Source organism: Gluconobacter sp. ESL1110 (genome assembly GCF_058107395.1).
In genome coordinates this window covers 1-56,583 of sequence record NZ_JBYLUK010000007.1, presented here as the reverse complement: position 1 = coordinate 56,583, position 56,583 = coordinate 1, and the positions used below count along the sequence as shown (strand labels likewise).

The following is a 56,583-nucleotide window of genomic DNA, read 5'->3' as shown; positions in this document are numbered from 1 at the left end:
TGACACGAAGGCGAATGGTATTACGCCATCAGAGGTGGAGGAGACGCATCCTCACATCACTCCGCTGATGGACGCTTTCCTCCAGGACCCGAACGCAGCTCCGCTGACCGATGAGCAGAAGAAGCTGGTTCTCGGTGCAGAAGGCGCCTTGTGGACGGAAATTGTTTCCGAAAACATGCTGGACGCCCGTTTATGGCCTCGGACTGCCGCTCTGGCAGAGCGGTTCTGGTCTCCTGAGAGCGTGCGGGATGTGGATGATCTGGAGCGTCGCCTGCCTGTCATCATGGGGGAGCTTCAGGCAACCGGGCTCCAGGCCACGCAGCATGAAAATGGTCTGAAAGAAGCGCTGGCTCCGGGGCATACTGGTCCGCTTTCCACTTTTCTGGAAACCGTTGTTCCGGTGCGGAACTATGCTCTGAACCGTCTGGCGTCCAAGAGTGGAGATGCCATGCTGTCGGCTCCGGTGGCGATTGCCGATCCGGATGCGTTTGAAGGCACGCGTTTCAACAACATGGTCAAGCGGTATCTGGCTGGTGAGAAAAGCCTGAAGGCACCCTTGAAAGCCATGCTGACGGCATGGTCCTCCAATGACGAAGCTTTTTCCGCCATCGCCAAGGATGTGCCCGCCCTTGAGGAAGTGACGCCTGTGTCCCATGCGGTTGCAGCGCTTTCCAATGCGGGACTGAATGTTCTGAACGGTGCTTCAGGAACGGCATGGCGTCTGGATGCGCAGCATCTTATCGCGGCGCAGGATGAGTTCTTCCATAATTCGTCGAACCACATCCTGTCCATGAAGCGTGAGCAGCCCCCGGGTGGTCTGTTGATTGCAATTCTGCCCGGGATCAAAGCGCTCGTCGAAAGCAAGAACTGACACCGTCTGGTCATGCCCTGTTGTTCTGGGGCATGACTTTTTCGTCTTGTTTGGCTTGCCTGCAACTGGATATTTTTGCGGAATTGGTGGGGAAAATTACCTCATTTACGAGCGCATGTAGCGGGCTGCCGCAATCATGTTGATGAGGGCCGCTGTCTTCTTAGCCAAACCGAATGCGTGAACATCCGGCATGGAACCATGACAGGCCTTATGACTGCCGCATATTCTGGAAAAGGGTTAGTAGCTCTTGTTCATATAAAGAACTCCTTATATGTAAATCGTTATGGAGCAGGCACTTACCATTTTTCAGGCTTTGGCAGACATGACACGTCTGCGGATTCTGGCCCTGCTGCATGAAATGGAACTGTCCATTGGGGAGGTGGCTCAGGTTCTCAGGCAAAGCCAGCCCCGCGTGTCACGGCATGTCAAAATCCTTGCTGATGCGGGGTTGATCGAGCGTCGCAAGGAAGGAAGCTGGGTGTTTCTGACGCTAGGGACGCCGGAAATCCTTGAGCCTGTTTTCATGGCGCTGGATCGTTGGACGGTGAGGGAGCCGGCAGAAATTCGGGCAGATCGCATTCGCTTGCAGGCCATTCGGGATGTTCGTGCCATTGCTGCGGAAGACTGGTTTGAAACCCATGCCGCCGAGTGGGACGCGCTGCGCTCTCTGCATGTGTCCGAGCAGGAAGTTGAAGCCGCTATTGTGAAGATGCTCTCAGCCTCTCCGATTGATCAGCTCGTGGATATCGGTACTGGGACCGGTCGTATGATGGAGTTGCTGGGAAGCGGCGCCCGAACCGTTATCGGGTTTGACCGCAGTCCGGCTATGCTGCGGCTGGCACGAACCAAGCTTGCGGAAGCCGGTCTGGAACACGCCGATCTGCGGCAGGGAGATTTCCAGGCTCTTCCCTTACCAGAGCACTCTGCGGATACCGCGATCCTGCATCAGGTTCTGCATTACGCGCAGCACCCCGCTGCTGTGATTGCAGAAGCCGCACGCATTCTGGACGTCAATGGTCGGCTGCTGATTGTCGATTTTGCCTCTCATAACCGAGAAGAACTTCGCACGCGGGACGCGCATGTTCGTCTCGGGTTCACGGATTCCCAGATGGCGGCATGGTTTCATGCCGCCGGTTTGCTCCCCGCGGAGACGGTTGCTCTTGAAGGCGAACTGACGGTCAAACTCTGGCTTGGCCAACGTAACTGATCTTAAATATTGAACTAAGGAGCTGGCGTGATGCCCGCACAGACAGGGCCTCTGCCCGCAATTTCGTTCGAGTTTTTCCCCGCAAAGTCGGAGAAGGCAGCCGCTACGCTGTTGGAGAACGCAAAAACGCTTGCTGCTTTTGGCCCGAAGTTTATGTCCGTGACGTATGGGGCAGGCGGTTCAACACGGGACCGTACATTAGCCACCCTAAAAGATATGGTTCGGGAAACTGGCGCGCCCATGGCAGGACATCTGACCTGCGTGGGAGCCTCCAGGAAAGAGGTCGATGCCGTGGCCCAGGCATACTGGGATGCTGGTGTGAAGCATATCGTGGCCCTGCGTGGTGATCCGCCGCCGTCAGCCGGGGGCGTCTATGAGCCTCATCCAGAAGGTTACGCGGGGGCTGTGGATCTGGTGCGCGGACTGAAGGAGATTGCGTCGTTCGAAATCTCCGTGGCGGCGTATCCGGAAACACATCCTGCGGCACTTAGTCCGCAGTCGGATTTGGAGCATCTGCGGGCGAAAATTGATGCTGGCGCGGACCGGGCTCTAACACAGTTTTTCTTTGAAGCGGACACATTCTTACGCTTCCGGGACCGGGCGGCTGCCGTTGGAATCGAGCAGCCGATTGTGCCGGGTATTCTCCCCGTGGGAAGTGCTGCACAGGCCTGGAAATTTGCCGAGATGTGCGGTGCAAACGTACCGAGGTGGATGCGAGATCTGTTTGATGGGCTGGATGAGACACCGCAGACGCGGGCTCTTGTGGCTGCGACCATTGCTGATCGTTTGTGTCAGACTTTGAGGGCGGAGGGTGTAGAGCAGTTCCACTTCTACACGTTGAATCATGCAGATACGGCATCCGCTCTCTGCCGCCTGCTTGGGCGTCGTCCCCTTTGAAAAAGTGGGGGCTGGATTTCCAGCCTAAACGGGGTGACAAAAGGGAATGACACGATTCCCGATCATCCTTCTCGACTACGATGGTACGCTGGCGGAAACGCAGCCGGCCATTCTTCGCAGCCTGAAAGAAGCCTTCGAGGCCAGTGGTTACGACAGTCCTGCCCCTGATACTCTCAAGGCGGAACTGTCGAAGGGCGGGACGCTTCAGACGCTTTTTCAGGCTATCGTTCCGGACAGTGAAGACGAAGATGCCGGGGCATTTGTCCGGCATTACCGTGCCAGTTATCCAAGGGCCGATCAGGAAGAAACGGTTCTGTTCGATGGGGTGAAGCCGGTTCTGGAAGCCCTGAAGGGAAAGGGCGCAACGCTTGTTGTGCTGAGTAACAAGCATGCGCCGACAGTCCATAAAAGCATTGAGCGTTTTGGCCTGTCGCGCTGGTTCAGTGGCGTTATAGGCTCAGAGCCGCAATATCCCCATAAACCTGATCCCCGCGTCATGACGGATCGGGTGCGGCCCCTGTTCCCGGAAGCGGATTCTGCTGAATTCCTGATGGTGGGGGATACGCTGGCGGATCTGACCTTCGCCCGCAATACGGGTATCGCCTCCTGCTGGGCGAGTTATGGTCATGGTGCCGCGCAGCCCTGCATTGATCTCAGACCGGATTACCGGATTGATCGCGTTGCCGATCTTCTAAACGTCGTCAGCCTGTAACGGGGAGGCTCAGCCCCTGGAAGGTTCAGCCTTGGGGGGCTGGGCCAATACTGCCGCGCTTCACGAGTTCTGTTTTGAGAATGACATTTTGACGGCCGTCCTGCTGCATCAGAAGGCGAACGGCTTCCGTGCCCTTTTGCTCATGGGGCTGGCGGATCGTGCTGAGATCTGCGGTCGCTGCGGCGGGAATGTCGTCAAAACCAAAAATGGACACATCCTGCGGAATACTCAGCCCTGCCGCGCGAATGGTCTTCATGGCGCCGATCGCGACACGATCGCTCATCGCGAGGATCGCTGTGGGGCGTTCGGGGCGGTTGATGAGAAAGCGGGCGCCTTCTGCGCCAGCCTCTTCGGAATTGATGGGAATTTCCCAAGCCGGAACAGTCTCGGGAGCAATCCCGGCTTCCTGAAGAGCAGTCAGGTATCCCTCCAGGCGCATGGCGATCGTACTGTGTGCGATGTTGGCCCGGCGTTTTGCTGTCAGGATACCAAAATAATCGTCATGAGCCGTCTTGAGAGACAGGATGCCAAAGCTGCGATGGCCAAGCTCCAGAAGCGTTTTGGCGGCTTTGTAGGCAGCATCCCGGTCATCAATGCCAACATACGGGACGCCATCAAGCCTTGGCTGATCGACGACAACCAGTGGGACATTGCGTTGCTGAGCCATCATGACGCAGCGGCTGTCGGGGGCGACGGAGTACAGGATGTATCCATCAACAGCAGCGTTGCCCAATGAAACCGGCGTATTCATGTTACGAAGGCTGCTGCCAGCGGAGATCAGTGCCAGATCGGTTTCAAGCTCGTTACAGCTTTTGGCTACGCCATTCAGAACGGTCAGGACGGCCGGGTCGGAGAAGGCGTAGGGGAGATCTTCGCTGAAAAGAAACCCGAGCGCACCCGAATGTCCTGTCGCAAGCTGCTTGGCTGCCGGATCGGGGCCTGTGTAACCCATCTCCTGTGCCGCTGCGAAAATCTTCTCACGCAGCGCGGCAGACAACTGACCGGGGCGAATATAGGCATTGGAGACTGTCGTGTGAGACACCCCGACCTGTGCTGCTACATCCTTGAGGGTAACTTTGCGGCGGCCGTGCTGACGGGTGGTTTTCATACGCTGTCCAATAATGAAAACGGATCTTTCACGCAATCCTGCGGAGTGTTGCGCTGACCCGTCAGGGCTAAGACCCTGAAAACAAATATTAGCCCGCGGAGGTCCATTCCGTCTTCACAATTACGACAGCACAATCTGGAAAGCTCATTCTTTAGGTTTGGAGGTGGTGCTGGCCTTCTTGGTGGGGGGATCGAACATGGCACGGCATTTGGGGGTAAGCTGATCCAGCTTTTTCTTCATGCAGGCCGTGATTTTGGCTTCATTCGGGATGGCAAAGGTGCAAAGCCGAATGGCATCTCCCTGACAGGCCTGTTTCTGCTCGTCGCGTGTCGCAGCGTGGGCGGACCCAAGGATCAGTCCGGCCATGCAGGTCAGTGTCATCAGGGAACGGATTGGATAGCAGGTCATGAGCCATCTCCTTTTTGATGTAAAAGCGTCCGGCGAGAGAAGGGGTTTCCGGCCTGATGATTTGTTCGTCAAGAAAATGACAGGGATACATTCAGTGACCGCAAACAGCCTTGATTCAGACGGACCGGGGCAAGGGGCGAATGATACGGGCAAATCGTGCGCCATCCTGTGATGCCGCCTGAATATTCGTTTTGCGCAGGGGTGTTGCTGCAGACGGCGCTACGGCCTGGCCGTCCTGCCGAAGGGTCATCAGGAGTATCCGGGCCCGGGCAGCGTCGGGTGTGTCGGCCATGCAGTAACTGATGGCCCGCGATTCACGCTGAGACTCAATCAGGCCGCTGCGACGTAGCGTGCCCAGGTGCTGGCTCAGTGTCGGCTGCCCGATTCCTGTCATGCTTTCGATTTCGCTGACGGCATGAGGTCCATCCAGCAAAGCAGAAAGGATCGTCAGGCGTTGAGGTTGTGCGAGGAGGCGCAGCCACTCTGCAAGATTGCGGCTTTCTTCAAGGGCAAGCAGGGTCATGGGCGAGGCTTTTTCGGTTGAAGGAACCAGCTTGGTCCGGCTTTTAGAACGGCTTCCTGTGTCTGAAGCGGGGGGGCAATGGCTGGTTCGCCTGGTTGCCACCCCTCAGGGGTCAGGATGTTTGACCGGTCGACTTCCTGCAGGGCGCAGAGAGTGCGCTGAAGCTCTGCTACCGAACGTCCGACGCTGGCGGGATAGGTCAGGATCGTGCGGATGATCCCTGTTGGATCAATGAAGAAAACTGATCGGACCGTGGCGCTGCTCTGCGCCTGCACATCCATCATGCCGTAGGCGCGGGCCACTTCCAGGGAAGGGTCTTCCACAATCGGGAAGGGAACACGCACGTTGTACTGTTCTTCAATAGCGGACACCCAAGCCAGATGTGAGGGCAGACTGTCTGCGGACAATCCGAGTAGAACACAGTCCCGTTCCCGGAAGGCAGGTTCCTGTTTGGAAAAGGTAATGAACTCGCTTGTGCAGACCGGGGTGAAGTCCGCCGGATGGGCAAATAGCAGAACCCAGCGTCCGCGCAAGGCGCTCAGAACGAATTCGCCATGCGTCGTACGAGCAGTGAAATCAGGAGCTTCATCCCCGATGCGCAGTGTAGGGAAGGGAAGGTCTTCTGTATTGAGGCCTGTCATGGTGCTGTTCCAGCTTATCCGGGTCTTGACGCAAGATAGTTAATGACTTTATTAAATCAATAATAAATTTCTTGGAAACGATAAACTCCAGAGGTGAAAACGTCATGTGCGATGCTGCCATTAAAGCTGCGACCGCCCAGATCAGACGTGTGCAGAACGGTGAGGTTCCATCTCCGGTAGTTTGCACGTTCTTTGACGAAGCCACAAACACCGCTAGTCATGTCGTTCACTGCCCAGTAACGCACCGGGCTGCAATCATCGACAGCGTGCTCGACTATGATGCCGCTGCCGGTCGCACATCCAACGGCTCTGCACAGGTGATTGTGGACTATGTTCGTCGCGAAGGGCTGACGGTGGACTGGCAGCTTGAAACCCATGCACACGCCGATCATCTGTCGGCAGCCCCATGGTTACAGGAGCAGCTTGGCGGAAAACTGGGAATTGGTGCGGACATTATTCGCGTCCAGAATGTTTTCGGCAAGATTTTCAATGCTGGAACACGCTTCGCTCGCGATGGGTCCCAGTTTGATCGACTGTTCAAGGACGGCGAGACTTTCTTGCTTGGTGAAATTCCCGTTACGGTTTTGCACGTCCCTGGCCACACCCCCGCTGATATGGCGTTTGTTATCGGAAATTCCGCTTTTGTGGGGGATACGATTTTCATGCCAGATTTCGGGACTGCTCGTGCGGATTTTCCGGGGGGCGATGCCCGTCAGCTTTTCCAGTCCATTCGTCGTTTGTTGTCTTTGCCGCCAGAGACGCGCCTTTTTCTCTGTCATGACTACAAAGCGCCCGGCCGCGAAGATTATGCATGGCTGACGACGGTTGCCCTCGAACGTGAGTGCAATATCCACGTTCATGATGGCATCAGTGAAGACGAGTTCGTGTCCATGCGTACGACGCGAGATGCCACACTGGCGATGCCAAAACTGCTGATGCCGTCCGTACAGGTCAACATGCGTGGCGGGCATATGCCCGAGCCGGAAGCAGACGGCATCAGCTACATCAAAATTCCCGTCAACCGCCTCTGAGCGGACCCTGTTTTTCCAGTTTCACTGTCACCGGAGAGGTCGCCATGCCGACAAACCATATCACGGAACGCTATGCTGTTTCCCCTCAGGTCGCGCCGCAGGACGTTGCTGTTCTGAAAAGTGAGGGCTTTCGCAGTATCATCTGTTTCCGTCCGGATGGTGAAGCCCCGGACCAGCCGGAAGCCAATCTGGTCGCTGAATCTGCAAAAGCGGCGGATATGGCGTTTGTCACCATTCCGATTAAGGCAGGGACTGTGCCTGATGACTCGCAGATTCAGGCAACCCGTGCAGCTTTGACATCCCTGCCAACGCCAATCGTGGGGTATTGTCGCTCTGGCACCCGTGCTGCCCAGATATGGGCTCTGGCAGAGGCTGGTTCTCGTCCGGCCAGTGACATTCTTGCAGATGCCGCGCGTGCCGGGATCGATCTGGGTGGTTTAAAGTCCCGCCTTGAAGCTGTGCCAGCGCCTTCCATGCCGTCGCGCGAGGGGGCACGTCATTTTCAGGTACTGATAATTGGCGGTGGAGCAGGTGGTTTATCTGTTGCGGCAAGCCTGCTTAAGCGCGATTCCGCTCTTGCTCTAGGGATTGTGGAGCCTTCCGAAGAGCATTTTTATCAGCCAGGCTGGACGCTGGTGGGTGGCGGTGTCTTCAAGGCTGCGCAGACGCGTCGCCATGAACAGGATCTGATTCCGAAGGGCGCGGTCTGGCTAAAGAATGCGGTAGAACTTTTCCGTCCGGAAGCGCGTGAGGTGGTTCTGAAGGACGGGACGGTTCTGTCTTATGATGCCTTGATCGTTGCAACCGGCATTTCCCTGAACTGGGATGCAATTCCCGGCCTTACAGAAACGCTGGGCAAGAACGGTGTCACGTCGAACTACCGCTATGATCTGGCGCCATACACCTGGCAACTCGTGGAGCAACTGAAGGGCGGCAAGGCTATCTTTACGCAGCCTCCGATGCCGATCAAATGTGCTGGTGCACCGCAGAAAGCCATGTATCTGGCCTGTGACGCGTGGCGTCGGCGGGGTGTTCTGAAAAGCATTTCGGTCGATTTCAATACAGCAACGCCAGCCCTGTTCGGTGTAAAGGAATTCGTTCCCGCACTGATGAACTATGTGCGTGACTACGATATTGCTTTGCACCTTGGATCCAAGCTGGTCGAAGTAAATGGGCCGGAGCGCATTGCAGTGTTCGAGCGCAAGACGGAAACAGGTGTTGATCGCGTGGAATGTGCGTTCGACATGCTGCATGTCGTCCCGCCACAGGTTTCCCCGAAAGTCGTGCGTGAAAGCGCCATCGCGGGCTCAGACGGGTTCGTGGAGGTCAATCCCGAAACATTGCAGCATGTCCGTTATCCACAGGTCTTTGCCCTTGGAGACGTGATCGGTACGTCCTGTGCCAAGACGGCGGCGGCTGTGCGTGTTCAGGCTCCTGTTGTGGCAACAAACGTACTGGCTTTCCTGAAGCGCAAGGATCCGGTTTCAGGATATGATGGGTATGGCGCGTGCCCGTTGACGGTGGAGAACGGCAAAATCGTGTTGGCTGAGTTCTCCTATGGGGGCAAGCTCGCTCCGACGATGCCCAAATGGCTGCTCAACGGTCAGAAGGCGACCCGTCTGGCCTGGTGGCTAAAGAAATACGTTATGCCCGCGCTGTACTGGAAGGGAATGCTCAAGGGGCATGAGCTTTTTGTCGCTCCCAAGCCCTTGAAATCTGGTAAGAAATGATCGTTAGCCAGAGCAATGCATATCGCGATTGAACTGTTCTGTGGCGTTATTATCGGCTTCACGCTGGGGTTGATTGGCGGGGGTGGGTCCATCCTCGCTGTGCCTCTGATGGTTTATGTGGTGGGGGTAAAAAATCCCCATGTCGCTATCGGAACCAGCGCTTTGGCGGTGGCTGTCAACGCGTTGGCCGGGCTGGTCAGTCATGCGCGGCAAAGAACAGTCAAATGGCGGTGTGCGGCTGTTTTTGCGCCGTTTGGCGTAGTCGGTGCTCTGGTTGGCGCTGCTCTGGGAAAAGAGGTGGATGGCCAGAAGCTGCTTCTGTGCTTTGCCATCCTGATGATTGTCGTGGGTGTCCTGATGCTCCGGGGGCGCCGCAATCCGGGAATTGCAGGGGCTGCCTGCAACCGCGACAATATGCCCAAAGTCATGGCCAGTGGTCTTGGGACAGGTCTTCTTTCCGGCTTTTTCGGTATTGGAGGTGGGTTCCTGATCGTTCCGTCTCTGGTTGCCTGTACAAGAATGCCTATTCTGAACGCGATTGGAACATCTCTGGTCGCCGTTGCTGCCTTCGGAGCCAGTACGGCTCTGAGCTATATGCTGTCAGGCTATGTTGACTGGGTTATGGGTGCGCTCTTTGTGATCGGAGGCGTTGTAGGCAGTACACTTGGAACGTCTGCGGCACGTCGTCTGGCCGAGGCGGGCAGTACCTTAACCACGTTCTTTGCAGGCGTTATCTTTGTCGTTGCGGCCTATATGATCTGGCGGAGTCTTGCAGCTCTTTGACGTGCTTCAAAGAGCGGTTTTGATGTTTGGCTGACCCGGAGCCTGTGCGACTGCATCGGACAGGCTTTTTTGCGCAAACATCTCAGGAATATGAATTTCGCAATTAAATAAAGTTACTATAAATCATTGCTCGTTTAATCCGTTTCGAGAGATATGCTTGTTTTGAAGAATTTGCGGGGTTCGTAGCTACACCTCTGATCGGCATCTCATTGGCGCAGCGGTCTTTTTTCGTGTTCCATTCCTGAACCGTTATGACATACTGCAAAGACTGTCAGAGCAGGGAGAGCGAATGGTGGCGGATGTTGGTCAGAGACTGCGGCATGTTCGTGTCTCAAAAAATCTATCTCAGCGGGAACTGGCCAAGCGTACGGGTGTCACCAATTCTACAATTTCCCTGATCGAATCAGGCGATATGAACCCCTCAATCGGCACCTTGAAACGCGTGCTTGATGGTATCCCTGTTACGCTGGGAGATTTTTTCAGCTTCCAGACTGAGGGGCATGAGCAATACTTCTATGAGGCCCGGGATCTTACGGAAATTGGGCAGGGGGGCGTCTCATTGCGACAGGTTGGCAGCAACCTGTTCGGACGTTCGCTTCAGGTTCTGCATGAGCGCTATGAGCCTGCTTCGGATACGGGTGTTGCCTATGCTCACGAAGGGGAAGAGGCAGGCGTCGTTATTCGCGGCCAGGTCGAAATCACTGTAGAAAATCAGACTCATATTCTGGGACCGGGTGATGCGTATTACTTTGACAGCCGTAAGCCTCACCGTTTCCGTTGTATCGGGGAAGCGCCGTGTGAATTGATCAGCGCCTGTACCCCGCCGACGTTCTGATCAAAAAGCTGCTTCAGATAATCGACACTTAGTCTGTCGGGTACAGAGCCCGGTTTTCCCGGAAACCATCTCGAAGATAATGTTGTAGCGCGCCAATCGTGTAATGCTTTTTTACATCCGGATTGGCTTCAAGATAGGCGTCGTGATTCCATAGAGTGGTTGGCAGGCCAGGCCCTTCAACGAAATTGATCGGCGTTGAGCCCGCACCGATAAAGACACGCACACTGTTGTCATAAAGATGGGCGTACTCCTCGGCCGTAGTCAGGAGAGCCTCGACGGCGTGAGCTCCTTCGGCGTGTGGCTGAGCGAGATATGTTCGCAACGCAGTTTCATCATCAGCATCTACCAGACCGCTCACCTTGTTTTTCAGTCGTGCCCGCCAAGCCTGATAAGGGACATGATGATCATGCAGGTAGGTCAATGCGGTACTCTTGAACTCATCACGAATGGCTGACCGTGGTTCGTGCTGACCATTATCACATACGGAGATCGTTTTCGCTGCGACAAACCCTTTGTGGAAATCACGGACAGGCGCATACCAGCCAGGCCGACCCGGAACATTGAAAAGGGACGTATCAATTCTCAGGGCGCAATCCGTCCCTTTAAGCGCATCAAGCCCAGCGTGAATTGCGGTTTTGTCTAGCGAAAGGCCGTCTTCTGTAAAAATGGCAAGGAGTTCATCGCAGTCGACGGGGAGGGCGAAATCATAATCATGATTCCCGTCCCAGCTATGGATGATGTTGGTAAAATGACCGCCTTTGTTATGAAAATCATGGGGTTGGTTCAGATCTCGCCGAACCACTACCCCGCGCTTTTCGGCGCTATCCAATATGGCGATTGTTTGTGGATCAAGAGATCCGTTATCGAGAATAGTCAGATTTTCGAAGTCGAAAAGCCAAGCATAATGTGCGATCCAGCGGGCGAGTGCAGTACCTTCATCCCGCTGCATCATTGCAACGCGCACAATAGCCATGATTATACTCTTCCCAATGCTTCCAACATGCGACGCAGGCGAATCGTTTAGAGGCTGATTGCAAAATCAGACGCGCCTCAACAGCATTACATAAAGAAGTTCAATACTTTCCGCTATCCTGCGCCCATATGAGCGAGACGGGAGCCCTGCCTCGTACCGTTAGAATGCTCACAATTTCATGAGGGGTGTTTTTTCCGAGAAACGCACCAATCTTAAGCCTTGTGAAAAGCCTCTCGATTTCGTTAAGGCTAGAGACAAGACCTTTTTCAACAGGGAGGCCGGGTATGTCCCAGTCATCATCTTTAGCGGTAAAGGAAGTTTTTCCGCCGCATCTCGGAGATATGAGGGCAGGGCGTTCGCCTGGTCGACCCATCAATCTTCTGCTGAAAGACACGATTCTGACAGCAATTGCCACGGTCTTGACCGAAGAAGGGTATCAGGGCCTGACGATTGGCAAGGTGGCCAAGGCCGCAGGCGTTTCAACCGCAACCGTTTACCGGCGCTGGCCTACGAAGCAGGCCATGTTCTTCGATGCAATCCGTCAGTGGAAGACCAGCCTGACCCCGGATGTCGATACGGGAAGTTTTCTTGGAGACGTCGATCAGCTTGTAGAGGCACGTATCCGGTTTCTGGCGACACCACTTGGACGCACCTATGGCACCCTGCTGGGTGAGGCAGTTCACAACCCGGAATTCGGAACTGTCCTGCGCGAGGTCAGCATTGAGCCGGCTCGCCTGGAAATGCGCCGCTTTCTGGAGCGCGCAAGACAGCGCGGTGAAGATGGGTTCTGCTACCCGGCCGAGACGGTTCTGGACATGCTTCTCAGCACAATACACTTCCGCGCAATGGACACATTGTGGAACTGTCCGCTGGAAACAGAGGCCAATATCCGGGATATCAAGGGGCTGGTCCGCTGCATGATTGGAACCCGCCAGTAAGCGGGCTTCAATTATCTGCTTCCAGGTCAGAAGTTGCTTGAAATACGGCCACCGATAAACCGCGGGGTGCCGGGGATATAGAAGTATGTTGTTGTCGCCATCCCGCCGCTTTCGAAATACTGGCGGTTCAGGATGTTCGACGCATAAATCGTAGCTTCCCAGCGCCCTGAAGCGGGGTGCAGGGTGGCGTGGGCGCCCAGTAGGAAATACGGCGGCAGGCGATAAAAGCCAGTTCCTCCAACGGCAATGGCCTGACTCCCCCGATAAGACCAGTCAGGCCCGACATCGAGGCCCAGCTTGTCTGTGAGGGGTTGCCGCCATTCGGCCTGGCCGTTCAGGGTCAGTTTGGGTTGACCGTTATCCACGCCTGCAAAATTATTGGTTATGGCTTTCCACACGCCTGTCTTGGCGTAATAGGCATTTGTCGCAGCGCGATTGACGTTCGGGAAATCCTGATAGTTGCCCCGCTGCCAGCCAATATTCTGCGTCACAAAGACGTGCTGCACAGGGTGCATTTCCAGCGTGCCCTCAAAACCCCAGCTTTCGGATTTTGGAACATTTGTAATCTCGCTAAGCGGACCATAATTCGGAATCAGAACTGTGCCGACGACCTGTTGCCCATGGAAATCATTGTAGAAGGCCGCGCCGTTCAGGCGCAGTTTTCCAGGGATCGGATCGCTTTTGAAGCCGACTTCGTGGGTCAGCACTGTTTCCGGCCCGAATGGGTCAAGCTGGGCTTGAATCTGGGTATTGTTTGCACTGAATCCGCCCGGTTTGAAGCCTTTGCTTAGCTTGTAATACACTATGGTGCTTTGCAGCATCTGCCATGAGACGCCAACCTGTCCGGCAAATTGGGCCGAGGCCGTACTCTCAGGCTGAAAGATATGGGTCGATCGGCCGAAGATTTCCGATTTCAGACCTGTCAGTGAGCGATCATCAATTTCGTGGAGCAGACCTCCGAACAGCGTCACGTTATGCGGCAGACGATAACTGATATGGCCAAACTCGGACGTGCTTTCCTGGTTCATCCCAAAGTTGGTGGACATCATGTAGCCGCGGGCGGAGTAATCCGTGTAATCGAACAGAAAGCGCTGTTTCATCCGGCTGCGCTGATAGAATGCGCCGACAACCCATTGCAGGCGGCTGGACGGATCACGGGATGAGAGCCGCAGTTCCTGCGTAAAAGCGTTGGCGCTAATGGTCCGATAAGTGTCGGCCTGTGAGGCAGATGTTCCGTCCTGGTCCGTGTATTCGCCCTGACGTTCTGTCTCGAAGGCACTGATGGACGTGATTTTGGCAAAGCCCAGATCGCGGTCGATATGAAGATCCCAGCCCCAGAACTGATTATGTTCGCTGGGTTTGAGACTCCGTGGACGGCCAATAAGGTCCGCGAACTGTGGCCGAAGAGACCATTGCGCCTGCTGCCGTCCCAGAGCGGGTAACCCCTGTGATCCAATCAGGCGGTGTACGGGAATTCCGGTCACGACTTCGCTGTCATCCTGAACGAAATGGCCGGATAGCAGAATTGTTGTTTTGCTATCCGGGCGCCAGCGAAGCTTTCCGCGTAAGGCCCAGGAGTCTGCATCTCCCAAGTGAGCACCTGTAACGGGATTGGTCTGCCATCCGCCACCTTGCCGGGTTTGTCCGGCCAGACGGAAATCCAGCCCTTTGGCCAGCGGGCCAGAGACATAGGCTTCGCTTCGGCTGCGGGCATAGGAGGCAATGTCTTCGCTGGCGCCATAATGCCAGGTGCTCGTCGGGTCCGCCGTGCGGAAGCGGACTTCACCGCCGGTGTCAGACTGTCCATGCATGGTGCCGACCGGGCCCGGTGTGACCGTTGCATCTGCCAGATCGAACATCAGGCCGCTGGCCATGGTCGAAAAGGCAAATGGCACGTCATCGAAATAGGTTAGAACGGTTGGGATGTTGTTCTGGGTAAAGTCGTTGAAGCCCACGCCGCGAAGATAGAAGTTTGTGGAGGCTGTGCCGTTGATGGACTGAATCGTCAGATTGGGGGCAACACGCTCGACGTCGCGTAACGTCACAACACCGCGCTCGATCAGGCGCTCTGCGGTCAAGCGCGTATCGGCATCCGGCTGTTTCTGGGCGGCTTGAAAAGCAAAATCCGTTCTTCTGACGCTGACCTTGATGGTCTCGTCCGTGTGCGCCTCAAGGGCTTTTGGAGTGATGTGCCGGTGTGATTTCTGGCTGTGTGGAAGCGTCTCTGCGAAGGCGGACGTGGCGCTCAGAAGGCTGGCGCCGAGAAAAAGAACCCTGCGAAACGACATGGGAAAAGTAACTCTTCTAAAAGGGGAGATACCGGCACACGGCAGAAATTGTGGCTTTTATATCTCACCCGAAAGCCAGAGCAAGCAAACAGGAGGAAAAGAGTCCGCTTCGGCTTGATACGTTATGATATAACATAATACAAAGCTGCCGCTGATTATCTTTTTCGTCTGTTGAGGACTGCATGCTGCCTTTTGTGTCTGCCCGATCTTTCCTTGTGCTCCTTGGATGCACGACCGCCCTGTGTGGCGCTGCTCATGCACAGGACGCAACGGCAGGGACGACGACTGCTGAAACTGAAACTTCCCGGTCCAGCTTTGGTCATTCCGACAATCAGCACGGAACGACAGTGACGGAAACAAGCCGGACGGGCGAAGATGATATTGTCGTCAACGCCCATCTGGAGCGCGCGCGTGACGCACTTCAGTCCTCTACGGGGGCGACTACCTATCGTTTCAGCCGTCAGGATATCGAAACCAATCCGGGTGGTGACAATGCACCGCTGACCTCTGTTCTGCTTCAGGCTCCGGGTGTCGCGCAGGACAGTTATGGCCAGATCCATATCCGTGGTGATCATAACGAAGTTCAGTTCCGTCTGGACGGTGTAGCACTGCCGGAAGGCATGAGTGTCTTCGGTCAGGCGCTGATGACCCGCTTTGCACATTCCATGTCCCTGACGACCGGCGCACTCCCCAGCGAGTACGGATTTCTTCAGGCTGGTGTGATCGATATCAACACCAAGAACGGTTATTCCGACCCTGGTGGCAGCATCTCCATCTACGGCGGCGCGCGCGACTATTTCTTCCCGTCACTTCAATACGGCGGTCACAAGGGGAAGTGGGACTGGTTCGCGACAGCTGATTATGTCCACAATCGTGTTGGCATTGAAAATACGACCCCCAGTTTCAATGCGATCCATGATCTGACCAATCAGTATCACTTCCTCGGCCACGCCCGTTACACGGTCGACGAGAATACCCGGATCAGCCTGACGGCAGGTGTTTCCAATGCTGAGTACCAGCTTCCGAACAATCCGGGTCAGCAGCGTCAGTTTGCCAACCCATCCTATCTTGGAAGCTCTTTGTCCCAGAACCAGTACGGTACAGGAGACAGCGGAAGCCTGAGCGAACATCAGAAAGAAATTACCGATTTTGGCATGCTGTCCCTTCAGAAGGATATGGGCCGTCTGAGCTTCCAGACGTCTGCCGTTCTGCGATACAGTTCCCTGCGATATTCGCCCGATCCTCTGGGTGATCTGGTTTATAACGGTATCGCCCAACGTGCGGCCCGTTCCGTTTTCTCAACAGGCACCCAGACGGATGCGACCTGGCAGGCGGCGAAGAACCACACTGTCCGCTTCGGCTATCAAATCTATGTCGAACGTAACACGTCCAAGTCTGACTCAACCGTTTACACACAGACGGGTGAAGACGACGACGGTAACGCCGTTTACTCCGGCGATACGGCGAACATTCATGAGGGTTCAGGCCGGACTGGCTGGATGTATGGACTGTATGCCCAGGATGAGTGGCGCCCGATCAAAAACCTGACCATCAATTATGGTCTGCGATTTGATGGTGTGGATGAATATACCCATTCAAAGCAGGTCAGCCCGCGCATCAATATCGTTTACAAGCCGTGGCATGGTGGAACCTTCCATGCGGGCTATTCCCGGTACTTCACGCCGCCGCCGTTCGAACTCGTGACCGGAACGGCCCTGTACAAATACACCGGCACCTCTGCACAGCCTGCGAACTATAAGAACAGCACGGTCAAAGCTGAGCGCGACCATTACTTTGATGCTGGTTTTTCCCAGACGATCCTTCCGGGCTGGCATGCGTCGTTTGATGCCTACGTTAAACTGGCGAAGAACATGATCGACGAAGGACAGTTCGGCTCGCCGGTCATCTTGTCGGTATTCAATTACCGGCGTGGTCAGGTGCACGGATACGAGTTCTCAACGGATTACACACGCGGCCCATTCAGCGTGTACGGCAACTTCTCCTGGTCGCGTGCGATCGGCAAGGATGTGGTGTCCGGGGAGTGGAACTTCGATCCGGACGATCTGTCCTACATCAAGAAGCATTGGGTCCATCTGGATCATGACCAGCGATGGACGGCGTCTGCGGGAACAAGCTACACGGCGTTCTACAAGACCGGCCATCCGCTGCGTCTGTCAGCAACCATGGTGTACGGAAGTGGCCTGAGAGCCGATGGGGCAACACCGAATGGTGCGTCGGTTCCGCAGTATGCGACGTTCAACCTGTCTCTGGTTCAGTCCTTCAAGGATCTGTTCCATGTTCCATTCCTGAAGCAGACGCAGCTTCGTCTGGACGTCACAAATCTGTTCGACAAGACCTACCTTCTGCGTGATGGCAGCGGCATTGGTGTTGGTGCACCGCAATATGGTCTGCGCCGGACAATCCTGACGGGTATTGACCAGCGGTTCTGAGGGACCAGAAGAGGCAGGCGCGAAAGTGTCTGCCTCTTTTTTTTTGGCTTCCCGGCTATGAGCGGAATTTATTCCGCCACTTCGATACCCAGCACAAACGGATCATGCCGTATCCACGGTGGTCCGTTCAGATTGAGGATATGGGGAATTTGCGAAAGAGGAATGGCTTTGGAAAAATGCCATCCCTGAAAGAAATCACATCCCATAACGGCGAGGGCATCTGCCTGTTCGGCTGTTTCTACCCCTTCGGCGACCACAACCCGTCCCATACTATGGACGATATCGATTACTCCCCGAATAATGGCCGTATCAATTCCACGTTCGGTCACACCTGCCGTGAAGACCCGGTCAATCTTGACGTGGTCGAAGGTTACGGTGCGGAGATGGGTGAGAGACGCAAACCCTGTTCCGAAATCATCAAGCGAAATCTGGATGCCTGCCTGATGGAGGCTCTTCAGTTCATCCAGAATGTGCTGGTTGTGCATTCCGAAAAGAATCTTTTCAGTGATTTCGATAGTAATTTTTTCGGCAGGCACGGTATGGCGCTGCATTTCGCGAAAGAGTCTTTCAGTGAAATTATGGTCCCGGAAATCTTCAGACGTCACGTTGATGGCAATGCGCTCGAACGGGATGTTCTGTTGTGTCAGATGGTGAATATCCGTCAGGGCCTGACGCAGCACGAAATCGCCAATAGCGATGCTGAGTTCAGCATCTTCAAAAGCTTCATGGAAATAATGTGGGCCGAGAAGCCCACGTTCGGGATGGTCCCAGCGTAGAAGGGCTTCAAAGGAAGGGTGGCGTTTGTTGTCTCTGGGAAGCACGAGTTGATAAAAAAGCTTGAACTGCTTTTTCTTGAGACCAAGCTGAATAGCCTTTCTCATGCGGGAGCGCCTTTCGGTCTTTTCCTTCATGAACTGGGCGTATTTCTTGATGCGGTTGCGTCCTTCAGCCTTGGCTTCGTAAAGTGCCAGATCCGCACATCGCAGGATCTCACGCCTCCGACTGTCATTGAGGCGTGAAACGGCATAGCCCAGACTGGCGCTGCAATGATGCGTCAGGCCACCGCCCCTGAAACGAAAGCGCATCGTCTCAAGAATCTTCCTGAGCCGGATTTCAAATGTCTGCGGCTCATCTGATACCATGATGATGGCGAATTCATCGCCTCCAATACGCGCGATAAAGCAATCTGTTGCCTGAAAGGCTTTGAGTCTGTTGGCAATACGCTTGAGCAGCCGGTCGCCGGATTCATGGCCTGAGGTGTCGTTAATGGCCTTGAAAGTATCAATATCGAGAAGACACAGGCAGACATACCGATTGTCTGGATGATCGTAGGTGAAAAGATCTTTGAGGTATTGGGAGAATGATGTGCGATTGGGAATATGCGTCAGGAAGTCCGTATTAACTGCTACCTGAAGCTTCAGCTTGTTAGCCGTAAGTCGTTGTTCGGCATTTTTCCGGGCGGTAATGTCGAAGCGGATCGCAACGTAGTTTGTGACTTTTCCATTTGAGGCGCGTCGCGGAACAATCGTTGTATCAACCCAGTAAAGCTGACCATTTTTCCGCCGGTTGCAGATTTCGCCATGCCAGACGTTACCCTGTGCAATCGTCTTGTACATTTTCTGGAAAAAGCTTGAATCATGAATGCCGGAATGGAGCATTCGGTGATCCTGATTGATCAGTTCTTCGCGTGAATACCCGCTGATTTCAATAAATTTATCATTGGCAGAGAGGATCTGTCCGCGCGTATTGGTAACGGCTACAATAGCTGAGCAGTCCAGGGCGTGCAGAACAAAAGAATCATGTGCGCTTTCGGACCACGTTTGAAGTGATTCGAGGTAAGTTCCAAAATCAGGGGGGGGTATCACAAAGTCTGTCCCGCTTGTCCATACGATGCCAGTGTTGCGAGAAAACACTAACAAAACGCTAAAGAATAATTTCTATGCCTCTGTCTCTGACAAGAGGCCAGTGCAGTCAAAGGAGTTTGCCAGAAAGGTGAATCCTTTAGAGCAGAACAGTTTCAAATGCCAGAAACGCTTTACCCCATAGCCGTATCTTTTAGCCGTGCGGAGGAGGGCAGGGAGGTGTTGCTATTCGAGGGGGCAAGGTAATCCTGTAACTGCATTGCCCGGATATGGCTGGTTGCAACAGCCTGTTTTGACGTCAGATTATATTGATAAAATGCGGTGTGGGCGTGGAGAGCGCTGCTCTTGCTCTGAGGCTCTGTCTGGTGGCTGTCGTGTTTACAGTTCAGCCCATTGTCGCAGAAGGTTATGGTAGGTGGAGGTCAGGCCCAGAACTGCTGGGTGATCATCGGGCAATGCTTTGCGGGTTTCGATGATGGAGCAGTCAAAATCATACAACAAAGCGCGTTTTGTATCATCCCGAACCATGGATTGAGACCAGAAGAAGGACGCCCAGCGGCTTCCACGCGTAATACGATTGACGCTGTGCAGACTGGTGGAGGGATAGACGACCATATCGCCCGCTGGCAGTTTGATGCTCTGCTGGCCATATGTGTCCTGAATGACGAGTTCTCCGCCATCATAATCTTCTGGGGAGGATAGAAATAGCGTGGAGGAAACATCTGTTCGAATACGAAAACCTGCGCCAGGAACAGGGCGGATGGCATTATCGACATGAGCATTGAATTGCATTCCGGTATCGTACCGGTTGAAAAGGGGAGGATAAACTCTCAAGGGTAGGGCAGCACTGTTAAACGTCGGATTACGCCCCAAGGCGCGGAGAACGATTTCCCCTAACTCCCGGCATATGGCTGAATCCTGTGGAATTTGAAGGTTTAGTTTTGCTTTCGCAGACTGCTCTCCAGCCGTAACGCGGCCGTCCGTCCATTCTGCTGTCTTCAGGCGTTCACGGCAGTAGCGGACTTCCTCGCCGGACAGAACACTTGGAACGTGGATGAGCATATTTCTGAAGCTTCCCTGTGGTGAAATCTGGCCCTTTACGGCCCAGTCCAAAATATTTTCTGTAAATAAGAATGACTCTCATTGTTGTTTTTAGAGCCCTTTGAAGATCCCCGCAATCCACAGCGTGTTTCATGTGTTTGTGTATCCGACGAAAAGCTCAGAGACGTAGGAAACGGATGGAGACCGTACGGAGTAGGATATATTCTGCTTCAGAGTGTTCGATTAAAAACACCTCCGGAAATATTGCGAATACGTTATTAGTAAGCCTACACTCCGGCACTTTTTTGAGTGACTGGATCATCAAAATGCCTATCGTCCTGTCTCTGTGGCGTCGTTCCATAATCGCCCTGTCCTGCTTCTGCATCGGGAGTTTTATGGAGGCGGGCGCGATGGCCTCGGGAGTAGCTTCCGATGTGCCTACGGCAAGCCATGTGCTGCATCCGATTGCCTTCAGCGATGAAGTCAAAACGCGGCAGACCCTTGTAGCTGTTGCGCTGGGACGGGAACCGGCCGATCTTGTGATTCACAATGCTCGGGTACTGAATGTCTATACTCTGAGTTGGGAAGACGGGCAGGATATTGTTATCGCCCGCAAACGCATTGCATGGGTTGGGCCAGCCGGGCAGTGGAAGGGCCATGCGTCTTCGGTGTTTGATGTCAAGGGCCTTCCGGCAGTACCGGGCTTTGGAGAGTCCCATAAGCACATCGAAAGCTCAATGTTGTCCCCGGAATGGGAGGCGGCTCTTGTCATTCCGCTTGGAAATACCTGGACGACAGAAGGCTCACATGAATTTGCCAATGTGAGCGGCGTGCATAACGTGGAGTTCTGGCTAACGCCTGAACGGCTCGGAAGCCCACTGAAAATCTTTCCTGCTTTGGGATCGGCTACGCCGCCTTCCGCTTTTGAACAGGGTGGGGGCAGTTACGCCTATCAGGAAATTGCGGACAATATTCGCAACAACCCACGAGTTCAGGGGTTGGATGAGGTCATGGACTGGCCTGCGGTATCCAACCCTGCACACCCCGGGCATCAGCGTATTTGGGAGAACATTCAGGCGACGTTTGATAATCGTGGGGTGATCGACGGTCACGGTGCCGGTTTGTGGGATATGGATACGATCAACGCTTTTGCGGGCGCGGGTCTGTCCAGCGATCATGAAACCCGTTTGCCGCAGGAAGCATGGAACAAGCTTCAGCACGGTTTGTTCCTGCAATTGCGGGATGATAATATTGAGCGGGCTATCCCCTATTTCGTTAGTAAGGGACTAAAAAGCTGGAGCAATGTTTCCCTTGTCACGGATGATCGGAATGTTGCGGATACCCTGAAGCAGGGGACGATGGACTATCATATCCGGCTGGCCATCAAGATGGGTGCTCCGGTAGAAGCCGCTTATGCCATGGCGAGCTTATATCCGGCGCAGCACGGCCATATGGACCAGATTGTCGGATCAATCACGCCGGGTCGTTATGCGGATGTGGTTCTTCTGTCGTCTGTGCCAGATGTTAAAATCAAATATGTTTTTGCAAATGGAAAGCTGGCGGCTCAGGATGGGAAGTATCTTCTTCCTGTTCCGAAAATCACATGGCCGTCCTGGGCCTCTGATACCATTCATATTGGCAGGAAGCTGACGGCAAAGGATTTTGAAATCCTCGCTCCTCAAGGCAGGACAACACAGGTCACAGCCGCCATCCAGGCACCGTTTTATACTGACCCCGTGCAGAAGACCGCGACTTTATCCGTTGTGAACGGCGTTGTTCAGCGCGATATTGCCCATGACATCATCAAAGTCGCGACTGTGGATCGCTACATGGGGCAGGGACGTCTGGGAAAGATGTTCTGGACGGGCAATGGCCCAAAGACGCCAGACAGTGCGATTGCCACATCTGTTTCTCATGATCTGCATAATATCACCGTCATGGGGACGAGTGACGAAGCCATGGCGCTAGCCGTCAATCGCATTGCCGAACTCAAGGGAGGCATCGTGATGGTGTCTCACGGCAAGGTTCTGGCGGAAATGCAGTTGGAAATTGCAGGTCTGATGACGAGCCGGTCCATTCCGGACGCTGCGGCCAGCATGGAAAATGTCTATGCCAAAGCGGATACTCTGGAATGGATTGGAACGCCGGGATATCCGCGGAGACTTCTGATATCCATGATTACATGCAGTCCCTTCACGTGGCGGCTGGTTGTTCCCTATCCGGGTAATCCCAGCGGGCTTGTGCTTCTTCAAACGGGGCAGACGATGCCGACGGTCTGGTAAGGTATGAGGAAGGTTCGCAGCTTGGGACGGTTTTTCAGGACTGTTCTTTGCGGCTTGCTCATTGTGACTCTTTTCGGGTTGGTCTCTGTTGCTGAGGCCGACCCGGAATCCATGACGAGAGTTCTGGTGTCATTGGATCGACCTGATGCGGCCACCGTCATGATCGATATGGATCTGACAGTTCTGCTTGGTGATCCCGCTCGTTATTATGCCTTGGCAATCGGAAAAGGGCCGCAACACGAGGCAGAAGTGCAGCATGTCGCTGCTCTTATTACCCGTGTTCTGCCCCTTTTTGCAGGATCGAAACCGTTACATCTCTCGTTTGTAAAGTACGGCTTCTCTCAGAAAAGTCAGGCAGAATACATGGATCTGGCAGCAGACAAGCCTGCGCATTTCCAGTTTGATGTTGCGCTACCTCCGGAGGGAGGGGCTTTACAGCTTCGGATACCGCTGGGCGCCCAGATTGATTACCCTGTTGCATACACGCTCCAACTTCCTGAGCGACATTTTACACAGACCCGGTGGATGGATGCGGGACAACATGAAAGTCTGTCCTTCGAGTATCGTGGCAAACTTCCTACTCATCACGCTGATCAATCTGCCAGTTTTGATCCAGATACGTTGGCGTGGTGGCAACAGCTTCCGATCTATCTCAAGCTGGGCTTCAAGCACATTGTTCCTGAAGGAACGGATCATATTCTTTTCGTTCTCGGGCTTTTCTTCCTTGGGATCAGTTGGCGGAAACTGCTTTCACAAACCACGGTCTTTACCGTTGCGCACGCGACAACATTGTTTCTTTCGACCTATGGGATTTTCGAGCTTCCCAGTCGTTTTGTAGAACCTGCGATTGCGCTGTCTATTTCATTTATTGGGTTGGAAAATGTCTTCAGCCCCCGGTTGGGCATAATGCGGCTTTTGGTGGTTTTTGCGTTCGGGCTGATTCATGGCTTTGGCTTTGCCAGCAGTCTAAGCGAGGTGCCTTTCCCCAAGCGTGATTTTATTGGTGCTCTTCTGGGGTTCAATCTGGGTGTCGATGCAGGACAGCTTTTTATCATCCTGCTTGCGACATTGGCGGTGGGCTGGTTCAGAAAGCGCCCATGGTTCAGAAGCCGTATTGCGATACCTGGCTCGCTTGTGATTGCCGCTATCGGTCTGTTCTGGGCAGGGCAACGCATCCTTGCGTATAATCTATTGTTTTGAAGTATTTCTCGAGGACATACGGGCCACTGGCGTGGTGCCTCAGGCGTAGGAACGATCTATCATGGACACAGTGTAGACTGATCCGACAGTCAATCCCGGTATATTGAGGTGAGATTGTTGAAAGCTTGAACTCAGCCCATTTACACACTTAACAGCAGATAGCACTCGCACTGAAGTGGTCAGAATGAGCTGCTCATTCTGTATGAGGAACTCAGTTTTTAGCTGAATACCTTGGTGTCCCGTACGGGATTCGAACCCGTGTTGCCGCCGTGAAAGGGCGGTGTCCTAGGCCTCTAGACGAACGGGACTGGAGGCGTGAGCGGGTGTATAAGGGGGTTCCGGACCCCCGTCAAGCGGCTGAAACGTCAGAAATGAAAAAAGTTAGATTTTTTCTTTCCTGCCAGGTTTCGACCCTCAAATGTCCCGCCAGATGCAGAAGCGGCATTGCTCGATCTTCCAGAAGTGGCACGAAGGGTTTGTCTCCTGCACGGAAGACGAGCGCCTTCAGTCGGGTCCCTCCGTCCTCACCCTGGAGCATCAGACGCAGCGTATTGCCGTCTTTGCCGATCCGATCGCTTTTGACGCATCGTACATTGCTGATCGCCAGAACGGGCTCCTCGTTACCTGGTCCAAAAGGAGCCAGTCGCTCAAGCTGGGAGGCAACTTCAAGCGAAGCACCGCGCAGGGTTAGAACACCGTCGATGCGCAGCGCTTCCTGTACAGGGAGCGCGTGTGCTTCGGAGAGAGTGGTATCCAGAAAGTCATGGAATGCTGGAGCATTGTCGCTTGTCAGGGAAAAGCCTGCTGCCATGGCATGACCGCCACCTGTGACCAGCAGACCGGATTGCCGTGCCGTAATGATGGCATTTCCAATATCGAGGCCCGGTACGGAGCGGGCAGAGCCTTTAATGATGCCATCTGTATAAGCCCCCACAAGGGCAGGGCGATTAAAGCGTTCCTTCAAACGTCCAGCGACAATCCCCACAACGCCGGGATGCCATGTTTCCCCATGCAGGAAGATAACGGCGTGTCCGTTTTCTATTTGCTGCTCGGCCTGCTCCATGGCCTGCGCCAGAATACCGGCTTCAACTGATTGGCGCTGTCGATTGACGCTGTCGAGCTCATCCGCCAGCGCTCGGGCTTCAATAACGTCGTCAGACAGAAGAAGGCGCAGACCCAGATTGGCTTTCGCAATCCGGCCACCCGCGTTGATCCGTGGGCCAAGTGCGAAACCGCAGGCCATGGCACTGGCTTCTTCCTTGACGCCAGCGACGGAAGACAGGGTTGCCAGACCGAGCCGTTCCCCACGGCCCATGACGCGCAGTCCCTGCATGACCAGAGCGCGGTTCAGGCCGGTCAGAGGCATCACGTCACAGATGGTGGCGAGGGCTGCGAGGTCCAGGCGTTTGAGAAGGTCAGGCGGCTGACGCCCGTCTGTGAACCAGCCTTCCTGACGGAGGAGGCGCACTGTGGCGACCATTGTCAGAAACGCGACGGCGGTGGCGCAGATTGATCCCAGACCGGAGGTGCAGTCCAGTCGGTTGGGGTTTACGACAAGACCTTTGGGAAGAATGGAACCATCCGGCTTGTGATGGTCCAGAACGATGACGTCGGTCTGACCGTGGAAGTCGTTCAGAATGTCGATGGCGGCTGTTCCACAGTCGATGCAGACTAGAAGGGTCGCACCGTCAGCGACAAGTTTTTCCAGAGCGGCTGTATTGGGGCCGTAACCCTCGGTCATCCGATCGGGAATATGCGTGCTGACGATGCAGCCCATTTCACGGAGTGTATCGCAGACCAGTGCAGTTCCACAGGCCCCATCGACGTCGTAATCGCCGAAAAGGCCCACATGCTCATGCTTGCGAACAGCTTCAGCCAATCTGGATGCAGCAGCATCCATATCCTGCAGGCAGGATGGATCGGGCATGAGATCGCGGAGACGTGGGTCCAGAAAGGAAGCAGCTTCTGTGGCGGAAACGCCACGGGCTGTCAGGATACGGGCCAGAAGTTCCGGAATGGCCGCACGCTGGGCCAGACCGAGGGCGAGGCGATTATCCGCCTCAGCCAGACGTGGATCACGCCAGATCCACCGACGGTTGCCTGCGCTGCGGGATACTCCGAGGACCAGGCCCGTATCGTCTTCTAACATGCTACTCCATTCAGGATGGTCGATTTGTCTTCAGGCTGAAATCGTGATGGCTCTCAATATAGCGAACTGTGCCTGATTTTGAACGCATGACAATCGAATGCGTCTTTGCGCGCGTCGGACCGATACGCTCGACACCCTTCAACAGAGAGCCGGTGGTAACGCCTGTAGCGCTAAACAAAACGTGACCGGCGGCCATGTCGTGCAGTCCAAGAAGGCGCGTCGGATCTTTGCCATCGGCCATTTCACGGGCGCGTTCACGTTGTGCATCGTCTTCAAACAGCAGGCGGCCCTGCATCTGACCATTCATGCAGCGGATTGCTGCGGCTGCCAGAACGCCTTCGGGCGCACCGCCTGAACCAGCATAAAGATCCACACCGCCACCATCGATACAGGTTGCGATTGCTGCAGCGACGTCACCATCGCTCAGAAGCTGAACGCGGGCACCAGCCTGACGGGCGCGGGCAATCAGTTCTTCGTGGCGCTCACGGTCCAGCGTACAGAGGACGAGGTCTGACACGTCGCGCTTCTTGGCCTTCGCAAGACTGCGCAGGTTATCTTCGATGGAAGAGTCCAGATTGACGACATCATCCGGCAGATCCGGTCCGACGACAATCTTTTCCATGTAGATGTCTGGGGCATGCAGGAACTTGCCGCGCTCGGCGAGAGCAACCACCGTAATGGCATTCGGCAGGCTCTTGGCGCAGAGGTTTGTGCCCTCAAGCGGATCAACCGCGATGTCCATGGCTGGGCCGCCGGAGCCGACCTTTTCACCGATATAGAGCATCGGTGCTTCGTCCATTTCGCCTTCGCCAATGGTGACGACGCCATCAATGGCGACCGTATCAAAGGCGGCGCGCATGGCCTGAACGGCCGCACCATCGGCGTCGTTCTTCAGGCCACGGCCTGTCCAGCGGTCAGAGGCAATGGCGGCCGCTTCCGTGACGCGGACAAGCTCCAGCGCCAGGTTGCGGTCGGTAACGCGGTAGGGAAGAACACTTGTGGGATCGATCACTGGAGAGAATCCTCGATCTTGAGCACTAAAGGAGCCCCATTAACAACTGGGAGCGCGGAAAGTGCTGTTATAGCTGCAGAAATAGCCTTTTCTGGGGCCTGATGCGTCACCAGGGCCAGATGTGCACGTCCCGCCGCAGCATCATGTTGCGAGACAAAATGCACGGAAACATCATGGTCACGGAGAACGGATGTCAGATCGGCCATGACACCAGAACGATCTTCCACATCCAGACGGATATAGAATGCGCTCTTCAACTCCCCGAGACTTGTGCAGGACACAGGTGCCGGAGCACTTTTGACGCCCCAGACCGGGAGATTTGCCCCGCGGGCCAAGTCGATCAGGTCCGCAACCACGGCGCTTGCCGTCGGGCCTTCGCCAGCGCCACGGCCGGAAATTGTGATGGGACCGCTGAACGGCCCCTGTGTGGTGACGGCATTGAAGACCCCTTCCACGGCGGCAATGGCTGCCTTGGCAGGGACGAGGCAGGGACGGACCCACGCTTCGATCCCATTATCCCCGGTGGCGCGAGCCATACCGAGCAGTTTGATACGGTATCCCAGTTCATTGGCGAACGTCAGGTCCGAGGCTGTCACATCTCGGATACCGTGGACGGGGAGGGTGTCGAAAACGATGGGCTGGAAGGCAATCCCGGCAAGAATGGCCAGTTTGTGAGCCGTGTCCCAACCATCAACATCCGTGGAAGGCTCTGCTTCTGCGTATCCCTTGGCCTGTGCTTCTGTCAGGACGTCCCCGAAATCGCGCCCGGTCGTGCGCATTTCCGTGAGGATGTAGTTGCAGGTGCCATTCAGGATGCCACCCACGCTATCCAGACGATCAGCTGCTAGTCCTTCGCGGACGAGCTTGATGGCCGGGATTCCGCCAGCGACCGCAGCCTCAAAGAACAGCGGCGCAGCATTTTCGGCAGAGAGACGCGTCAGTTCCGAGCCATGCAGTGCAACGAGTGCCTTGTTGGCTGTCACAACCGGGATACCGCGTGTCAGGGCCGTTTCTACCATGTCGCGTGCCGGGCCTTCGGAACCGCCGATCAGTTCAACAACAACGTCGATCTCGGGGTCCTGTGCGACGGACACGGCTTTGTCATGCCAGCGCATGCCAGACAGATCGACGCCACGGTCTTTGTCCCGGCTGCGCGCCGTGATCGCGACCACTTCGATCGGCCGACCGGCCCGGGCCGTAATCGTTTCGGCATTCTTCTGAAGAAGACGAATGACGCCGACACCGACAGTCCCTAGTCCGGCCAGTCCGATCCGCAGTGGTTTCACGATGATGCAGCTCCAAGAAGATCAGCGGTCGATGCACCGGCACCGTGCCGGCTCATGAAGCTCTTGATGGCCCGCGTCGCCTGACGCAGCCGCTGAGTATTTTCGACAAGTCCGATCCGGACGAACCCTTCGCCATATTCGCCAAAGCCGAGGCCGGGTGCGACGGCCACGCCAGCTTCTTTCAGCAGGAGCTTGGAAAATTCCACGCTCCCCATGTCAGCGAAAGCGGGGGGAATAGGGGCCCATGCGAACATGGATCCGGCAGGAGCAGGAACATCCCAGCCAGCAGAGCTCAGGCCGCGCAGCAGAACGTCCCGGCGATCCTTATACATGGCGCGGATGTCGGACACGTAATCCTGTGGGCCATTCAGAGCCGCGACCGAGGCCACCTGAATCGGCGTGAAAGCACCGTAGTCCAGATAGGACTTGATACGCGTCAGGGCCTGAATCAGCTTCGGGTTGCCAACGGCAAAGCCCATGCGCCAGCCCGCCATGGAATATGTCTTGGACATGGAGGTGAACTCCACGGCCACATCCTTCGCGCCTGGTACGGCCAGCAGGGATGGCGGTGGTTCATCCGCATTGAAGTAAATCTCGCTATAGGCGAGGTCCGACAGGATCCAGATGTTTTCCCGGCGCGCGAAAGCCACGATTTCCTTGTAGAAATCGAGATTGGCAACAAAGGCCGTCGGGTTGGACGGAAAGTTGACGATCAGCGCGGTTGGCTTCGGAACGGAGTGGCGTACGGCACGGTCCAGCGCACGCAGCATGTCCTCATCCGGTGTGGCCGGAATGGAGCGGACGGACGCGCCTGCGATGATGAACCCGAACTGATGGATAGGGTAGGACGGGTTCGGCACCAGGATCGTGTCACCGGGGCTGGTGATGGCAGCGGCCAGATTGGCCAGACCTTCCTTGGACCCCAGCGTTGCGATGACTTCCGTTTCTGGATCGACGGAGACATTGAAGCGGCGCTCATAGTAGTTCGCCATGGCGCGACGCAGACCGGGGATACCACGACTGACGGAATAGCCATGCGCGCGCGGGTCACCGACGGTTTCGACAAGCTTCTGCACGACATGAGCCGGCGGAGCGCTGTCCGGATTTCCCATGCCGAGATCAATGATGTCCTCACCGGCCGCTCGCGCGGCAGCCTTGGCCTTGTTCACTTCAGCGAACACATAGGGCGGCAGGCGGCGGATGCGGTGGAACTCTTCGGTCATGACCAGCTCAGGGTAAGAAGATTACGGGAGGAGGCACGATAGACAGGTTTTTCTGTAAGAGGAACAGTCCTTTAAGACATGTTCCTTTCAGGCCTGATCAGCCGCCATTCCTGACGCGAACACCGTTGCCGATGGCCTCGGCGCGCAGGACGATGGCCGAAGCCGGGACGCCTCTCTGGATAAGCGCATGGGCTACTGTACGGGCGCGCAAAAGTCCGAGCGCAATTTCACGACCCTGATCGGCCGTAGACAGACCTGCATCCGCACTCATGGCCGCACCAAAGCCAAGAATCGTAATTTTCTGATCCCCGCGTTGGGAAATGATTCGCTGATAGTCGCTCGAAGGGTCCCCTACGACGTGATCTGTCGAAGGTTGAAAGCGGATCAGCGTGCCTTCCGGGGTGGAGGTATCGATGTCCGGGCGGAGAGGGCCAGTCAGATTGGCATCTCGGGGAAGATTAAAACCTGGGAATTGTGGCGGTGGCGGCGGAAGCGCACCGATCTGCGGGAACTCTCCTGGCGGCGTTGGCGGAATTGAGGCAGCAACCACTGGCGGAAGTTCGGCTTCTGGCGCGGCTGGCTGTGGCGTTTTTGATGGGGCGGCAGGCTTGGTGACAGGCGCAGGAGTTTCCGGAGCTGCTCCTGGAGCCGCATTGACAGGAGGTGTTGTGTCCGCTGGCTGTCCTACTGACGTCATGGTCAGATTGTTCTGCTCTTCCGGTTCAGTCCCGGTCGGGTTAACGGCCGACGGTACGGTTTTCGGCGGCGGTGGCGGTATGGTGGGAAGTGTGCCCTGAGCCGCGCTCTCGCGCTGGGCCAGATTGCGCTGGGCTTCCAGCTGCATTGTCAGGTTAACGCGCGCCTCAGGGGATGGCATTTCCGGATTTTGAGCCGGGGTACGACCAACATGCGGGTATGGCAGGTTCTGTCCCGGCGGAGGCGGACGCAGTTTGGCGATCTCGCCCCCCTCAAAGCTATGCCACCATCCAGCCGGAACATCGACGGCGTCCTGATGCTGGCAGGCGGTAAAGAGGGGTGTGGCCAGCAGCAGCATGAACGGGATCTTTCCCGTATTTCTGCGCGTTACCGCTTTCCCGGGATGCGTCATGTTCCCTGAACCCACTGTGCCGTTCCTGCCTTCGCCAAATCTCTGAACAGGGCGGAGACTAGCCGTTCGTGATCGGGATGGCGAGACTTCGTCTTTCCCGGACTTGGCATGAAGGCAAACGAAGCGCAGGATAGGGGGATGAAGACGCACGATGGATCTGGAAACGACATGGACATCACCAGAATGACCCTTACCCGTCTGGATGACGAGCCCGATGCCCCAGAGGCCCCGGAAGACGACAACAAGACGCTGAACAGCCCGATCAGCGAACTCGAAAGCCGCCTGTTCGACCAGCGCAAGGTTCTGATCTTTGGTGGGATCAACGACAAGATCGCGCGTGACGTCACGGGGCGCCTGCTGGCGCTTGCTGGGTCGTCCGACAAGCCGATCGACGTCTATGTGAACTCTCCTGGTGGCCATGTGGAAAGTGGTGACACGATCCATGACATGATCCGCTTTGTGGATTCGATTGCGCCTATCAACATGATCGGCACGGGCTGGGTCGCCTCCGCCGGTGCGCTGATCTATGCAGCGGGCCGTCCGGAACGTCGCGTTTGCCTGCCGAATACACGCTTCCTTCTTCATCAGCCGATGGGTGGTGTGCGTGGTCCGGCAACGGATATCGACATTGAGGCCCGCGAGATCATCAAGATGCGCGAGCGTCTGAACCGGATTTTCGCCAAGGAAACCGGACAGACCTATGAAAAGGTCGCCAAGGATACGGACCGCAACTACTGGATGTCCGCAAAGGAAGCGATTGAATACGGTCTAGTGAACCGTATCATCCACTCCGCGACCGACCTGAAGTAAAACGACAAGCTCCAAGGGGCACGGCGTGTCGCAGGGCACGCCGCGAAAATATCATGAAAAGCCTGGCTGACATCTATTCCCATCTTCCCGACGCACCGTCGGAGAAGACCCTTGAACGCGTCGATTATGAAGCGCGTCACTGGAGTAGCCCGATCAAGGGACCTCTCAAGCCGGGAACGGAAGAGCACAAGAAGGCTGTCGCGCAGATGTTTCGCGACACGTTCAATCCATACAAACCATCCGTCATCGACTGGCCGGAACTGGACCCGGAGACGCTGCATCGCATTACGTCCCTGCCGATCTGGGACATTGCGGTACAGACCGAGGGTAAGGCCCGTCTGCGGATGGCAGCCTATGCTGCGATGATTGATGACCCGGACATGAAGGACGCCTTGTCCCGCAATGCTTGGGAAGAAAACCGGCATAAGGAAGTTCTGAGCAAGCTGGTCGAAGCCTACAAGATTCCGATGGCACCCGAGCCTCCTTATGTGGAGCCCAAGGACACGGAATGGGCCTATCTCGTGACCGGTTTCTCAGAATGCGTGGATAGTTTTTTCGCATTCGGCCTATTTGCCTTGGCTGAGCGCGCTGGTCTGTTCCCGATGGAACTGATTGAGACGTTCGAGCCTGTCATGCAGGAAGAGTGCCGTCACATTCTACTCTTTGCCAACTGGCTGGCCTGGCACCGTGCGACTATGCCGTTCTGGAAGCGTCCATGGTTCGAACTGCGCGTCATTGGCGTCTGGATCTTCCTAGCCTACGAGCGCATGGGACTAGCCCGTTCCATTGACGACAATGGCGAGGAGCATACGCAGGACAACAATTTCACGGTAACTGGCGCCAAGGATATGACGAATATCGACATCAAGGTTCCTGAGCTGATGCAGCTCTGCCTTGATGAGAATGATCGTCGTTTTGCTGGTTACGATCCGCGCCTGCTGCGTCCGACGACAACGCCAGCAATTGCAAAAGTCATTATCAAGGGTGCTCATCTCTGGGAGCGCCTGCGTGGCGGACGAAAAGCTGTCGCTGAATGATGGGGTAATCAGGCTTGGGGGAGGCATAATTATGCCTCCCCCAAGAGTTCTATAAGCAATGTAGTTCGTTAATATATCATAAAATAATACTTAAAAATTATAAGTTATCGTTGATTCTTATTGAGGGGCATTGTCCTCTTATTGACCTTTTTTCAAAATAAAGCTTCGTCATGTCCTAGAGGAGGCATGGGAAGATTTTATGAAGAAAAACTCTTCGCACGAACACGACCTGCAACTCCGGCAGGATCTGGACAGGCTTACTCTGATGCTCGACGCCAGTGTGGACTGCATCAAGCTTCTGTCCTGCGATGGAACCCTTCTGCGTATGAACAGATCGGGTTGTGAGGCTTTAGGCTTGGAGCATGGCAAGACCACGTTTGGCATGAAATGGCTTGAGTTGCTTCCGCAGGATATTCGAGCCCGTGGGCGACGTGCGCTTTCTCGAGCAAGACAAGGATTCAAAGCATCATTTTCTGGCCGGAGCGAACTCCCGGGCCAGAAAACTGTCTATTGGGATAATATTTTAACGCCTGTGATGGGAGCAGATGGCGCGATCATGGCTATTCTCTGCCTCTCCAGAGACGTAACGCGCCAGAGAGAGGCTGAACGGAAACTGCGTATTGCTTCCGAAAATGATGCTCTGACGGGGCTTCCCAACAGACGGATGTTCAAGAAACATTCCGCTCTTATGCTGAGGAAAAGGAGCAGAGGAGAAGAAGTCGGTTTGCTGCTTCTGGATGTTGATTACTTCAAGCAGATCAATGACGCCTTTGGGCATGATGCAGGGGATTTTGTTCTTAAGGCAATCGCAGCGCGCCTGGAATCTGTGCGCCTTCCAACAGAATGTATTGCCAGATTGGGAGGCGATGAATTCGCCCTTCTGGCACGCAAAACCTCTAACGAAATGGCTTTGGAGCAGATCGGTGCACGAATTCATGCCAGTCTTGAAGAACCCGTTCATTATCGAGGCAGGGTCTTTCAGATCGGTCTGAGTATTGGTGGAGCGATATCTTCGTCCCGGCTGAAAGAGATCAGCACTCTTTTCAAAGCCAGTGATACGGCTCTGTATCAGGTAAAATCCTCAGGACGAGGTGGTTTGATAATTTTTAGTGAAAACCCGAGGGAATACGGTTTGGAGAGTTCTGCAGGAGTTTTGCGCGCTTAACGAAAAAAGAGGCTCTTGAGAGAGCCCCTTTCTTTAAGAAGTTCAGTCTTCAGAGGTGTCATCTGCCGCGTCTGGGCCCACCATCAGGGCGTCAGCCACGACACCTGCATCCGCACGGATACGGCGTTCAATTTCACCAGACATCTCCGGGTGTTCCCGGAGGAACTGCTTGGCGTTTTCACGGCCCTGTCCAATGCGCTGGCTGTCGAAGGAGAACCAGGCGCCGGATTTCTCGACGATGTTGGCTTTCACACCGAGATCAAGCAGTTCGCCCATCTTGCTGATGCCTTCGCCATACATGATGTCGAATTCAACCTGACGGAACGGAGGCGCCATCTTGTTCTTGACGACCTTTACGCGCGTCTGGTTGCCGACGACTTCATCCTTGTCCTTGATGGACCCGATACGGCGAATATCAAGTCGGATGGAAGAGTAGAATTTCAGCGCATTGCCGCCCGTCGTTGTTTCCGGGTTGCCGAACATCACGCCAATTTTCATGCGGATCTGATTGAGGAAAATGACAAGCGTATTCGAGCGCGCCACTGTTCCGGTCAGCTTACGCAGGGCCTGGCTCATGAGACGGGCATGCAGACCAACGTGACTGTCGCCCATATCTCCTTCCAGTTCCGCACGCGGAACCAGAGCGGCCACAGAGTCAACAACGAGAACGTCTACAGCGCCGGAACGGACCAGCGTATCGCAGATTTCAAGGGCCTGCTCACCTGCATCCGGCTGGCTCAGAAGAAGCTCATCAATGTTGACGCCAAGCTTGCGGGCATAACCGGGATCAAGCGCGTGCTCAGCATCGATGAAAGCGACAGTGCCTCCCTTTTTCTGGGCTTCTGCCAGAACATGCAGGGCTAGGGTCGTCTTGCCGGAGCTTTCCGGGCCATAGATTTCGACGATACGCCCACGTGGCATGCCACCAATGCCAAGGGCGATATCAAGTCCCAGAGAACCGGTTGAAATAACGTCGGCCTGCTCTTTCGGACGCTGGCCCATGCGCATGATGGACCCTTTGCCGAATGCGCGCTCGATCTGGCTGAGTGCGCCCTCAAGCGCCTTGGTCTTGTCCATTCAATCCTCGTAATCGCTCATGGCTGGCAAAGAGGAACACGATAGACCGCACATTCTTTGCCGCATAGGGCAGATTTCAGTCGGTAAGCGTGTCGTGTTCACAAATGTTCTGGTACTCATATTATGGTTCATGCCGGTTTCGCCAAGAGGGGAGGTGCGGGAAAGGCAAGATTTTTATTCTGCCGGGGTACTCCGGCTGCCTGGCCTTTTAAGTTTCCAGACATAGGCAATGATCGCGGCGACTACTTTGAAATGTTCCGCCGGAATTTCGCTTTCAAGAGGAAGAGGAAAGAGCGCACGCGCCAAAGGCGGGTTAGAGACGACCGGGACACGATGATCCTGCGCCGTCTCCCTGATCCGAGCAGCAAGATCATCCATTCCTTTGGCGACAATTCGGGGTGCGCTGGATTTCCCCTTTTCGTAAACGAGCGCTACCGAATAATGGGTGGGGTTCGTCACGACGACTGTTGCGTTTTTGACGGCTTCCATCATGCGCTGTTTGGCCCGTCTGGCTCGAAGGGCTTTGAGTTGTCCCTTGATGTGAGGGTCGCCCTCCGTGTTCCGATATTCTTCTTTCAGTTCTTCCCGGCTCATCTTGAGCTTGGCGGTGTGGCGGAAGCGCATCCAGAAAATATCCCCGCCCGCAATGACAAGTTGTGCCAGGGCCATGCTGATGGCGCCGCTGAAACCCAGATGAGCAATTTTTGTCAGGATGGCCCCTGTAGTCAGACCTGTCATGCTACGCGCATCGGGAATGACGCCTTTGGCAAGGTGCCAGAGGACTGCTGTAAAAATAAGCAGCTTGATGACGGCCTTGAATGTATCCGGCAGAGTACCGCCACCGAGGATGCGTGTCAGACCGGCCATAGGTGAAACACGGGACATCTTAGGGAGGAGTGAGGCGGGATGAATCAGGAAGCCTGTTTGTAAAAAACCTGCCGCCAACGTGAGTGCTGTGACCAGACCAGCGACGGGAATAGCCAGTTTCAGCCCCGCGACAATGGAATGTTCCGTAGCGGCCAGAAGACCGTCCTGAACCATGGAGACAGTCCCGGCGTTGGCCATCAGGCTCTGCATACTACGGACAAAATCCGTCACCAGAAAAGGCAGAAGTGTGAAAACACCCAGTATTCCGGCCAGCAGGACGATGAAACTCATGGCTTCACGGGAGAGAACAATCTGGCCATCGTCCCGGGCTTTCTGAAGCCGTTGTTGGGACGGGGCTTCTGTTCTGTCTTCTGTGTCTGCCATGGATTACAGACCCGGCAGAGCGCGCAGCACGTCAAAGGCCTGTCCTTGCCAGACGGTCAGCATGGCCTGCAGCGTCAGTCCAAGAAGGGCAATTCCTCCCAGCATCTGGAGAGGATTAGCGGCATTGTAGATTTGTAGAGCAGGAAGAAGGCGCGTCATAATGCCCAGCATCATTTCCCAGATCAGGGAAAGGATGAGAAAGGGCGCGCTGAGTTCCAGTCCCAGTGCAAAGGCTTTACCAGTCATTTGGATGACGCTGTGTGCTGCATCTCCGAGGATTGGCCAATGGGCAATGGCAGTCTGGCTCATAAGGGCAGCCCCGGGGGGAATGAGGCCATAACTGCCAATCATTGCCCTAACCGGGAAGATATAGGCTCCGGTGATCAGAAGCATCAGGGGTGCAAGAAGGTTCATGAATCTGGCCGGAGCTGAACTGCTTGAGCCAAGATCCGGGTCTGGCTGGAGAACGCTGGAGATACCGATAAACATGGCGATCATCTGGCCTGCGATAGGAAGGGCCATCGTGATGAGCCGGGCCAGCCAGCCGATCAGAACGCCCGCAAAGAGTTCAACCGCAATCATCCCGCCTAACCCCCAGGGCCCCAGAGCATCAAGCCTGCCCATATCAAGCAGAGGAGCAACGAGAGGCAGGACCAGAAAGGTCAGCGTCAGGGCAATGCCAGCCCGGACCACCATGGGCAAAGACTGTTCCCCAAGTCCCGGCATGACCATGACCGTCGCTCCCGTACGGGACAGAACGAGCAGGAAAGCGAGGGCCCATTCCGTTAGCGCGGGCCCTGCGAGGTCCGTAGGCAGAAACATGGGAGTCATGTTGTGCCGACGAGAATGAGCTGGTCAAAAAGATGGCGTGTGAATGTAAGGAGCGTTGCTGTCATGAATGACCCTGCCATCATCATGACAGCGCCAATGGCAATGACCTTTGGGACGAAGGACAGTGTGCTTTCATTGAGCTGCGTAACCGCCTGCACAAGAGAGACCAGCAATCCAACCACAAGAGCCGTGAGCAGGGCGGGGGCACTCAACTTGAGGGTAACGATGAACGTCTGCTCAAGAATTGCGCCGAGATCGATCGCCTGCATGGCTCAGATCGTCATTTTCATGACGTCCTGATACGCTTGCACGATCCGGTCCCGGATGACGGTAGACGTCTGGAGCGCGAGTTGAGCGTTGGAAACGGCTGTGACGATTTGGATCATGTCTCCGCCACCGTTCAGGCCGGCGGCTGACTGGGTTTCCGCATCATGGCCCGTGGCAATGACGCTCTTGACCGCCTGTGACATCACAGAGCCAAAATCATTGCCGGATGTGCTGTCGGGAACATCGTCCGTCACGCCTGTCTGAAGGCTGTTCTGCAAACTTTGGGCGTAGGCGCTGTGGGCCTGGGAAAGGGATGTGATCATGGATTACTTCAGAAGATCGAGCGTGCGCGACAGCATGGTGCGCGAGCTCTGCATCGTATTGAGGTTGGCTTCGTAGGACCGTTCCGCCTCGCGCATGTCCATCATCTCCACCATGGAATCCACGTTGGAAATTTTGACGTAGCCCTTTGCATCCGCTGCTGGATGAGACGGATCATATTTCGTCTGGAAGTCTGACATGTCCTGGCCGATGTCATGAACATTAACGGAGGATACGCCCGTATCGTCGTCGATATGCTCTGAAAAAGTAATCGTCTTGCGACGATAGGGATCGGCGCCTGGCGTTGAGCCGGTCGTATCCTGATTGGCCAGATTTTCAGCGACGACACGAAGGCGCTGGGCCTGTGCATCCATGCCGCTGGCGGAGATGCGAATGGTATTCGAGAGGTTCATGTGTCAGGGCGCCTTATTTACCAAGAACGGTCTGGAACATGCTCATGTATTTTCCATAGATATTGACCGCGAGGTGCTGCTGATCGTTGACGTCCGCCACCTGTTCCATCTGCTGGTCGAGGGAAACCTGGTTTCCATCCAGCGAACTTTCGGAGTCCACTTCCCGCACGGACGTATCAGAAGCGCTGACCCCGAAATGACCGGGTTGTGTCGCAACGGGCGTGATGTCGAACTGGTCCAAAGCCGCCTCGAAGGGAGAGACATCTTTGGGTTTGTAGTCGGGTGTGTCTGCATTGGCGATGTTGCCCGCTAGAACCTGCTGACGGGCCTGTAGCCAGTTCAGGCGATCCTGACCCAAGGCAAACAGGTTGGTTCCACTGGTTGAGGTGGTGTCTGTGTTGCGCATTGGTGCAGTTTTCCTCCCTGCGGTGCCGGATAGCAGCTCGACAGGAGGGATCATGGACGAAACAGCTTAATAAATGGTTGATGGTGGTTCCGATTCTGGAGGATCGGGTGGCTGCGTGATGAGAATTTGAGAAAGAATGGCGCGGTATTAGGCGTCTATTAATCTTTGTCCTGCATCATTCCCTTCAAAGTGAAGGAAACCTGATGCCATGACCCTGCATGACGGTCTGACTGCCTGTTCAGCGCTAATGTTCGTAATGGTGCTGCTTGTCTGCCTCAAGCCTCTGTTGAAGCTCGTTTCGCCGCAGCGTAGCGGTCAGAAAGGCGGGACTGCGGCATTGTCGCTGGTTGGACAGATGGCTTTGGATCGGACGCGGCGTCTTTCGGTCGTGCGCTATGGCAGTCGTGAAGTTCTGGTTTTAACAGGCGGGACACAGGACGTTCTGTTGGAATGGCAGAATGAGGGCGCAGCATTTACGTCCGCTCTGGAGGATGCCTCGTGAAGCGTTGGGTCCTTTTTCTTGTTTTGGCCCTGTCTTGGCTCATTCCTCATCTGGCTCATGCACAGGCAGTGAGTATTGATCTGGGGCAGTCTGGCGGAGCTGGGACGACCAGCCGTCTGGTGCAGCTCAGTGCGCTCATCACCGTTCTATCCCTTGCTCCCAGTCTTCTGGTCATGGTCACGGCTTTTACCCGGATTGTAATTGTGCTGTCCCTGTTGCGAAGTGCGCTGGGGGCGCAGGGCACGCCGCCGAATACGGTTCTTATCGGGTTAGCTCTTTTTCTAACGCTCTTCGTGATGCAGCCGACACTCCAGAAATCCTGGGATATTGGTGTGGCGCCAATGATGGCGGGGCAGGTTGGAGAAATGGAAGGGCTGAGCAGGGTGGCGCAGCCGTTCCATGACTTTATGGCTGCGACGGCACGACCGGCCGATATTTCAACTTTTCTGAATATTGCTCATGAAAAGCCGCCGGAAAAGCTGGTGGATACACCTTGGCGGGTGCTGGTTCCGGCCTTCATGATCGGCGAATTGCGTCGTGGTTTTGAAATGGGTTTTCTGTTGTATCTGCCATTTCTGGTCATCGACCTCGTCGTTTCGAGTGTTCTGATGAGCCTTGGCATGATGATGCTCCCCCCCAGCACCGTGTCCCTGCCGTTCAAACTGATCTTTTTCGTGATCGTGGACGGCTGGTCACTTGTGGCGGGGAGTTTAGTGCGAAGTTTTACCGGGTAATGTCAGTTTGTGGTGCCAGCGGACAGACCAGCACCACGCGGGTCGGTGTTACCGTGACAGGCGCTACCACTTGCGCAGGTGATCGCATTGACGCGACCAGAACCGGAATGGGAAATCTCGGCCCCTTGAGCAATAGCCCGTGCCGCTTCACCGACGGCGTCGGCTGCATCATTCTGGCCGGATGCTGCGATCGCTGCGCGGAGACCGCGACGATCCCGTAGGATGGCAGCGGCCAGAAGTGGGCGAGGCGTTGAAGCTGGAGAGGCCCCCAGAACAATCCCGGTATTGCCAGCGATACGGCCCGTACCGAACAGGTTATTCTCGCTCAAACTACAAGCGACAGCCATGCCGTTACGGTCTGTCACGACGAAAGAAGTGGAAGCCGGGAGGGGCGGCAGTGAGCCGCCACCGCTCTTGCCGCTATCCAGCGCAGCCTGTGCGGCTGCAATATCCGTTGCACCCGAGGCGCGCCAGGAAGCAACAGCACCCTGAGCAGAAGCGCCGGTTGTGTAGCGAATTGCAGCGCCCAGTCCACCATCGGCAGGGGGTGCCAGAAAGGCTGCCGTAAGGCTATTGGTCTGGGTCGTCAGAGCAACGGTCTGGATGGGGAGGGTCTTGCGAAGGTCTTCGTCGTTGACGCGTCCACCAGCTTTCTGGGCAGCCGTTGCATAAACGTCAGCCAGTGCGCCGTTGTAGAGATCGCCGACGCCTGCAGAGCGGACGCGTTCGAGAAAGCCTGCGAGGCGTTGCTGGATCAGGCTGTCACCTGCGGTGACTGTTCCGGCCTCACCGCGTCCGAAGATTGCGCGCGCGCTCTCATCTGCCAGGAGGGCTGTCCGGACAACTGACAGGTCGGAGGCCAGCGCGCGGCTGACGGTGACGCCGTTACTGGCAAGGTTCATCGCCGGTGCGATCAGATCATTGAACTCAACAGAGCCATACTGATGCTGGATCAGATAGAGGCCGCGCAGCATGGCGGGCGTAGAGGCTGGTCGGTCTCCGCCAGAACTTGTGCCGGGGAGCGGAAGAAAACTGACACTTTCCGCTGGGGCATTCGGGCGGGAAACAATGCAGGCCCCACCGCCGCCAAAAGAAGCGCGGGACGGGAGTGTGACACCCAGAGCAAGAGCTGTTGCAACTGCTGCGTCAGCCGCATTGCCGCTGCGAGCCAGAACGTCATGCCCGACCAGAGCTGCCTGGGGTTCGTCAGCGACGACTGTTCCGATACTTCCTGTCAGGGCAGGGGCAGCAGCAGGGCCAACGAGAGAACTGATACCTGGAATGCTGGAACATGCTGACAGGAGGAGCCCCGAGGCTACCGAGGCCAGAAGGATGGAGGCACGGCGTGCTTTGACGATGCCGTGGATGGAAATCTGGTTTCGACGGTGCGCCACCTGGCGTTTCTCCACTCTCTGGTCTTGGGTCCGGCAAGCGAGTTGCTTCGAACAGGAAGCAACTCTGACGCAGTCATAACGGGTATTGCGCTCTTGTGGGAGGGGCCTTGGCTGCTTCTCTTTGTGACAGTCTTTCTTTAATCATGAGCTGCCGTTACGGTGCCACGACGTCTGCCAATCTGGAGCTGCCCGTGAAACATCCTTTGCTCGCAACGGCTTTTGCCGCTTTTTCCATGTTTTCCCTGAGTGGAAACGTGGCAGGAGCTGCGCCTGCAAGCCAGCCGGAGACCTTCACGCCTGCGCAGCGTGCCGAAGTTGTTCAGATCCTGCGGCAGGCTCTCAAAGAAGATCCGTCTATTCTGACGGATGCGATCAGCTCCCTCCGGGAAAAGGCGGAACGACAAAAACAGGATTCGGCACTCGAGGCTGTGCGGGCTCATCTGCATGATCTTCAGACCGCGCCGGATTATGCAGTGCGAGGTAATCCGAAAGGAAAGATCACGGTTGTAGAATTCTATGATCCGCGCTGTTCCTACTGCCGCGCCATGATCCCGGAAGTTGACCGTTTCCTGGCCCGTCACCCGGACGTTCGGCTGGTCGAGAAGGTCATTCCTGTTCTGGGAAGTGGAAGTGTTCTGGATACACGCGCTATTTTCGCCGCCAGTGCGCAGGGAAAATACGGCGTCATGCGTCAGGCACTCATGGAAGATACGACCAAGCCGACCATGGAGCGCGTCATGGAACTGGCAAAGGCGAATGGGCTGGATGCTGATCGACTCAAGACAGACATGAGTTCGACCGCGACTGTCGCACTGATTACGACCAATCTGGATCAGGGGCGCGCCATTGGGCTTGATGGAACCCCGACCTTTATTTTCGGTGCCGCAGCAGTTGCCCCCGGTGCATTGAGTGCTGATCAAATGGATGCATTTCTGGAGCAGGCTCAAAAATCCTGATCACGTCCTCAGAGTGCACCTCGTCAAATTTTTAAAATTATACCTGCTGTAGGTATTGGCGGCAGGTGATTTCTTTATTGACGGGTTTTTCTTGAAGATAATCTGTGTAATCTTTCTTCATATACCTCAAGCTGCGACATGGCGTCGTCGCTCGATGTTTTAACTGAAACAGAACGCTCCCCTGGTACGGCCCTGATGGCAGACAGAAAAACACGCGAAGCAAGGAGCGCCTTCGCATTGAATTTACTGTTCAATCCCAAGGATAATAAAGAGAAACAGCCGTTTTTTGAGGCTGACGATAATATCTCGCGTTCCAGATCTGTCTTTTTTTGGCGGTATATGCGCAAATTCCCCGTGCTTCGTGCGGTCCGGATATTGGCTCAGTCTTTTCTTCCTGGCCCATCCCCTGTGCCAACGCATTTGCAACCTGCATTTGATTATTCCCGTCTGCGTATTCTGGCACTTTTCCTTCCGTTCTTTCTGTTCGCCCAATTTCTCAGCGCGGCTGTCGCGGGGGGATGCCTGTGGTCATTGGATCACAAAGCAGCCTTTATGCTCGTGGCATGTGTCGAGAGTCTTGTGGGGTTATGGACGATTTTAAAATGGTCCTTTCTCAATAGTTTCTACAGACTGGCCGCCAAAAGCCGACTGGGTGAGAAGGGGGATGTCTGTGGCGAAAAAATGGAGTTCGCCTGGACCTACGCACAGATTGCCAGATCACTCAGGGTATTGAATGGCGCCTTGGGGGCTGTCTGGGGATGGTTTCTGGTCTACGTTTTCCATCTTCCAAGTGAACGCATTCATATTCTTGCAGTGATCGTCTGTACGGGGCTTTTTGCGCCGTTATTGCTGTGCTTGGTTGTCAGTGGATCCGTCGAAGCGCTGACTCTTCCTGTCGTTGCGGCAGCATGTCTTGTGATGGCGCAGCATTTCTGCGGTGCACTGGCATTCATCATTCTTTCGATTTTTCTGGAGATAACAGTCTGCGGTCTGTTCGTGGTGGGGGGCAGTCATCTTGGTCGTTATCTCTTGCAGCGCCTTCTTCTGGATCGCCTTGAACAGCGGGAGCGCAATGAGATCATCAGCATGATGACCCGTGGATCTGATAGTCATACTGGTGATTGGATATGGGTCACTGATGCGGATGGCTGTGTACGGACGCCTTCCGATAAATTTTGTACGATTCTGAACCGATCTTCTGCAGAAATTGCCGGTCTACAGCTTTTTGATCTGTTGGCATTGCCTGTTATTCAACCAGGCAGGCCTTTACCCTGGATTGATGGGCAGCCTATGTCCGATACCGTACATTTCGGTCATTGCCTTGCCAACAGGTTGGCATTCAGAGATCTGTGTATTCCGGTCAGTTCAGGTGGAGAAACGATCTGGTGGCTTATGACCGGACATCCGGTTTTCAGCCAAGGCGTCTTTCAGGGCTACCGCGGGATCGGTGCTGATATTACGAGGCAACGGAATGCAAGGATTCGGTATGCGGCACGAATCCGGCATGATGCTGTAACGGGTTTGCCAAACCGTCTGGCGTTTTGTGAGCAGTTGCAAGCCAGGATGCTTGAAAAATCGGCTCAACCTCCATTGTGCAGTCTGATGTTTTTCTCAGTGGACAGTCTGTCTCGTAACGGTGTTAAGACGCAGGATAGCGTTCTACAGGATGTGCTGTTTACCGAAATCGGGAAACGTCTTTTGCAGTTTTCCAAAGAAAAATCCGGCGTAGCAGGACGTTACGGAATAACGGAATTTGCGTTTTCTCCGATCATGCAGGGAGCTGCTTTTACTGGGCCGGAAGAGGCAAAACGGATGGCTCTTGAGCTAATAGCGTTATTTGAGCAGCCTATAATCCTCACTGACGGTATGATCCTTGCTGCCAGTGTCGCGGCCGGGATTGCTCTTATTTCCTGTCAGGGGCAAGGTCTTGAGGCTCTGCTTGAAGCTGCCGAGGTGGCCCTTCATGCCGCAAAAGGAAAAACCGGAAACCGATATTCATTTTACGAACGCCTTACACAGGACGATGAGGAACACCAGCAGGCTCTGCTGCAGGACGTCAGCCAGGCTATTCAGGAGAAGAGTTTTTCGCTTGTGTACCAGCCTGTTGTGGATGCCCAGACAGGGGAAATCAATGGATTTGAGGCGCTGTCTCGATGGCGTGGCTCTCGACATGGGCCGCTTTCCATTGAACGGCTTATCGGTCTGATCGAGTTTTCAGGGCAGGGGAGCGAATTCGATTTCTGGGTGCTTGAAACGGCCTGTAGGGCTGCCGTTGAATGGCCATCCCACCTCTGGGTTGCTGTTAATATGATGGCGACCCGCTTTTCTCAGCCAGATGTGGCGGAGCAGATTCTGACGATCCTCTCTCATGTAGGTCTGGACCCGCGACGTTTGCAGATCGAAGTGACGGAAATGCTTGGTTTGCGGCCTGAACCCGCCGTTTATCAGGCATTCCGGTTGTTGGATCAGAAGGGTGTCAGGCTCGTTCTGGATGATTTTGGTACAGGATTTTCGGCGCTGAGCTATCTGCGTCTGTTTCCGTTTTCCAAGATTAAGCTCGATACTATCTTTGTGCAGGATATTTTCCAGGATTCCCGAAGCGCGGCCATTGTACGCAACACGATTGAACTTGCAGTAGATCTGGGTATCGCCGTAACGGCAGAAGGGGTATCCTCTCCAGAGCATTACCGCTTTTTGCAAGCGCAGGGGTGCAACGAGGTGCAGGGGTATTTCCTTGGCCGTCCATGCCCTGCGGAAGATCTGGTTTGGGATCCCCTTCCTCTATGTTCTTTTACGCAGGTTTGAGACAGTCCTCTTTGATCGGCCGGGTCGGCAAGGTCACGCGCGTCTGATGAAACAGCATTTTCTGTCTGCCTCTGAGGGGCATGCGCTCTGGCTGTCCAAACCTCATGCCATGGGACGGCCGGCGCTGATGGGCATCCTGAATGTCACGCCGGACTCATTTTCGGATGGGGGTCTTTTTCAGTCTCCCGAAACAGCACTGGCGCATGCCCGGGAGATGTTGGCGGACGGCGCAGACATTGTGGATATCGGTGCGGAATCCACACGCCCTGGCTTTCGGTCAGTTCCGGCAGATGAGGAATGGACCAGGCTCGAACCCGTGCTCAGCAGACTGGTTCCTGAAGGGGTGCCTCTGTCGGTTGACACGACGAAAGCCGTCGTGGCCCGTAAAGCTTTGCAAGGTGGCGTACGACTCATCAATGATGTCTGGGGCTTCCATTCAGATCCGGATATGCCGTCGGTTGTTGCGGATAGCGGAGCCTGTGCGGTTATCATGCACAATCGGTATGAAGTGGATGACCAGCTTGATCTACTGGCAGATTGGCGGCGTTTTTTCGATCATTCTCTGGAACTTGCCGAAAAAGCAGGTCTGAAGAGGAAGCGCCTCATTCTGGACCCCGGTGTCGGGTTCGGAAAGACGCAGGATCAGAATGTTCAGGCGATCGCATCTCTCGGAATTCTGAAGCAGGAATACGACCTTCCGATCCTACTTGGACTCTCCCGGAAGTCTCTGTTTGGATATCTGTTGGGGCGCCCGGTAGAAGATCGATTGGCTGGAACGCTGGCGGCTAATCTGGTGGGGGCAGACCTTGGGGCCGATATTCTGCGCGTTCATGATATCCGGGAACATTCTGATGCTCTTTCCGTCCGACGTATCCTCAAGGAGGCTGTATGATTTCGGTGCCCCTGACATCCGTTTTTGTTCGGGATCTGTGCCTGTTTGGATATCACGGCGTTCTGCCGGAAGAGAACCGCATCGGACAGCGGTTCATTATTGATATTGAAATCCGGGCTGATCTGTCAGGCGCGATTGCGGAGGATGATTACAGACAGGCAGTCTGTTACGGCACGCTCTGCGATATCGCAGCGGAAAGCGTCGCCGGTAAGCCGATGGGTCTGATTGAGGCTTTGGCCGGTCGTATTGCGGATGACATTTTGGAGCGTCTGGAACGCGTCGAAGTCGTTCTTGTAACCGTTCACAAGCCATCCGCTCCTGTGCCTTACCCGGTGTCGGAGACAGCCACGACTGTAACGCGACACAGGATTCATGAGGTTGCATTTTCTCTGGGAGCTAATCTTGGAGAACGCGAAGCGACACTCAATGCTGCTCTCGATCGTCTGTCGATGGAAAACGGGCTGGATATCACGGATGTTTCTTCCTTTTATGATAGCGCTCCATGGGGCGGGATTGATCAGCCTTCCTTCGTCAATCTCTGCGCGACGGGTCGTACGACTTTGACCCCTCATGCTCTCCTCAGGGTCTGCAAAGTCATTGAGGGGGATCTGGGGCGCATTCCGGGGACACGATGGGGCGCCAGGGCCGTTGATATCGATGTGCTGTATTATGGTGAGCGTAGCCTGTCCGACCGTATTATGACGGTTCCGCATCGTCATCTGTTTGACCGGGCTTTTGTTCTCGAACCGCTCGCTGAAATTGCTGCTGACCATGTCATCGGTGGACGGCGGCTGGCGGACGCGCTAGCAGTCCTGCCTCGCACCAGCGGAGACGTAACCCGGCGTGATCCGGATTGCACCGCGTCAGGGAACGAAGGAGCCTGAAACCCGCCATGACCGATCTGAACGCTACTGCCATGACCGCCTGCAAAGACGAACAGCGACCGCTGGGCGCTTTGTCACGGCCTGCGGATGCGGAAGAACGGCTTGCCAATGCTGTCCGGACCATTCTGGAAGCCGTGGGTGAAAACCCGGAGCGTGAAGGCTTGCAGGATACGCCGCAACGTGTGGCCAAGATGTATCTGGAAGTTTTCGGTGGCCTGTATGAAGATCCGCGGGAGCATCTGAAGACGCAGTTTTCCGCAGATCAGCATCATGGCGCGGTGATTGTGAAGGATATTCGCTTCCACTCCATGTGCGAGCATCATCTGCTCCCGGTGCATGGCAAGGCTCATGTGGCCTATTTGCCAGCGGGTGGGCGCCTGACAGGTCTCAGCAAGCTGGCGCGTGTTGTGGAAGGTTTTGCCCGTCGCCCACAGCTTCAGGAGCGTATGACCGATCAGGTTGCTCAGGCCATGGAAGATGTTCTGGCGCCGGAAGCCGTTCTGGTCGTAATCGAGGCCGAGCATATGTGCATGAGTATGCGCGGCGTTCGCTCACCCGGCTCCACAACCGTGACAACAGTGGCGCGTGGAACATGGAAGCACGATCATGCCGCGAGAATGGAAATTCTGTCCCTTCTGCGCGGCTGAAAACTGTCAGACGTCTGAAATGCTCATGTCAGCCCGGTTCCACCAGCACTCCTGTGGAGCCCGGCTGACTTTCGGCAGATAGAATGCCGGATCACCCGTCAGACGCACGGTGTTGGTCGGCGTTTCTTCCAGTTCCAATGCGTGAACACGCAGGGCCGTTCCCTGGTCCGCCAGAATGGCCGTCAGTTTGGCGAGTAGGAGGGCGGCCATGACTTCGGTTGTCGGGTCGCCGGGCGTGACGACGATCCTGCGCGCACGCTCAGGTTCATGATCCCGAAACCAGGAAAGAAGAGGGTCATGCTCTGAAAGCTGAAGAGCATGATCGAGGCTGTTATCCACAAAATCATGCCAACGCGTTTTGGCGTCTGCAAATGGCAGGATCATGTTCTGATGACCGTCCAAGCGCGTCTCTTCAACGGGTCTGAGTGTTACCTTCACATATTCATTGTGACCGTGCGGAATGGCGCATTTCTCGCTGCTCCCGGTGATCAGCCGGTGGCCCATGCAGAAACGGCGGGTGAAGACGAGTTCTGCCGTCATGCCTTGCTCTCGCAGTATCGACGCCAGCCTTCCGCACGAAGTTCACAGGCCGGGCAGGTGCCGCAGCCATAGCCCCAGGCGTGATGATGGGTCCGGTCTCCCATGTAGCAGGAGTGGCTTTCATGGTTGATCAGATCAACGAGTGTCTTTCCGCCGAGTTCTTCCGTCAGGTCCCAGGTCTGTGCCTTGTCGATCCACATCAGAGGTGTGTGAAGGACGAAACGCTGGTCCATGCCAAGATTAAGCGCGACCTGAAGGGCCTTGATCGTATCGTCCCGGCAGTCCGGATAGCCCGAATAGTCGGTTTCACATACGCCAGTGACGATGTGCTTGACGTTCCGGCGATAGGCAAGGGCTGCCGCGAAAGTCAGAAAGATCAGGTTGCGGCCCGGTACGAACGTATTCGGTAGGCCGCTTTCGCTGAAACCAATTTCCGCTTCGCGTGTCAGGGCCGTTTCAGAAATTGCACCAAGAGAGGCGAGATCAATCGTGTGATCTTCGCCAAGGCGCGCCTTCCACTCAGGGGAATGCTCGGCCATTCGAGCGCGGAGCGTGTCCCGGCATTCAAGCTCTACGAGATGGCGCTGGCCATAGGCATATCCGACAGTCTCGACCCGATCAAAACGGGATAGCGCCCAGGCCAGACACGTTGCGGAATCCTGGCCGCCGGAAAACAGAACGAGTGCGGCGTTGCTCATGGGATTCCGATCAGTTTGTGCGTTTGTAACGATAGGCGCCAGCGAGGGTGGGCGAGGCAGTAAGCCACCGCAGCCTGTGTGTTTTCCAGCCGTGAAGGACCATCCATGGGCTGAAGCCAGAAATGCTGGAACGACAGACCATCGAACATTTCAGGCGGAAGTTCGGCCTGTGGATAGACAAGCTTCAGTTCCGCACCGCTGGTCTGAACAAGAGGACCGCCCGGTTTGGGGCTGACGCACACCCAGTCAATTTCAGCAGGTGCGACAATTGTCCCGTTCGTCTCAACGGCGATTTCGAACCCCTTGGCTTTGACAGCAGCAATCAGTTCCGCATCCAGTTGCAGGAGAGGCTCGCCTCCTGTGAAGACCACGTAACGCCGTCCACTCTCGTCCGCAGCACTTTTCCAGCACTGCTCAATGGTTTCGGCCAGATTGGTAGCGGTCTTGAAGCGGCCACCGCCTTCACCATCCACTCCAATAAAGTCCGTATCGCAGAAGCGGCAGGCCGCCGTCTCGCGGTCCTGCTCCCGGCCTGACCACAGGTTGCACCCGGCAAACCGGCAGAACACGGACGCACGACCCGTCTGCGCACCCTCTCCCTGGAGAGTTACGAACATTTCCTTCACAGCATAAGACATGACCGCAGCATGTCGGCGAGGATGACGCCAGATGCAAGGGAAAACATTCTTTTATGCGTCAGGATGTGTTTCCACTGCCACGCAGGGGTGGGCAGAACCCTCTTTCATGGTAGGGAGAGGCTCATGGAAGACAGCAACTCCCGTACTCCCATACTTGATCTCTCGCCACAGAGAGGATTCGGCCGTGTGCGGGCCGCCCTGAATGACCTGGAGGCGGGTATCCGCCTGCTACCGCTTGCGCTTGCGCTGGGCTGGCTGGATATCAAACTGCGGTATCGCGGCTCGATCCTTGGACCATTCTGGCTGACGCTTTCAACGGCCATCATGGTTGCGGCTATGGGGGTTGTCTATGGCTACCTTTTCCACATGGACTTGCCCCACTACCTGCCGTTTCTGTCGCTGTCGATCGTTCTGTGGGGATATATCAGTGGTGTCATCAATGATGCTGCGACAGTCTTTACCCAGAGTACGTCTCTCTTCCACGCAAGGCGCATTCCTGCGACGCTTCCTGTTATCCGGCTTGTCGTTCGCAACGTGCTGACGTTTTTGCACAATGTCGTGGTGATTGCTGTCGTGTTCGGCATTTATCATGTCTGGCCAAAGCAGAGCTGGAGCCTGCTGATCAGTCTGCCCATCTGGTTCCTGGACAGTTTTGCAATCATTCTTCTGATTGGCATGCTTGGTGCCCGTTTCCGCGATATTGCGCCAATCATGTCCTCGATCCTTCAGATCTTCTTCTTCGTCACGCCTGTGATCTGGAAACCGGATCTGATTTACGTGGGACGACAGTATCTGCTCTTGGACCCGTTCTACCCAATTCTTGAAATCATGCGTGGTCCTCTGATGGGCTATGATGTGCGTTCCTCTTTATGGATCGCAGCGATTGTGCAGGGCGTTCTGTTGTGGGGGCTGGCTGCGGCCCTGTTCTGCCGGATGCGCGCCCGTATCCCTTACTGGATCTGACCTATGCCCAGCATCGCTATTGATCGGCTCCAGATCGATTTCCCACTTTATCATGGTCAGAGCCGCTCGCTGAAAAAGCATGTCGGCAACACGATCTCCAGCCTGCGTCCGGGTTCACCCGCAGCTCACCTCATGCAGGACGGGCGTGAACGCACCGTAGTGAGTGTTCTGCGAGAGGTCAGCTTTGTTCTGAAATCCGGAGAGCGGCTTGGGCTGATCGGCAGGAATGGTGCGGGCAAAACTACGCTTCTGCGTGCGATGGCTGGTATTTACGAACCGGTGGGTGGCCGTGTGAGGCTGGAAGGGTCTATCGGCACACTTCTGGATGCCAGCCTCGGCATGAATATGGAACTGACGGGGCGAGAGAATATACGCCTCTACGGTCTGCATGCTGGACTATCCAAGACGGAAATCAGTCATATTGATCAGGACGTACAGGATTTCGCCGACCTGGGTTCGTATATGGATATGCCTGTAAAAACTTACAGTTCGGGCATGACGGTTCGTCTGGCTTTTGGTCTGGCAACAGCTGTGAAGCCGCAGATTTTGCTGATGGATGAATGGTTTTTAGCGGGCGATGGCGCTTTCATGAACAAAGCGCAGGAGCGTCTTGAGGCCATGGTCCAACACGCGGATATTCTGGTGATTTCTACTCACCAGCCAGATGTGATGCGTAAATGGTGCACGCGGGTTATCTGGCTGGAAGATGGCCGGATCCGGATGGATGGAACGCCAGACGAGGTGCTAGACGTTTACCTTACGGCCTGACCCTGTCTTTTTTAAGCGGTAACGTCCAGTTCATGATTGCTGCTGGATTTGGAAGATGTTCCGCCAGTCGTCGTTTCAGAAACGACGTTTCCTGAAGAATCAGTGACCGTCGTTGTGACGGATCCGTCAGCATTGGTTGTGGTGGTCGTCGTCTCCTGAGTAGAGGACGTTGAAGACGCGCTCTGGCTGCTTGTGGTGCCGTATAGGGGCGACATAGCCGATGCGGCAACGGAAGAAATGCTTGAAGACATGATGCATCCTTGAGGGGAAATTGGAGGCATCAGTGTCGTACGGCAGAGTTAATGCATCCTTACCAAAGCCGTATCGCTTCAGAACGAAAGGCAACGGTTTGTAACGGCGAAATGATAAGGAAAACCTAATTCAATTAGGTTTTATGGAATATTTTGAGTTTTTGGGAAGTTTTTATGCCACTCTTTCAGGAGAGTGGCGCGAGTGACGGGGCTCGAACCCGCGACCTCCGGCGTGACAGGCCGGCGCTCTAACCAACTGAGCTACACCCGCAAACCGCTTTTCAGCGATTTTTGGACCGTCCGTTCGGGGCCGTGTTGGCGTCCTCTCGGTCGGTGGCGGTGATTTACCAATCTCCCGGGGGGGTGACAAGAGGCTTTTTTCAAAAAAAATGCTTTTCGAACAAAAAAAGTCACTTGCGGGAGAATTTGCTCCTGCGGGACAAGTGTCATTGTTTGCAATAATGAAAAGCGGGATGAGAAGCGGTATGCGAGCATGGGGGCAGGGTGCCGTTATCGGAATGCTGATGTCAGGACTGGCAGCCTGTGCGCAGACAGGAGAACGTCAATGCACGGTTTATACGAGCGGAGTGATGCCAATCATCAATCGTTCTGGCTCCCCTGTTGTTCGGGCGGGCATCAACGGTCATCCAGTGGCTCTTATCGTGGATACCGGCGCTACGGTGTCCTTGATAGGAACATCCCATGTTGATCCTTTGGGTTTAGAGGTTCTGGGGGCCTATGGAACCATACAGGGGGTTGGGGGACGGGAGTTTAGCCAGGCAGTGAAAGTTGACAGCCTGGAAATGGGGCCATCCAAAGCATCCAATTTTACTGTTATTGCAGGAGGAAAATTTGGATCATCCATTGATGGCCTTCCGATCGTAGGATTATTTGGAAACGATTTTCTCAGCAATTACGATACGATCATTGATATTCCTGATCATGTCGTTCGTCTGGTGAGGACGGAAAATTGTCCGAGTGCGACGCCGGGATGGGGAGGAAAAATTCACACCATTCCTGTCACCCATAGTTCATCAGATTCTTTGAAGACGACGCTGGAGGTCAAAATTAATGACCACGCGGCAGACGCAACTTTAGATACTGGTTCTGCCAATACTCTCGTTACAAGGAGCGCCGCTCGCCGTGCAGGTGTAACACGTGCAATGCTCCAGCAGGATCCGGTCAGCCTGACGTGGGGTATTACTCACGATCCCCTGAAAGCTTATCATCACCTTTTTTCGATGTTCGAAGTCGGCGGCATTGTTTTTCATAATATTCGCCTGACTGTTGTTGAGGATATTCCTGAAGGGGATGTGCTGCTTGGGAGTGATTTTATGCAGCATTACCGTTTGTGGATTGAGCGGGGAAGCAAGCTATACGTCCAACACGATACAGACATCCCTTCTGACGACCCGGACAGGAAGTCAGCGCAATAGGCTGCCGCCAACGCTGAGTGAGTTCTCTGAGTGCTGTTAACGGAGTATCAATCAGTTCCAGCTAAACACGTTGCCACGTTTGCAGGTCTTGTATCTGCGGAATGTAGGGAGTTGTTATGGCTGGGCAATCTGGAATGTTTTCCTCTCATGTGACCGTACGTTCTGAAAGTAGCATTGCCTCCAGCTTTTTTTTCTGGATGACAGCACTTTTTCCCGTGTTGGTTCTGGCAGGAGGAGCATTCTGGCACGTCAGGGTAATTCCAGAAGGGATATCCCCAGCGCCCTACCTCCTGAAAATGTTGCCAGAGGAATTGCTTTTAGTCGCTCTTTTATTAAGTGCGTTTCTGCAGTTTTTCAGGATATTCAGGCCAGCTAATATTCTTTCAAACGGTTCGCAGGTTCTCGCGTATCAGAATATTCTTCCGCCAGGGAGAAGGATTCCCGAACTGATTGCGATACAAGACCGGTTGCAACAAACGCAGGCTGACCTTCTTGCCAGCAATAAAGATGCATCAGAAGTTCTTAAGGCTCTGTCACAGGCACAGGAAGATGCTGCGAGCGAAAGAAAAAATGCCCGAACTGAGATCGAGTCTTTTGAGAAACTAACAGACACTCTTGGAGTGGCATTCAATAAATTGCGTGCAGGGTGTCTGGATTATCGGCTGGAAGAAGCGTTTCCAAATCGATACGAGAAGTTGAGGCTGGATTTTAATATTACAGTTGAAGATTTTCAGAAGATCCTCATGTCTCTGAATGACAGCGTCAGTACAATTTCTTCCGGATCAGCGGAAATTGCCTCTGCTGCAGACGATCTCGCGCGCAGGACGGAGCAACAGGTCAGTCGTCTTGAAGAAACAACTCTATCTGTTGGCGCAGTGACCGAGGCAGTAAAAAAAACTGCTGAAGCCGCAATGCATGCAAGCGCTGTCGTACGACAAACCGTTGAACAAGCAGAAAGCTCGGGAGCCGTAATGGCTGCAGCGACAGCAGCAATGTTGGATATTCAAAAATCATCTACGCAAATTGGTCAAATTCTCGGATTGTTGGATGATATTACTTTTCAGACAAATCTCCTGGCTTTGAACGCTGGAGTGGAAGCTGCCCGAGCAGGGGATGCAGGTAGAGGTTTTGCCGTTGTCGCGACAGAGGTGCGAGCATTGGCACAGAGATCTGCTGATGCAGCCAAGGATATTAAAAGTCTGATTACATCAAGTACTCAGCAGATCAGTCAAGGCACAACTCTTGTCCAGGAAACGGGAGTAGCAATGAAAAAAATCGTAGGAAATGTGGGAGAAATCAGCCTCCTTATTAACGAAATTGCAACCACGGCCCAGAAACAAGCAAATAATCTTTCCGAAATTAGTACTTCTGTTGGAAAGATGGATCAAAATACGCAGCAAAATGCGGCAATGGTCGAAGAAGCGACGGCCGCGAGTCATAATCTCAGCGCAGAAGCGGGAGAATTGGTTCAGATTGTTCGTCATTTTCATTTGTGCAGTGACGTTATGCTCCCCGCTCAGACAGAAGTGCAGTCGCGTAATGAAGGACCTTCTCTGCACTTTGCTACAGAAACCTATCAGACTTCCGATGAGGGATGGGAGGAGTTTCGATAATGGAAATTATGCAATTACCAGAGATTCTTGATACAGCTGCTGCTGCAGACCTTCTGAAAAGCTTGAAAACGCTATCAGGAGACGCTCTCTTAGACGGTGGAAAAGTGAAACGTTTGGGTGGCCGCTGTCTTGAGATAATCCTGTCGTCTCGAAAAACAACACTTTCCCGAAACAAGCGCTTTAAAATCCAGAATCCGTCTCCTGAACTGGAAAAATCCTTGGCTCTGATGGGAGCTAGAAGAATTTTGGATGAGGAAACGGCATAATGAATATTCTTATTGTCGATGATTCTCGGACAATTCGAAAGCTTCTGAACGATACGTTAGAAAGCGTAGGGCATACTGTTTGCCAGGCAGAAGATGGGGTTGATGCTCTTGATAAATTAGAGGGTTTCAGCCCACAGGTCATTATTACCGATCTTAACATGCCTCGTATGGATGGTCTCGAGCTAGTAAAGAAATTTACAATGGATCAGACAAAATTTCTTCCTATTCTTTTTCTAACGACTGAAGGTAGTTTGGAAGTGAAAGAAAAAGGACGAAGGGCTGGTGCAACAGGTTGGCTGGTAAAGCCGTTTGATGCAAATCGAGTTGTAAGCGCTATAGAGCGAGTTTCAGCATGAATAATTATGTTGAAAATGATGATCTAGAAAATATACGTCAGATATTTTTTGAAGAGTGTAGAGAGCAGTTAAGTCTTCTTGAGGAAGAGCTTTCTTCTCTTGAAGGGGAGAAAGAGAGTGGTGAGAAAATCAACACAATTTTTCGGGCAGTTCACTCTATAAAAGGGGGAGCAGGAGCTTTTGGAATGGAGAAACTTGTTCGGTTTTCTCATCTTTTCGAGGCTGTATTAGAAAAATTTCGTTCTGGAGAATGCGTAGTTAGTCATGCATCCATCGCTACATTTTTGAAAGCGGCAGACGTACTGAGTGATATTGTAGCATTTTATCGAGATGGAACAGATTTTGCGGTTCAGGATGACATGAATGAAGAGTTAAATTTATACTTAAAAGAAGTAGAAAATCATAATGAAATTGTTGGTATTTCAGAAAATATAGATGGAATTTTATTTAATCCTATTAAAATTGATGTTAAAATAGATAATACATTTTTATTAAAATAAATTCAACAATTGAACTTTATAAAAATGGAGATGATATCTTAAATATATTACATTCATTAAGTAAAGTAGGAACGATTATATCAAATTTAGATGATAATATACTCCCAGATATTGATCTATTTGATTTAAGAGAGACGTACGCAACATGGTATGTTGAAATAAAAACTACGTACAGTAAGGATTTAATTGAAGAGACTTTTGAGTGGTCTGGAAATAATTTAGAAGTACAATTTCTGGATAATTTAAATAAATTACAGGAAGAAAATAATAAGAAACCAAATGACGAAAATAAAGAATTTTCCTATCGTAAAGAAAGTATAACCATTCGAGTCGATACTCAAAGGATTGATAATTTGGTCGATCTTTTAAGCGAGTTAGTCATTAATCAGGGTGCCATTCGAACCCAAATGAGGATAAATAACGTTCGTCCTGGTTCTGATTTGGATATTGTTATTTCTGAACTAGAGCAACTCACTCATGAGATGCAGGAAAATGTCATGGCGATGCGGGCACATCCTATCAAAATGGTTTTTCAACGTATGGGACGCATTGTACGTGAGACAAGTCGAATTTCTGAAAAAAAAGTAGTTCTACATCTTGAAGGTGAAGATACTGAAGTCGATCGATTTATTTTGGAAAAATTATCTGACCCGTTAACGCATATGGTACGTAATGCCATAGATCACGGACTTGAAGATGCAGATCTTCGTATGCGTGAAGGAAAAACTGCGGAAGGTAATTTATTTTTACGTGCATTTCATCATTCTGGTCGAATAATCATCGAAGTTGAAGACGATGGTGCAGGCTTAAATTGTGATAAAATTTACAAAAAAGCTCTTTCAAAAGGAATTATTAAGAGTGATTTTTTAATAGAAAAAGATGAAATAGAAAATCTTATTTTTTCACCTGGGTTTTCTACGGTCGATAATATTTCAGATCTGTCTGGAAGAGGAGTTGGAATGGATGTTGTTAAAAAATCCATTTCAGAAATAGGCGGAAATATTTCCATATATACACAAAAAAATAAAGGAACATTATTTTCAATTTCACTTCCATTGACATTGGCTGTTGTAGAAGGATTGATTTTTAGAGTGGAAAAACAAAATTTTATTGTGCCAGTGTCTAGTGTGGTAGAGGCATTCCTTTTTCAAAAAAACAAAATGTTTGAAATTTCCGAAAATGCATATGGATATCCGTATCGAGATGAATATATTCCCATAGTGAATTGCTACGATTTAATAAACAACGAACATAGAAAAGAATTAAGTAATTCTTGCTTGATAATAGAAAATGAAAAAAAATCTAAGATAGCTATTATGGTTGATGAAATAATAGATCAATCTAAATTTGTTATTAAATCAATAGAAGAAAATTATAAAAAAGTATCAGGATTCTCATCGGCTACTATTCTGGGTGATGGCAGTGTAGCTCTTATTGTTGATGTAGATTTTCTTGTAGAAAGTTTCTCACTGAGAAAAAGTAACAAAAATTTTGATTTTGGAGAGTAATAATGAATAAAATATTGATTTTTACATCTTGCAATCAAGAGTATGCAATTGATATTGAATCTGTACGCGAAATTAGAAACTGGACTAGACTACACA

55 protein-coding genes and 2 tRNA genes (1 of these 57 only partly in view) are annotated in these 56,583 nt (G+C 54.0%); 30 read left to right on the top strand and 27 right to left on the bottom strand.

Translation table 11 applies throughout. From position 1 onward, the window contains the following. The 4 genes from AC3B6F_RS04385 to AC3B6F_RS04370 form a co-directional block, all read left to right on the top strand. A protein-coding gene (locus tag AC3B6F_RS04385) for a beta-N-acetylhexosaminidase (RefSeq protein WP_489823501.1) crosses the window boundary here: on the top strand, nt 1–871 show its end. The gene continues 1,277 nt to the left of window position 1, outside the view; 871 of the gene's 2,148 nt are visible here — the last part of the coding sequence; its start codon lies beyond the left edge, outside the window; the stop codon is at nt 869–871. 283 nt (nt 872–1,154) lie between these two features. After that, on the top strand, nt 1,155–2,078 hold the full coding sequence (locus AC3B6F_RS04380) for an ArsR/SmtB family transcription factor (RefSeq protein WP_489823500.1): 924 nt from the start codon (nt 1,155–1,157) through the stop codon (nt 2,076–2,078). Between the two features lie 30 nt (nt 2,079–2,108). Next, complete coding sequence (gene metF / locus AC3B6F_RS04375; protein ID WP_489823499.1) at nt 2,109–2,975, top strand: methylenetetrahydrofolate reductase [NAD(P)H]; 867 nt, start codon at nt 2,109–2,111, stop codon at nt 2,973–2,975. Nucleotides 2,976–3,021: 46 nt separating this feature from the next. Then, on the top strand, nt 3,022–3,687 hold the full coding sequence (locus AC3B6F_RS04370; protein ID WP_211567713.1) for an HAD family hydrolase: 666 nt from the start codon (nt 3,022–3,024) through the stop codon (nt 3,685–3,687). Nucleotides 3,688–3,712: 25 nt separating this feature from the next. Here the strand turns inward: AC3B6F_RS04370 and AC3B6F_RS04365 are convergent, their stop codons facing one another. The 4 genes from AC3B6F_RS04365 to AC3B6F_RS04350 all read right to left on the bottom strand — a co-directional run bounded on the left by AC3B6F_RS04365 (nt 3,713) and on the right by AC3B6F_RS04350 (nt 6,367). Next, nucleotides 3,713–4,795 carry a LacI family DNA-binding transcriptional regulator gene (locus tag AC3B6F_RS04365; RefSeq protein ID WP_034880995.1) on the bottom strand — a complete coding sequence of 361 codons (1,083 nt, stop codon included), beginning with the start codon at nt 4,793–4,795 and terminating at the stop codon, nt 3,713–3,715. 144 nt (nt 4,796–4,939) lie between these two features. After that, complete coding sequence (locus tag AC3B6F_RS04360) at nt 4,940–5,203, bottom strand: hypothetical protein (RefSeq protein WP_489823498.1); 264 nt, start codon at nt 5,201–5,203, stop codon at nt 4,940–4,942. A gap of 115 nt (nt 5,204–5,318) precedes the next feature. Beyond that, nucleotides 5,319–5,726: an ArsR/SmtB family transcription factor gene (locus tag AC3B6F_RS04355; RefSeq protein ID WP_211567709.1), complete on the bottom strand. Its 408-nt coding sequence runs from the start codon at nt 5,724–5,726 to the stop codon at nt 5,319–5,321. Beyond that, nucleotides 5,723–6,367 carry a peroxiredoxin gene (locus tag AC3B6F_RS04350; RefSeq protein ID WP_023944745.1) on the bottom strand — a complete coding sequence of 215 codons (645 nt, stop codon included), beginning with the start codon at nt 6,365–6,367 and terminating at the stop codon, nt 5,723–5,725. The genes AC3B6F_RS04355 and AC3B6F_RS04350 overlap by 4 nt, the downstream gene beginning before the upstream one ends. Before the next feature lie 104 nt (nt 6,368–6,471). On the opposite strand from AC3B6F_RS04350, the gene AC3B6F_RS04345 reads away from it, so the two are divergent. The 4 genes from AC3B6F_RS04345 to AC3B6F_RS04330 all read left to right on the top strand — a co-directional run bounded on the left by AC3B6F_RS04345 (nt 6,472) and on the right by AC3B6F_RS04330 (nt 10,746). Next, nucleotides 6,472–7,398 (top strand): MBL fold metallo-hydrolase, encoded by a 927-nt coding sequence (locus AC3B6F_RS04345; protein WP_489823497.1) that lies wholly within the window; start codon nt 6,472–6,474, stop codon nt 7,396–7,398. A 44-nt stretch (nt 7,399–7,442) separates the two neighbouring features. Next, complete coding sequence (locus AC3B6F_RS04340; RefSeq protein WP_489823496.1) at nt 7,443–9,128, top strand: bifunctional protein tyrosine phosphatase family protein/NAD(P)/FAD-dependent oxidoreductase; 1,686 nt, start codon at nt 7,443–7,445, stop codon at nt 9,126–9,128. Nucleotides 9,129–9,143: 15 nt separating this feature from the next. Next, on the top strand, nt 9,144–9,911 hold the full coding sequence (locus tag AC3B6F_RS04335; RefSeq protein WP_489823495.1) for a sulfite exporter TauE/SafE family protein: 768 nt from the start codon (nt 9,144–9,146) through the stop codon (nt 9,909–9,911). Nucleotides 9,912–10,200: 289 nt separating this feature from the next. Further along, nucleotides 10,201–10,746 carry a cupin domain-containing protein gene (locus AC3B6F_RS04330; RefSeq protein ID WP_211567704.1) on the top strand — a complete coding sequence of 182 codons (546 nt, stop codon included), beginning with the start codon at nt 10,201–10,203 and terminating at the stop codon, nt 10,744–10,746. 28 nt (nt 10,747–10,774) lie between these two features. Here AC3B6F_RS04330 and AC3B6F_RS04325 read toward each other — a convergent pair whose 3' ends face one another. Continuing rightward, nucleotides 10,775–11,719, bottom strand: a complete 945-nt coding sequence (locus AC3B6F_RS04325; protein WP_489823494.1) for a glycosyltransferase family protein — start codon at nt 11,717–11,719, stop codon at nt 10,775–10,777. A gap of 284 nt (nt 11,720–12,003) precedes the next feature. Here AC3B6F_RS04325 and AC3B6F_RS04320 point away from each other — a divergent pair, with 284 nt between their 5' ends. Further along, on the top strand, nt 12,004–12,657 hold the full coding sequence (locus AC3B6F_RS04320) for a TetR/AcrR family transcriptional regulator (protein ID WP_010500769.1): 654 nt from the start codon (nt 12,004–12,006) through the stop codon (nt 12,655–12,657). A 26-nt stretch (nt 12,658–12,683) separates the two neighbouring features. Here AC3B6F_RS04320 and AC3B6F_RS04315 read toward each other — a convergent pair whose 3' ends face one another. After that, nucleotides 12,684–14,945, bottom strand: a complete 2,262-nt coding sequence (locus AC3B6F_RS04315; protein ID WP_489823493.1) for a TonB-dependent receptor — start codon at nt 14,943–14,945, stop codon at nt 12,684–12,686. A gap of 182 nt (nt 14,946–15,127) precedes the next feature. Here AC3B6F_RS04315 and AC3B6F_RS04310 point away from each other — a divergent pair, with 182 nt between their 5' ends. Further along, entirely contained in the window at nt 15,128–17,395 is a 2,268-nt protein-coding gene (locus AC3B6F_RS04310; protein ID WP_010500772.1) for a TonB-dependent receptor, read from the top strand. 68 nt (nt 17,396–17,463) lie between these two features. Here the strand turns inward: AC3B6F_RS04310 and AC3B6F_RS04305 are convergent, their stop codons facing one another. Continuing rightward, nucleotides 17,464–19,260: a putative bifunctional diguanylate cyclase/phosphodiesterase gene (locus AC3B6F_RS04305; RefSeq protein WP_489823492.1), complete on the bottom strand. Its 1,797-nt coding sequence runs from the start codon at nt 19,258–19,260 to the stop codon at nt 17,464–17,466. A gap of 375 nt (nt 19,261–19,635) precedes the next feature. Further along, nucleotides 19,636–20,319: a Fe2+-dependent dioxygenase gene (locus tag AC3B6F_RS04300; protein ID WP_489823491.1), complete on the bottom strand. Its 684-nt coding sequence runs from the start codon at nt 20,317–20,319 to the stop codon at nt 19,636–19,638. Between the two features lie 305 nt (nt 20,320–20,624). Between AC3B6F_RS04300 and AC3B6F_RS04295 the strand changes: the two genes are divergently transcribed. Both AC3B6F_RS04295 and AC3B6F_RS04290 read left to right on the top strand, forming a co-directional pair. Further along, a complete protein-coding gene (locus AC3B6F_RS04295) occupies nt 20,625–22,580 on the top strand; it encodes an adenine deaminase (RefSeq protein WP_489823490.1) in 1,956 nt (651 codons plus the stop codon). 63 nt (nt 22,581–22,643) lie between these two features. Then, a complete protein-coding gene (locus AC3B6F_RS04290) occupies nt 22,644–23,780 on the top strand; it encodes a HupE/UreJ family protein (protein WP_489823984.1) in 1,137 nt (378 codons plus the stop codon). A 232-nt stretch (nt 23,781–24,012) separates the two neighbouring features. Here AC3B6F_RS04290 and AC3B6F_RS04285 read toward each other — a convergent pair. The 6 genes from AC3B6F_RS04285 to AC3B6F_RS04260 form a co-directional block, all read right to left on the bottom strand. Continuing rightward, a tRNA-Glu gene (locus AC3B6F_RS04285) sits at nt 24,013–24,088 on the bottom strand. 41 nt (nt 24,089–24,129) lie between these two features. Beyond that, nucleotides 24,130–25,929: a single-stranded-DNA-specific exonuclease RecJ gene (gene recJ / locus AC3B6F_RS04280; RefSeq protein WP_489823489.1), complete on the bottom strand. Its 1,800-nt coding sequence runs from the start codon at nt 25,927–25,929 to the stop codon at nt 24,130–24,132. A gap of 10 nt (nt 25,930–25,939) precedes the next feature. Continuing rightward, nucleotides 25,940–26,941, bottom strand: a complete 1,002-nt coding sequence (glpX, locus tag AC3B6F_RS04275) for a class II fructose-bisphosphatase (protein ID WP_489823488.1) — start codon at nt 26,939–26,941, stop codon at nt 25,940–25,942. Then, nucleotides 26,938–28,227, bottom strand: a complete 1,290-nt coding sequence (locus tag AC3B6F_RS04270; protein WP_061932810.1) for a homoserine dehydrogenase — start codon at nt 28,225–28,227, stop codon at nt 26,938–26,940. The genes glpX and AC3B6F_RS04270 overlap by 4 nt, the downstream gene beginning before the upstream one ends. After that, a complete protein-coding gene (locus AC3B6F_RS04265; protein ID WP_010500783.1) occupies nt 28,224–29,450 on the bottom strand; it encodes an LL-diaminopimelate aminotransferase in 1,227 nt (408 codons plus the stop codon). The genes AC3B6F_RS04270 and AC3B6F_RS04265 overlap by 4 nt, the downstream gene beginning before the upstream one ends. 97 nt (nt 29,451–29,547) lie before the next feature. Further along, nucleotides 29,548–30,708 (bottom strand): OmpA family protein, encoded by a 1,161-nt coding sequence (locus AC3B6F_RS04260; protein WP_489823487.1) that lies wholly within the window; start codon nt 30,706–30,708, stop codon nt 29,548–29,550. An 18-nt stretch (nt 30,709–30,726) separates the two neighbouring features. Between AC3B6F_RS04260 and AC3B6F_RS04255 the strand changes: the two genes are divergently transcribed. The 3 genes from AC3B6F_RS04255 (at nt 30,727) to AC3B6F_RS04245 (ending at nt 33,570) form a co-directional block, all read left to right on the top strand. After that, on the top strand, nt 30,727–31,368 hold the full coding sequence (locus AC3B6F_RS04255; protein ID WP_026017357.1) for an ATP-dependent Clp protease proteolytic subunit: 642 nt from the start codon (nt 30,727–30,729) through the stop codon (nt 31,366–31,368). Between the two features lie 53 nt (nt 31,369–31,421). Further along, a complete protein-coding gene (locus tag AC3B6F_RS04250; RefSeq protein ID WP_010500788.1) occupies nt 31,422–32,405 on the top strand; it encodes a ferritin family protein in 984 nt (327 codons plus the stop codon). A gap of 199 nt (nt 32,406–32,604) precedes the next feature. Then, entirely contained in the window at nt 32,605–33,570 is a 966-nt protein-coding gene (locus AC3B6F_RS04245; RefSeq protein ID WP_489823486.1) for a diguanylate cyclase domain-containing protein, read from the top strand. A gap of 42 nt (nt 33,571–33,612) precedes the next feature. Here the strand turns inward: AC3B6F_RS04245 and recA are convergent, their stop codons facing one another. From recA to flgB, 7 genes are all read right to left on the bottom strand, one after another. Further along, the gene (gene recA / locus AC3B6F_RS04240; protein WP_010500791.1) at nt 33,613–34,647 is read right to left on the bottom strand and encodes a recombinase RecA; all 1,035 of its coding nucleotides are present in this window, start codon (nt 34,645–34,647) and stop codon (nt 33,613–33,615) included. Nucleotides 34,648–34,821: 174 nt separating this feature from the next. Then, nucleotides 34,822–35,898: an EscU/YscU/HrcU family type III secretion system export apparatus switch protein gene (locus AC3B6F_RS04235; protein ID WP_489823485.1), complete on the bottom strand. Its 1,077-nt coding sequence runs from the start codon at nt 35,896–35,898 to the stop codon at nt 34,822–34,824. 3 nt (nt 35,899–35,901) lie between these two features. Continuing rightward, nucleotides 35,902–36,729, bottom strand: coding sequence for a flagellar biosynthetic protein FliR (locus AC3B6F_RS04230; RefSeq protein WP_489823484.1), 828 nt, complete (start codon nt 36,727–36,729; stop codon nt 35,902–35,904). Then, on the bottom strand, nt 36,726–36,998 hold the full coding sequence (locus tag AC3B6F_RS04225; RefSeq protein WP_426065707.1) for a flagellar biosynthetic protein FliQ: 273 nt from the start codon (nt 36,996–36,998) through the stop codon (nt 36,726–36,728). The genes AC3B6F_RS04230 and AC3B6F_RS04225 overlap by 4 nt, the downstream gene beginning before the upstream one ends. A 3-nt stretch (nt 36,999–37,001) precedes the next feature. Further along, nucleotides 37,002–37,319, bottom strand: a complete 318-nt coding sequence (gene fliE / locus AC3B6F_RS04220) for a flagellar hook-basal body complex protein FliE (RefSeq protein ID WP_489823483.1) — start codon at nt 37,317–37,319, stop codon at nt 37,002–37,004. A 3-nt stretch (nt 37,320–37,322) separates the two neighbouring features. Next, nucleotides 37,323–37,730 (bottom strand): flagellar basal body rod protein FlgC, encoded by a 408-nt coding sequence (flgC, locus tag AC3B6F_RS04215; RefSeq protein WP_489823482.1) that lies wholly within the window; start codon nt 37,728–37,730, stop codon nt 37,323–37,325. 13 nt (nt 37,731–37,743) lie between these two features. After that, entirely contained in the window at nt 37,744–38,136 is a 393-nt protein-coding gene (gene flgB / locus AC3B6F_RS04210) for a flagellar basal body rod protein FlgB (RefSeq protein WP_489823481.1), read from the bottom strand. 208 nt (nt 38,137–38,344) lie between these two features. On the opposite strand from flgB, the gene AC3B6F_RS04205 reads away from it, so the two are divergent. Together AC3B6F_RS04205 and fliP are read left to right on the top strand one after the other, a co-directional pair. Next, nucleotides 38,345–38,638, top strand: coding sequence for a hypothetical protein (locus tag AC3B6F_RS04205; protein WP_415573152.1), 294 nt, complete (start codon nt 38,345–38,347; stop codon nt 38,636–38,638). Beyond that, nucleotides 38,635–39,372 (top strand): flagellar type III secretion system pore protein FliP, encoded by a 738-nt coding sequence (gene fliP, locus AC3B6F_RS04200; protein WP_489823480.1) that lies wholly within the window; start codon nt 38,635–38,637, stop codon nt 39,370–39,372. The genes AC3B6F_RS04205 and fliP overlap by 4 nt, the downstream gene beginning before the upstream one ends. Before the next feature lie 2 nt (nt 39,373–39,374). Here the strand turns inward: fliP and AC3B6F_RS04195 are convergent, their stop codons facing one another. Continuing rightward, nucleotides 39,375–40,766, bottom strand: coding sequence for a gamma-glutamyltransferase (locus AC3B6F_RS04195; protein ID WP_489823479.1), 1,392 nt, complete (start codon nt 40,764–40,766; stop codon nt 39,375–39,377). A 140-nt stretch (nt 40,767–40,906) separates the two neighbouring features. Between AC3B6F_RS04195 and AC3B6F_RS04190 the strand changes: the two genes are divergently transcribed. The 5 genes from AC3B6F_RS04190 (at nt 40,907) to folE (ending at nt 46,950) form a co-directional block, all read left to right on the top strand. Continuing rightward, entirely contained in the window at nt 40,907–41,722 is an 816-nt protein-coding gene (locus tag AC3B6F_RS04190; RefSeq protein WP_175266246.1) for a DsbA family protein, read from the top strand. Between the two features lie 339 nt (nt 41,723–42,061). Continuing rightward, the gene (locus tag AC3B6F_RS04185) at nt 42,062–44,527 is read left to right on the top strand and encodes a putative bifunctional diguanylate cyclase/phosphodiesterase (RefSeq protein ID WP_489823478.1); all 2,466 of its coding nucleotides are present in this window, start codon (nt 42,062–42,064) and stop codon (nt 44,525–44,527) included. Between the two features lie 46 nt (nt 44,528–44,573). After that, entirely contained in the window at nt 44,574–45,419 is an 846-nt protein-coding gene (gene folP, locus AC3B6F_RS04180; protein WP_489823477.1) for a dihydropteroate synthase, read from the top strand. Further along, entirely contained in the window at nt 45,416–46,303 is an 888-nt protein-coding gene (gene folK, locus AC3B6F_RS04175) for a 2-amino-4-hydroxy-6-hydroxymethyldihydropteridine diphosphokinase (protein WP_489823476.1), read from the top strand. Before folP ends, folK begins: the two co-directional genes overlap by 4 nt. 8 nt (nt 46,304–46,311) lie before the next feature. Continuing rightward, nucleotides 46,312–46,950, top strand: coding sequence for a GTP cyclohydrolase I FolE (gene folE / locus AC3B6F_RS04170; protein WP_426065715.1), 639 nt, complete (start codon nt 46,312–46,314; stop codon nt 46,948–46,950). Between the two features lie 6 nt (nt 46,951–46,956). On the opposite strand, the gene AC3B6F_RS04165 is transcribed toward folE, so the two are convergent. Genes AC3B6F_RS04165 through queE form a run of 3 tightly spaced genes read right to left on the bottom strand, consistent with a single transcriptional unit; the run spans nt 46,957 to nt 48,826 of the window. Then, the gene (locus AC3B6F_RS04165; protein WP_489823475.1) at nt 46,957–47,490 is read right to left on the bottom strand and encodes a 6-carboxytetrahydropterin synthase; all 534 of its coding nucleotides are present in this window, start codon (nt 47,488–47,490) and stop codon (nt 46,957–46,959) included. After that, nucleotides 47,487–48,188 (bottom strand): 7-cyano-7-deazaguanine synthase QueC, encoded by a 702-nt coding sequence (gene queC, locus AC3B6F_RS04160; RefSeq protein ID WP_061932786.1) that lies wholly within the window; start codon nt 48,186–48,188, stop codon nt 47,487–47,489. Before queC ends, AC3B6F_RS04165 begins: the two co-directional genes overlap by 4 nt. Next, entirely contained in the window at nt 48,185–48,826 is a 642-nt protein-coding gene (gene queE, locus AC3B6F_RS04155; RefSeq protein WP_489823474.1) for a 7-carboxy-7-deazaguanine synthase, read from the bottom strand. Before queE ends, queC begins: the two co-directional genes overlap by 4 nt. A gap of 123 nt (nt 48,827–48,949) precedes the next feature. Between queE and AC3B6F_RS04150 the strand changes: the two genes are divergently transcribed. Both AC3B6F_RS04150 and AC3B6F_RS04145 read left to right on the top strand, forming a co-directional pair. Beyond that, on the top strand, nt 48,950–49,789 hold the full coding sequence (locus AC3B6F_RS04150) for an ABC transporter permease (protein ID WP_211567664.1): 840 nt from the start codon (nt 48,950–48,952) through the stop codon (nt 49,787–49,789). 3 nt (nt 49,790–49,792) lie between these two features. Further along, nucleotides 49,793–50,557: an ABC transporter ATP-binding protein gene (locus tag AC3B6F_RS04145; protein WP_023944778.1), complete on the top strand. Its 765-nt coding sequence runs from the start codon at nt 49,793–49,795 to the stop codon at nt 50,555–50,557. An 11-nt stretch (nt 50,558–50,568) separates the two neighbouring features. Here AC3B6F_RS04145 and AC3B6F_RS04140 read toward each other — a convergent pair whose 3' ends face one another. Then, entirely contained in the window at nt 50,569–50,808 is a 240-nt protein-coding gene (locus AC3B6F_RS04140) for a hypothetical protein (RefSeq protein ID WP_489823473.1), read from the bottom strand. Nucleotides 50,809–51,002: 194 nt separating this feature from the next. Next, nucleotides 51,003–51,079 (bottom strand) — tRNA-Asp (locus AC3B6F_RS04135). A gap of 202 nt (nt 51,080–51,281) precedes the next feature. On the opposite strand from AC3B6F_RS04135, the gene AC3B6F_RS04130 reads away from it, so the two are divergent. The 6 genes from AC3B6F_RS04130 (at nt 51,282) to AC3B6F_RS04105 (ending at nt 56,487) form a co-directional block, all read left to right on the top strand. Next, on the top strand, nt 51,282–52,244 hold the full coding sequence (locus AC3B6F_RS04130) for a retropepsin-like aspartic protease family protein (RefSeq protein WP_426065721.1): 963 nt from the start codon (nt 51,282–51,284) through the stop codon (nt 52,242–52,244). A gap of 116 nt (nt 52,245–52,360) precedes the next feature. Next, a complete protein-coding gene (locus AC3B6F_RS04125; RefSeq protein WP_234930818.1) occupies nt 52,361–53,857 on the top strand; it encodes a methyl-accepting chemotaxis protein in 1,497 nt (498 codons plus the stop codon). Continuing rightward, nucleotides 53,857–54,123 carry an STAS domain-containing protein gene (locus AC3B6F_RS04120; RefSeq protein ID WP_023944782.1) on the top strand — a complete coding sequence of 89 codons (267 nt, stop codon included), beginning with the start codon at nt 53,857–53,859 and terminating at the stop codon, nt 54,121–54,123. The genes AC3B6F_RS04125 and AC3B6F_RS04120 overlap by 1 nt, the downstream gene beginning before the upstream one ends. Beyond that, complete coding sequence (locus AC3B6F_RS04115) at nt 54,123–54,479, top strand: response regulator (protein WP_489823472.1); 357 nt, start codon at nt 54,123–54,125, stop codon at nt 54,477–54,479. Before AC3B6F_RS04120 ends, AC3B6F_RS04115 begins: the two co-directional genes overlap by 1 nt. After that, the gene (locus tag AC3B6F_RS04110) at nt 54,476–54,979 is read left to right on the top strand and encodes an Hpt domain-containing protein (protein ID WP_489823471.1); all 504 of its coding nucleotides are present in this window, start codon (nt 54,476–54,478) and stop codon (nt 54,977–54,979) included. The genes AC3B6F_RS04115 and AC3B6F_RS04110 overlap by 4 nt, the downstream gene beginning before the upstream one ends. 353 nt (nt 54,980–55,332) lie before the next feature. Beyond that, complete coding sequence (locus tag AC3B6F_RS04105) at nt 55,333–56,487, top strand: chemotaxis protein CheA (RefSeq protein ID WP_489823470.1); 1,155 nt, start codon at nt 55,333–55,335, stop codon at nt 56,485–56,487. Nucleotides 56,488–56,583: the final 96 nt, after the last annotated feature.

Excerpts from the sequence above, each read along its gene's own strand:
- recJ (WP_489823489.1), bottom strand. The coding sequence starts at position 25,929 with ATGTTAGAAGACGATACGGGCCTGGTCCTCGGAGTATCCCGCAGCGCA.
- metF (WP_489823499.1), top strand. The coding sequence starts at position 2,109 with ATGCCCGCACAGACAGGGCCTCTGCCCGCAATTTCGTTCGAGTTTTTC.
- AC3B6F_RS04355 (WP_211567709.1), bottom strand. The coding sequence starts at position 5,726 with ATGACCCTGCTTGCCCTTGAAGAAAGCCGCAATCTTGCAGAGTGGCTG.
- AC3B6F_RS04185 (WP_489823478.1), top strand. The coding sequence starts at position 42,062 with ATGCGCAAATTCCCCGTGCTTCGTGCGGTCCGGATATTGGCTCAGTCT.
- AC3B6F_RS04225 (WP_426065707.1), bottom strand. The coding sequence starts at position 36,998 with ATGCAGGCGATCGATCTCGGCGCAATTCTTGAGCAGACGTTCATCGTT.
- AC3B6F_RS04130 (WP_426065721.1), top strand. The coding sequence starts at position 51,282 with ATGAGAAGCGGTATGCGAGCATGGGGGCAGGGTGCCGTTATCGGAATG.
- AC3B6F_RS04145 (WP_023944778.1), top strand. The coding sequence starts at position 49,793 with ATGCCCAGCATCGCTATTGATCGGCTCCAGATCGATTTCCCACTTTAT.
- AC3B6F_RS04265 (WP_010500783.1), bottom strand. The coding sequence starts at position 29,450 with ATGACCGAAGAGTTCCACCGCATCCGCCGCCTGCCGCCCTATGTGTTC.
- folK (WP_489823476.1), top strand. The coding sequence starts at position 45,416 with ATGATTTCGGTGCCCCTGACATCCGTTTTTGTTCGGGATCTGTGCCTG.
- AC3B6F_RS04125 (WP_234930818.1), top strand. The coding sequence starts at position 52,361 with ATGGCTGGGCAATCTGGAATGTTTTCCTCTCATGTGACCGTACGTTCT.
- AC3B6F_RS04115 (WP_489823472.1), top strand. The coding sequence starts at position 54,123 with ATGAATATTCTTATTGTCGATGATTCTCGGACAATTCGAAAGCTTCTG.
- AC3B6F_RS04335 (WP_489823495.1), top strand. The coding sequence starts at position 9,144 with ATGCATATCGCGATTGAACTGTTCTGTGGCGTTATTATCGGCTTCACG.
- flgC (WP_489823482.1), bottom strand. The coding sequence starts at position 37,730 with ATGAACCTCTCGAATACCATTCGCATCTCCGCCAGCGGCATGGATGCA.
- AC3B6F_RS04235 (WP_489823485.1), bottom strand. The coding sequence starts at position 35,898 with ATGGCAGACACAGAAGACAGAACAGAAGCCCCGTCCCAACAACGGCTT.
- AC3B6F_RS04315 (WP_489823493.1), bottom strand. The coding sequence starts at position 14,945 with ATGTCGTTTCGCAGGGTTCTTTTTCTCGGCGCCAGCCTTCTGAGCGCC.
- AC3B6F_RS04110 (WP_489823471.1), top strand. The coding sequence starts at position 54,476 with ATGAATAATTATGTTGAAAATGATGATCTAGAAAATATACGTCAGATA.
- fliE (WP_489823483.1), bottom strand. The coding sequence starts at position 37,319 with ATGATCACATCCCTTTCCCAGGCCCACAGCGCCTACGCCCAAAGTTTG.
- flgB (WP_489823481.1), bottom strand. The coding sequence starts at position 38,136 with ATGCGCAACACAGACACCACCTCAACCAGTGGAACCAACCTGTTTGCC.
- AC3B6F_RS04350 (WP_023944745.1), bottom strand. The coding sequence starts at position 6,367 with ATGACAGGCCTCAATACAGAAGACCTTCCCTTCCCTACACTGCGCATC.
- AC3B6F_RS04325 (WP_489823494.1), bottom strand. The coding sequence starts at position 11,719 with ATGGCTATTGTGCGCGTTGCAATGATGCAGCGGGATGAAGGTACTGCA.
- AC3B6F_RS04150 (WP_211567664.1), top strand. The coding sequence starts at position 48,950 with ATGGAAGACAGCAACTCCCGTACTCCCATACTTGATCTCTCGCCACAG.
- folE (WP_426065715.1), top strand. The coding sequence starts at position 46,312 with ATGACCGATCTGAACGCTACTGCCATGACCGCCTGCAAAGACGAACAG.
- recA (WP_010500791.1), bottom strand. The coding sequence starts at position 34,647 with ATGGACAAGACCAAGGCGCTTGAGGGCGCACTCAGCCAGATCGAGCGC.
- AC3B6F_RS04205 (WP_415573152.1), top strand. The coding sequence starts at position 38,345 with ATGACCCTGCATGACGGTCTGACTGCCTGTTCAGCGCTAATGTTCGTA.
- AC3B6F_RS04120 (WP_023944782.1), top strand. The coding sequence starts at position 53,857 with ATGGAAATTATGCAATTACCAGAGATTCTTGATACAGCTGCTGCTGCA.
- AC3B6F_RS04370 (WP_211567713.1), top strand. The coding sequence starts at position 3,022 with ATGACACGATTCCCGATCATCCTTCTCGACTACGATGGTACGCTGGCG.
- AC3B6F_RS04300 (WP_489823491.1), bottom strand. The coding sequence starts at position 20,319 with ATGCTCATCCACGTTCCAAGTGTTCTGTCCGGCGAGGAAGTCCGCTAC.
- AC3B6F_RS04345 (WP_489823497.1), top strand. The coding sequence starts at position 6,472 with ATGTGCGATGCTGCCATTAAAGCTGCGACCGCCCAGATCAGACGTGTG.
- folP (WP_489823477.1), top strand. The coding sequence starts at position 44,574 with ATGAAACAGCATTTTCTGTCTGCCTCTGAGGGGCATGCGCTCTGGCTG.
- AC3B6F_RS04250 (WP_010500788.1), top strand. The coding sequence starts at position 31,422 with ATGAAAAGCCTGGCTGACATCTATTCCCATCTTCCCGACGCACCGTCG.
- AC3B6F_RS04360 (WP_489823498.1), bottom strand. The coding sequence starts at position 5,203 with ATGACCTGCTATCCAATCCGTTCCCTGATGACACTGACCTGCATGGCC.
- AC3B6F_RS04245 (WP_489823486.1), top strand. The coding sequence starts at position 32,605 with ATGAAGAAAAACTCTTCGCACGAACACGACCTGCAACTCCGGCAGGAT.
- AC3B6F_RS04320 (WP_010500769.1), top strand. The coding sequence starts at position 12,004 with ATGTCCCAGTCATCATCTTTAGCGGTAAAGGAAGTTTTTCCGCCGCAT.
- AC3B6F_RS04330 (WP_211567704.1), top strand. The coding sequence starts at position 10,201 with ATGGTGGCGGATGTTGGTCAGAGACTGCGGCATGTTCGTGTCTCAAAA.
- queE (WP_489823474.1), bottom strand. The coding sequence starts at position 48,826 with ATGTCTTATGCTGTGAAGGAAATGTTCGTAACTCTCCAGGGAGAGGGT.
- AC3B6F_RS04140 (WP_489823473.1), bottom strand. The coding sequence starts at position 50,808 with ATGTCTTCAAGCATTTCTTCCGTTGCCGCATCGGCTATGTCGCCCCTA.
- AC3B6F_RS04365 (WP_034880995.1), bottom strand. The coding sequence starts at position 4,795 with ATGAAAACCACCCGTCAGCACGGCCGCCGCAAAGTTACCCTCAAGGAT.
- queC (WP_061932786.1), bottom strand. The coding sequence starts at position 48,188 with ATGAGCAACGCCGCACTCGTTCTGTTTTCCGGCGGCCAGGATTCCGCA.
- AC3B6F_RS04295 (WP_489823490.1), top strand. The coding sequence starts at position 20,625 with ATGCCTATCGTCCTGTCTCTGTGGCGTCGTTCCATAATCGCCCTGTCC.
- AC3B6F_RS04340 (WP_489823496.1), top strand. The coding sequence starts at position 7,443 with ATGCCGACAAACCATATCACGGAACGCTATGCTGTTTCCCCTCAGGTC.
- AC3B6F_RS04310 (WP_010500772.1), top strand. The coding sequence starts at position 15,128 with ATGCTGCCTTTTGTGTCTGCCCGATCTTTCCTTGTGCTCCTTGGATGC.
- AC3B6F_RS04255 (WP_026017357.1), top strand. The coding sequence starts at position 30,727 with ATGGACATCACCAGAATGACCCTTACCCGTCTGGATGACGAGCCCGAT.
- AC3B6F_RS04230 (WP_489823484.1), bottom strand. The coding sequence starts at position 36,729 with ATGACTCCCATGTTTCTGCCTACGGACCTCGCAGGGCCCGCGCTAACG.
- AC3B6F_RS04165 (WP_489823475.1), bottom strand. The coding sequence starts at position 47,490 with ATGACGGCAGAACTCGTCTTCACCCGCCGTTTCTGCATGGGCCACCGG.
- AC3B6F_RS04380 (WP_489823500.1), top strand. The coding sequence starts at position 1,155 with ATGGAGCAGGCACTTACCATTTTTCAGGCTTTGGCAGACATGACACGT.